The organism is Leptospira sanjuanensis (assembly GCF_022267375.1).
GTDB lineage: Bacteria > Spirochaetota > Leptospiria > Leptospirales > Leptospiraceae > Leptospira > Leptospira sanjuanensis.
In genome coordinates, this window is sequence record NZ_JAIZBH010000001.1 from 1,447,591 (window position 1) to 1,505,261 (window position 57,671).

General features: G+C 47.0%; 49 protein-coding genes and 2 pseudogenes (2 of these 51 only partly in view). 26 read left to right on the forward strand and 25 right to left on the reverse strand.

Annotated features, from left to right (window positions below):
- A protein-coding gene (locus tag LFX17_RS06465) for a hypothetical protein (protein ID WP_238745727.1) crosses the window boundary here: on the forward strand, nucleotides 1–324 show its 3' end. The gene continues 1,236 nt to the left of window position 1, outside the view; 324 of the gene's 1,560 nt are visible here — the last part of the coding sequence; its start codon lies off the left edge, out of view; it ends in the stop codon at nucleotides 322–324.
- Between the two features lie 539 nt (nucleotides 325–863).
- On the opposite strand, the gene LFX17_RS06470 is transcribed toward LFX17_RS06465, so the two are convergent.
- Complete coding sequence (locus LFX17_RS06470; protein ID WP_238729515.1) at nucleotides 864–1,856, reverse strand: S1C family serine protease; 993 nt, start codon at nucleotides 1,854–1,856, stop codon at nucleotides 864–866.
- Nucleotides 1,857–2,060: 204 nt separating this feature from the next.
- Nucleotides 2,061–2,480: an Rrf2 family transcriptional regulator gene (locus LFX17_RS06475; RefSeq protein ID WP_238745729.1), complete on the reverse strand. Its 420-nt coding sequence runs from the start codon at nucleotides 2,478–2,480 to the stop codon at nucleotides 2,061–2,063.
- Nucleotides 2,481–2,590: 110 nt separating this feature from the next.
- On the opposite strand from LFX17_RS06475, the pseudogene LFX17_RS06480 reads away from it, so the two are divergent.
- Nucleotides 2,591–3,905 (forward strand): annotated as a pseudogene (locus LFX17_RS06480) (adenylate/guanylate cyclase domain-containing protein).
- On the opposite strand, the gene LFX17_RS06485 reads toward LFX17_RS06480, so the two are convergent.
- Complete coding sequence (locus LFX17_RS06485; protein WP_238729517.1) at nucleotides 3,847–4,152, reverse strand: putative quinol monooxygenase; 306 nt, start codon at nucleotides 4,150–4,152, stop codon at nucleotides 3,847–3,849. The pseudogene LFX17_RS06480 and the gene LFX17_RS06485 overlap by 59 nt on opposite strands.
- 83 nt (nucleotides 4,153–4,235) lie before the next feature.
- Between LFX17_RS06485 and LFX17_RS06490 the strand changes: the two genes are divergently transcribed.
- The 3 genes from LFX17_RS06490 (at nucleotide 4,236) to LFX17_RS06500 (ending at nucleotide 7,805) form a co-directional block, all read left to right on the forward strand.
- Complete coding sequence (locus LFX17_RS06490) at nucleotides 4,236–5,147, forward strand: NAD(P)H-dependent flavin oxidoreductase (RefSeq protein ID WP_406600482.1); 912 nt, start codon at nucleotides 4,236–4,238, stop codon at nucleotides 5,145–5,147.
- A 202-nt stretch (nucleotides 5,148–5,349) separates the two neighbouring features.
- A complete protein-coding gene (locus tag LFX17_RS06495; RefSeq protein ID WP_238745731.1) occupies nucleotides 5,350–6,159 on the forward strand; it encodes a glycosyltransferase family 2 protein in 810 nt (269 codons plus the stop codon).
- Entirely contained in the window at nucleotides 6,150–7,805 is a 1,656-nt protein-coding gene (locus LFX17_RS06500; RefSeq protein WP_238745733.1) for an LA_3751/LA_3752 family putative glycosyltransferase, read from the forward strand. The genes LFX17_RS06495 and LFX17_RS06500 overlap by 10 nt, the downstream gene beginning before the upstream one ends.
- Nucleotides 7,806–7,932: 127 nt before the next feature.
- Here the strand turns inward: LFX17_RS06500 and LFX17_RS06505 are convergent, their stop codons facing one another.
- Nucleotides 7,933–8,205 (reverse strand): DUF1145 domain-containing protein, encoded by a 273-nt coding sequence (locus LFX17_RS06505; protein WP_238745735.1) that lies wholly within the window; start codon nucleotides 8,203–8,205, stop codon nucleotides 7,933–7,935.
- A 113-nt stretch (nucleotides 8,206–8,318) separates the two neighbouring features.
- On the opposite strand from LFX17_RS06505, the gene LFX17_RS06510 reads away from it, so the two are divergent.
- A complete protein-coding gene (locus LFX17_RS06510; protein WP_238729521.1) occupies nucleotides 8,319–9,278 on the forward strand; it encodes an amidohydrolase family protein in 960 nt (319 codons plus the stop codon).
- A gap of 109 nt (nucleotides 9,279–9,387) precedes the next feature.
- Nucleotides 9,388–9,816: an LA_2478/LA_2722/LA_4182 family protein gene (locus LFX17_RS06515; RefSeq protein WP_238745737.1), complete on the forward strand. Its 429-nt coding sequence runs from the start codon at nucleotides 9,388–9,390 to the stop codon at nucleotides 9,814–9,816.
- A gap of 71 nt (nucleotides 9,817–9,887) precedes the next feature.
- On the opposite strand, the gene LFX17_RS06520 is transcribed toward LFX17_RS06515, so the two are convergent.
- From LFX17_RS06520 to LFX17_RS06540, 5 genes are all read right to left on the reverse strand, one after another.
- Entirely contained in the window at nucleotides 9,888–10,466 is a 579-nt protein-coding gene (locus LFX17_RS06520; protein WP_238745739.1) for an MXAN_6521/LA_1396 family lipoprotein, read from the reverse strand.
- 1 nt (nucleotide 10,467) lies between these two features.
- A complete protein-coding gene (locus tag LFX17_RS06525; RefSeq protein WP_238745740.1) occupies nucleotides 10,468–13,413 on the reverse strand; it encodes an efflux RND transporter permease subunit in 2,946 nt (981 codons plus the stop codon).
- Nucleotides 13,414–13,419: 6 nt separating this feature from the next.
- Entirely contained in the window at nucleotides 13,420–14,031 is a 612-nt protein-coding gene (locus LFX17_RS06530) for a toluene tolerance protein (protein WP_238745742.1), read from the reverse strand.
- Nucleotides 14,032–14,196: 165 nt separating this feature from the next.
- Entirely contained in the window at nucleotides 14,197–15,159 is a 963-nt protein-coding gene (locus tag LFX17_RS06535) for a hypothetical protein (RefSeq protein ID WP_238745744.1), read from the reverse strand.
- 96 nt (nucleotides 15,160–15,255) lie between these two features.
- Nucleotides 15,256–15,867 carry a TIGR04282 family arsenosugar biosynthesis glycosyltransferase gene (locus LFX17_RS06540; RefSeq protein ID WP_238745746.1) on the reverse strand — a complete coding sequence of 204 codons (612 nt, stop codon included), beginning with the start codon at nucleotides 15,865–15,867 and terminating at the stop codon, nucleotides 15,256–15,258.
- 284 nt (nucleotides 15,868–16,151) lie between these two features.
- Here LFX17_RS06540 and LFX17_RS06545 point away from each other — a divergent pair, with 284 nt between their 5' ends.
- The 3 genes from LFX17_RS06545 (at nucleotide 16,152) to LFX17_RS06555 (ending at nucleotide 18,477) form a co-directional block, all read left to right on the forward strand.
- A complete protein-coding gene (locus LFX17_RS06545; protein ID WP_238729528.1) occupies nucleotides 16,152–16,352 on the forward strand; it encodes an LIC12338 family lipoprotein in 201 nt (66 codons plus the stop codon).
- 11 nt (nucleotides 16,353–16,363) lie between these two features.
- Complete coding sequence (locus LFX17_RS06550) at nucleotides 16,364–17,542, forward strand: LIC_12337 family protein (protein ID WP_238745748.1); 1,179 nt, start codon at nucleotides 16,364–16,366, stop codon at nucleotides 17,540–17,542.
- Nucleotides 17,543–17,736: 194 nt separating this feature from the next.
- Nucleotides 17,737–18,477 (forward strand): GNAT family N-acetyltransferase, encoded by a 741-nt coding sequence (locus LFX17_RS06555; protein WP_238745750.1) that lies wholly within the window; start codon nucleotides 17,737–17,739, stop codon nucleotides 18,475–18,477.
- Here the strand turns inward: LFX17_RS06555 and LFX17_RS06560 are convergent.
- Both LFX17_RS06560 and LFX17_RS06565 read right to left on the reverse strand, forming a co-directional pair.
- Nucleotides 18,474–19,802, reverse strand: coding sequence for a sterol desaturase family protein (locus LFX17_RS06560; protein WP_238745752.1), 1,329 nt, complete (start codon nucleotides 19,800–19,802; stop codon nucleotides 18,474–18,476). The two genes, LFX17_RS06555 and LFX17_RS06560, sit on opposite strands and share 4 nt — an antisense overlap.
- A gap of 238 nt (nucleotides 19,803–20,040) precedes the next feature.
- Complete coding sequence (locus tag LFX17_RS06565) at nucleotides 20,041–20,547, reverse strand: GNAT family N-acetyltransferase (protein ID WP_238745754.1); 507 nt, start codon at nucleotides 20,545–20,547, stop codon at nucleotides 20,041–20,043.
- A 148-nt stretch (nucleotides 20,548–20,695) separates the two neighbouring features.
- On the opposite strand from LFX17_RS06565, the gene LFX17_RS06570 reads away from it, so the two are divergent.
- Entirely contained in the window at nucleotides 20,696–21,757 is a 1,062-nt protein-coding gene (locus LFX17_RS06570; protein WP_238729533.1) for a saccharopine dehydrogenase family protein, read from the forward strand.
- A gap of 73 nt (nucleotides 21,758–21,830) precedes the next feature.
- Here the strand turns inward: LFX17_RS06570 and LFX17_RS06575 are convergent, their stop codons facing one another.
- The 5 genes and pseudogenes from LFX17_RS06575 to LFX17_RS06595 form a co-directional block, all read right to left on the reverse strand.
- Entirely contained in the window at nucleotides 21,831–22,283 is a 453-nt protein-coding gene (locus LFX17_RS06575) for a hypothetical protein (protein WP_238745756.1), read from the reverse strand.
- Nucleotides 22,280–22,777 (reverse strand): hypothetical protein, encoded by a 498-nt coding sequence (locus LFX17_RS06580; protein ID WP_238729534.1) that lies wholly within the window; start codon nucleotides 22,775–22,777, stop codon nucleotides 22,280–22,282. The genes LFX17_RS06575 and LFX17_RS06580 overlap by 4 nt, the downstream gene beginning before the upstream one ends.
- A gap of 282 nt (nucleotides 22,778–23,059) precedes the next feature.
- Nucleotides 23,060–27,439 carry an Ig-like domain-containing protein gene (locus tag LFX17_RS06585; protein ID WP_238745758.1) on the reverse strand — a complete coding sequence of 1,460 codons (4,380 nt, stop codon included), beginning with the start codon at nucleotides 27,437–27,439 and terminating at the stop codon, nucleotides 23,060–23,062.
- Between the two features lie 650 nt (nucleotides 27,440–28,089).
- On the reverse strand, nucleotides 28,090–28,386 hold the full coding sequence (locus tag LFX17_RS06590) for an FG-GAP repeat protein (RefSeq protein WP_238745760.1): 297 nt from the start codon (nucleotides 28,384–28,386) through the stop codon (nucleotides 28,090–28,092).
- Nucleotides 28,386–29,090 (reverse strand): annotated as a pseudogene (locus tag LFX17_RS06595) (Ig-like domain-containing protein); the annotation flags it as partial. The gene LFX17_RS06590 and the pseudogene LFX17_RS06595, both read right to left, overlap by 1 nt.
- Before the next feature lie 425 nt (nucleotides 29,091–29,515).
- On the opposite strand from LFX17_RS06595, the gene omp85 reads away from it, so the two are divergent.
- The 7 genes from omp85 to LFX17_RS06630 all read left to right on the forward strand — a co-directional run bounded on the left by omp85 (nucleotide 29,516) and on the right by LFX17_RS06630 (nucleotide 41,077).
- The gene (gene omp85, locus LFX17_RS06600) at nucleotides 29,516–30,943 is read left to right on the forward strand and encodes an Omp85 family outer membrane protein (protein WP_406600699.1); all 1,428 of its coding nucleotides are present in this window, start codon (nucleotides 29,516–29,518) and stop codon (nucleotides 30,941–30,943) included.
- A 382-nt stretch (nucleotides 30,944–31,325) separates the two neighbouring features.
- Entirely contained in the window at nucleotides 31,326–32,756 is a 1,431-nt protein-coding gene (locus tag LFX17_RS06605; protein ID WP_238729537.1) for a circularly permuted type 2 ATP-grasp protein, read from the forward strand.
- 36 nt (nucleotides 32,757–32,792) lie between these two features.
- Nucleotides 32,793–33,734, forward strand: coding sequence for an alpha-E domain-containing protein (locus LFX17_RS06610; protein WP_238729538.1), 942 nt, complete (start codon nucleotides 32,793–32,795; stop codon nucleotides 33,732–33,734).
- 48 nt (nucleotides 33,735–33,782) lie between these two features.
- Complete coding sequence (locus LFX17_RS06615) at nucleotides 33,783–37,100, forward strand: transglutaminase family protein (RefSeq protein WP_238729539.1); 3,318 nt, start codon at nucleotides 33,783–33,785, stop codon at nucleotides 37,098–37,100.
- 30 nt (nucleotides 37,101–37,130) lie between these two features.
- A complete protein-coding gene (locus LFX17_RS06620; RefSeq protein WP_238729540.1) occupies nucleotides 37,131–39,665 on the forward strand; it encodes a circularly permuted type 2 ATP-grasp protein in 2,535 nt (844 codons plus the stop codon).
- Nucleotides 39,658–40,533 carry a transglutaminase family protein gene (locus tag LFX17_RS06625; RefSeq protein WP_238729541.1) on the forward strand — a complete coding sequence of 292 codons (876 nt, stop codon included), beginning with the start codon at nucleotides 39,658–39,660 and terminating at the stop codon, nucleotides 40,531–40,533. Before LFX17_RS06620 ends, LFX17_RS06625 begins: the two co-directional genes overlap by 8 nt.
- Before the next feature lie 133 nt (nucleotides 40,534–40,666).
- Entirely contained in the window at nucleotides 40,667–41,077 is a 411-nt protein-coding gene (locus LFX17_RS06630; protein ID WP_238745766.1) for a hypothetical protein, read from the forward strand.
- Between the two features lie 33 nt (nucleotides 41,078–41,110).
- Here LFX17_RS06630 and LFX17_RS06635 read toward each other — a convergent pair whose 3' ends face one another.
- The 3 genes from LFX17_RS06635 to LFX17_RS06645 form a co-directional block, all read right to left on the reverse strand.
- Entirely contained in the window at nucleotides 41,111–41,608 is a 498-nt protein-coding gene (locus tag LFX17_RS06635) for a GNAT family N-acetyltransferase (protein WP_238729543.1), read from the reverse strand.
- An 83-nt stretch (nucleotides 41,609–41,691) separates the two neighbouring features.
- On the reverse strand, nucleotides 41,692–41,928 hold the full coding sequence (locus tag LFX17_RS06640) for a hypothetical protein (protein ID WP_238745768.1): 237 nt from the start codon (nucleotides 41,926–41,928) through the stop codon (nucleotides 41,692–41,694).
- Nucleotides 41,929–42,003: 75 nt separating this feature from the next.
- Nucleotides 42,004–43,398, reverse strand: coding sequence for a glycine--tRNA ligase (locus tag LFX17_RS06645; protein WP_238745770.1), 1,395 nt, complete (start codon nucleotides 43,396–43,398; stop codon nucleotides 42,004–42,006).
- A 174-nt stretch (nucleotides 43,399–43,572) separates the two neighbouring features.
- Here LFX17_RS06645 and LFX17_RS06650 point away from each other — a divergent pair, with 174 nt between their 5' ends.
- From LFX17_RS06650 to LFX17_RS06665, 4 genes are read left to right on the forward strand one after another with little or no spacing between them, the layout of a single operon-like run.
- Nucleotides 43,573–45,195 (forward strand): energy transducer TonB family protein, encoded by a 1,623-nt coding sequence (locus LFX17_RS06650; RefSeq protein ID WP_238745772.1) that lies wholly within the window; start codon nucleotides 43,573–43,575, stop codon nucleotides 45,193–45,195.
- The gene (locus LFX17_RS06655) at nucleotides 45,192–45,974 is read left to right on the forward strand and encodes a PrsW family glutamic-type intramembrane protease (RefSeq protein WP_238745774.1); all 783 of its coding nucleotides are present in this window, start codon (nucleotides 45,192–45,194) and stop codon (nucleotides 45,972–45,974) included. Before LFX17_RS06650 ends, LFX17_RS06655 begins: the two co-directional genes overlap by 4 nt.
- Nucleotides 45,971–46,873 (forward strand): 50S ribosomal protein L11 methyltransferase, encoded by a 903-nt coding sequence (locus tag LFX17_RS06660; RefSeq protein ID WP_238729548.1) that lies wholly within the window; start codon nucleotides 45,971–45,973, stop codon nucleotides 46,871–46,873. The genes LFX17_RS06655 and LFX17_RS06660 overlap by 4 nt, the downstream gene beginning before the upstream one ends.
- Before the next feature lie 4 nt (nucleotides 46,874–46,877).
- Complete coding sequence (locus LFX17_RS06665) at nucleotides 46,878–47,864, forward strand: adenosine kinase (protein ID WP_238745776.1); 987 nt, start codon at nucleotides 46,878–46,880, stop codon at nucleotides 47,862–47,864.
- 327 nt (nucleotides 47,865–48,191) lie between these two features.
- On the opposite strand, the gene LFX17_RS06670 is transcribed toward LFX17_RS06665, so the two are convergent.
- Genes LFX17_RS06670 through LFX17_RS06685 form a run of 4 tightly spaced genes read right to left on the reverse strand, consistent with a single transcriptional unit; the run spans nucleotide 48,192 to nucleotide 51,983 of the window.
- A complete protein-coding gene (locus LFX17_RS06670; RefSeq protein WP_238745783.1) occupies nucleotides 48,192–49,481 on the reverse strand; it encodes an LIC11270 family surface protein in 1,290 nt (429 codons plus the stop codon).
- Nucleotides 49,478–50,299 (reverse strand): hypothetical protein, encoded by an 822-nt coding sequence (locus LFX17_RS06675; protein WP_238729551.1) that lies wholly within the window; start codon nucleotides 50,297–50,299, stop codon nucleotides 49,478–49,480. Before LFX17_RS06675 ends, LFX17_RS06670 begins: the two co-directional genes overlap by 4 nt.
- A gap of 2 nt (nucleotides 50,300–50,301) precedes the next feature.
- Nucleotides 50,302–51,195 carry a tRNA pseudouridine(38-40) synthase TruA gene (truA, locus tag LFX17_RS06680; RefSeq protein ID WP_319941266.1) on the reverse strand — a complete coding sequence of 298 codons (894 nt, stop codon included), beginning with the start codon at nucleotides 51,193–51,195 and terminating at the stop codon, nucleotides 50,302–50,304.
- Nucleotides 51,102–51,983 (reverse strand): DUF2225 domain-containing protein, encoded by an 882-nt coding sequence (locus LFX17_RS06685; RefSeq protein WP_238745785.1) that lies wholly within the window; start codon nucleotides 51,981–51,983, stop codon nucleotides 51,102–51,104. The genes truA and LFX17_RS06685 overlap by 94 nt, the downstream gene beginning before the upstream one ends.
- Before the next feature lie 143 nt (nucleotides 51,984–52,126).
- On the opposite strand from LFX17_RS06685, the gene LFX17_RS06690 reads away from it, so the two are divergent.
- From LFX17_RS06690 to LFX17_RS06705, 4 genes are all read left to right on the forward strand, one after another.
- Nucleotides 52,127–53,242: an LIC11274 family protein gene (locus LFX17_RS06690; protein WP_238729553.1), complete on the forward strand. Its 1,116-nt coding sequence runs from the start codon at nucleotides 52,127–52,129 to the stop codon at nucleotides 53,240–53,242.
- A 99-nt stretch (nucleotides 53,243–53,341) separates the two neighbouring features.
- Nucleotides 53,342–54,136 carry a lysophospholipid acyltransferase family protein gene (locus LFX17_RS06695; protein ID WP_238729554.1) on the forward strand — a complete coding sequence of 265 codons (795 nt, stop codon included), beginning with the start codon at nucleotides 53,342–53,344 and terminating at the stop codon, nucleotides 54,134–54,136.
- Nucleotides 54,133–55,596: an acetyl-CoA carboxylase biotin carboxylase subunit gene (locus LFX17_RS06700; RefSeq protein WP_238729555.1), complete on the forward strand. Its 1,464-nt coding sequence runs from the start codon at nucleotides 54,133–54,135 to the stop codon at nucleotides 55,594–55,596. The genes LFX17_RS06695 and LFX17_RS06700 overlap by 4 nt, the downstream gene beginning before the upstream one ends.
- Nucleotides 55,593–56,093 carry a biotin/lipoyl-containing protein gene (locus LFX17_RS06705; protein WP_238729556.1) on the forward strand — a complete coding sequence of 167 codons (501 nt, stop codon included), beginning with the start codon at nucleotides 55,593–55,595 and terminating at the stop codon, nucleotides 56,091–56,093. Before LFX17_RS06700 ends, LFX17_RS06705 begins: the two co-directional genes overlap by 4 nt.
- A 319-nt stretch (nucleotides 56,094–56,412) precedes the next feature.
- On the opposite strand, the gene LFX17_RS06710 is transcribed toward LFX17_RS06705, so the two are convergent.
- The gene (locus LFX17_RS06710) at nucleotides 56,413–57,024 is read right to left on the reverse strand and encodes a tetratricopeptide repeat protein (protein ID WP_238745787.1); all 612 of its coding nucleotides are present in this window, start codon (nucleotides 57,022–57,024) and stop codon (nucleotides 56,413–56,415) included.
- Nucleotides 57,025–57,030: 6 nt separating this feature from the next.
- Nucleotides 57,031–57,671 carry the final stretch of a Kelch repeat-containing protein gene (locus tag LFX17_RS06715; RefSeq protein WP_238745789.1) on the reverse strand. 724 nt of this gene lie beyond the right edge of the window, so the window shows 641 of its 1,365 coding nt (coding positions 725–1,365); its start codon lies beyond the right edge, outside the window; it ends in the stop codon at nucleotides 57,031–57,033.

Consider the following 57,671-nt stretch of genomic DNA (forward strand, 5'->3'; position numbering starts at 1 on the left):
CGCGTGCAGTATTTAGCTTTGAAAAAAGATGTAAATCATCTTCCGCAAATTAAAGAAAAGCGGATATCCGTTGGAGTTGATTGGCTTCTGGAACCGTCGCTAAACTATTATTTTATTCAAGAAAAAGACAATAAGTTTTTATCTGTGAACCGCGAATCTCCTTTGAATCCAAAATTCGATTATGTTTTCTTAATTGATGGATTCGAAGGTAGAGTTCAGGATAAAGAGACCTTTTATCTTCAGAGCTGGAGAGAGCTTGAATACTGGCCAGAAAGTGGGGTTCGGTTAATTCGAAATGAACGAGCTCAAAATTCTAAAAATTAAGATCTTGCCCAAAACTGAAAACTGTGGGAACTACAACGATTTGCAATCGGTAAAACATTCTTCTAAAAGCCAAAATTCGCTGAAAACACACAGCTTTTATGGGCGTTGTTCAGTTTTTTTTCTGGTTTTTGGGGGACAGGCTCTAAGTGAATGAAAGTTACAAAGACTTATTAACAACGGGCTATTTACGATCGATACTCCGCTTTGAATCTCTGGAAACGTATGAGTTCCAACAGTTTACGATTTATGTCGGATTCCAGGAGCGAATACACTTTGCTCCTCTGACGTTTTGCGCGTGTTTGTTTGATATCGGTAGTAATGTTGGAACTCATACTTCTCCGGAAAATACGGAAAATATCGGAGCTGCTACGGTCTATTCCACCCGCGAGGGATCGAAGCGGTGTCAAGTTATTGCTTTTTTCGATTCGGTTTCGCTCGATCCGAAAATTACTGCAATAACTTGACAGGAGCAGAGAGCCCGGCCCGAACTAAATCGATCTCTCTCGAACGGTCGATTCGGGCGCGGCCTGATCTTCGCTTTAAATTTCCCCGCTTTTAATCCGAAACGTTCTAAGCGATCCCTCGCGCAATACGCGGATCGGAAGTTCCTTTTGGATCGTGCTTTCGTCCAAGGTTCTATGCATGTCGTCGATCGAACGGATCGTCTGTTCGTTCAAGGTCAAAATCATATCACCTTTTCTTAATAGACTTATCGCAGCCGGAGAGGACTGTTCTATCTCGACGACAAGCACGCCCGAATTCTGTTCGAGTTTGTTGAAGATCTTGAGTCGATTCGGTACGGATTGATTTTGTCCCGCGATTCCGAGATAACCGCGTTTGACAAAGCCGTTCTTCATCAATCGGGTGATGACGTATTCTGCCGTTCCCGATCCGACTGCGAAGCAGATTCCTTGTGCGGAAGGAATGATCGCCGTGTTGATTCCGATCAATTGTCCTCTGGAGTTGACCAAAGGACCGCCCGAGTTTCCGGGATTGAGAGCCGCGTCGGTTTGAATCACGTCTTCGATCAATCTTCCCGAACGGGAACGGAGACTTCTTCCGAGTGCGCTCACAACCCCGGCGGTTACCGTGGATTCGTAACCCAGCGGATTTCCGATCGCGATCGCAAGTTGTCCCACTTTCACGGCGGTTGGATCGGAAAAATTCAAGTAAGGAAATTGATCGCTCGTAACTTTGAGAACGGCGATGTCGGTCATCGGATCTTCTCCGATCTTCATCGCTTTGAGACTTCTTCCGTCCGGAAACTCCGCGCTGATTTCCTGCGAATTTTCAACCACGTGCTGATTGGTTACGATAAAGCCGTCCGGTGAAATCAAAAAGCCCGAGCCGGAACCTCCCATTCGATTGCCGCTCACTTTGAGATGAACGACTGCGGGACTTACGGTATCGACAACGCTCGTGACCGCTTTCGAATACGCGTCCATCAACTCGTCGTCGTTCGAGGAAGAGGGATTCGTGTTTTTATTCGTAAGCCGGGATTCTTTCGAATCCGATTGAACCCATTGAATCATAAAACCTCCGGGTAGGTATTAGACCGACGGGAATTTATTTGTATCCGAAAAAGTTACAATCAGGAATACGAATCGAAATCTTATTTCAAAACCCATTCGGAACGTTTCGGTGATCGATTCCGAAAGAAGCCAAACAAAAAAAATCGCGACTTGTCGTACCTACGACAAACGATTTCTGTTCATAAAAGACTTGATCTTCGGGGATCAGCGTTTGGAAAAGCTTAGAATTTCGCGGGTGATGGAGTCGAGATTGGTGCTGCCGAGCTCTTCTTCGAGAACCTTTTGCGCCTTGTCGTAGACCTTGGTCAAAATCGGTTGGATCGCGTGACCGCAGATACATTTTTTATTCGGGGATTTGGAATGCATCTGAAAGATCTTTTCGTCGATCGCTTCGTAGATTTCCTTCAGATTGATTTCCGTCGCAGGTTTCGCGAGATAATAACCACCGTTCGGTCCCATCTGGTTGCGGACGATTCCTTGGTTTTTGAGAAGAGATAGAATCTTTCGGATTACGACGGGATTGGTGTTTACGCTTTCCGCGAGTTCTTCGGAGGTTTTGGTTTTCCCTTCTCCCAAAGACAACAAGGAAAGAATGTGGATCGCGACCGTAAATCGACTCGTCATATCTGTAAAGCTCTCAGTTACAGACTACAGAAAATGAGAATTCATGTCAAGTGAAAGCTTCGCTTTCAAAAATACTTGCTCCCGATTCCGAAACCGTAAGAATACGTCCGATGTTTCAGAGTTATATTCTTCGATTCTTGGACCCGGCGTTGGAAAAAGAATTCAGATCCTTTCTTCGGGATCATATCGCGGTTTTCGTAAGAATCGGGGCGATCTCGGCGGTGTTCGGCTACATCGCGGTATTTCTTCTTTTCTACGATATTCTTCTCATACGCGATCATCGCGTCCTTTGGATTTTGGAAGGAAGCGCCGTTTTCGGTTTGGGACTTTTTCTTTCCACGTTAAAGCGATTTCGGTTTAGCATGGTTCCGGTTTCCATTATCGGTAATACGAGCGCGGGATTCGTCGCGGTCTATGTGGGTTTCGTGTTTATCCGGAATCAGCACGCGATTCTTCTTACCATTCTGATCATCATCGCGTATTACGCGTTTTTGGTATTGCGAATCCGCACGTTACCCGCGTTTATCGCGACTTCTTCCTATTTGGGCGCGTATCAATACGGACTTTTGATCGACGACAGTCTGGATTCCCAGAACAAAGCGGTTTATAGTTTTCTAATATGGTTCTCCGAGTTTTTTGCGGTGATCGCCGGTTATACCTTGGAGTTGACCACTCGTAAGTTGTTTTTGCAGGCAAAGACGATCGATACGCAGACGAAAGATCTGGAAATGGAAAAGGAAAAATCGGATCTTCTGTTACGGAACATTCTTCCGGACGCGATCGCTCATCGATTGAAAAACGAGAATTCCCAAATTTCCGAATACTTTTCCGAATGTTCCATCCTATTCGCGGACATCGTAGGGTTTACTCTTCTTGCCGCGCGCAAAACGCCGGACGAACTCGCGGGTCTTCTCGATCGATTTTTTTCCAGACTCGACGAACTTGCGGAGCATAGGGGAGTGGAGAAGATCAAAACCATCGGAGACGCGTACATGGCGGCCGCTGGAATTCCGATTCCCTGCGAAGATCATATCCAGAGAATCGGAAATCTCGCATTGGATATATTAAAAGAAGTGAATACGAATGAGGAACTGGTCCGCGAGAATCTGAACATTCGGATCGGGATTCATTCGGGACCGGTCGTCGCGGGTGTGATCGGAAGAAAAAAATTCATCTACGATCTTTGGGGAGATTCGGTCAATCTCGCTTCAAGAATGGAATCGCACGGAATTCCCGGCAAGATTCACGTAACGGAAGAATTCTACCGCGCCGCGTCTCCTCTCTTTCAGTTGGAAAAACGAGGAGAAGTGGACATCAAAGGAAAAGGAATCGTGTCCACGTATTTCTTAGCGGGGTGAACAAACGCTCATCCGAGAAGATCGATGTGAACCGGATTGTATTGAATCGAAGTGCTTCCTTGGCTGAACCATTCCGGCACGGCTCTGCGCCAGGAAATGAACTGCGGAGTCTCGAGATGTTTTTTTCTCGCGGTCTCGCTCTTATACACTTCCATAAAGACGAATCTTCCGGGATCTCCGTCGGCTTGCAGAACATCGAGTCTTAGAACTCCTTCTTCCGTATCGAGGGATTCCTTAGCCATCTCGTGGCTGATCTTTTTAAACTCTTCCACCTTTTCTTCCAAAACCTTATACGAGGACAGGATCACGATCATGTTTGCAGAATTTCGTACGCGTTTCGTTTTGGGAAGAAAAATCCTCCTTGCTTAAAACAACTGTTATTCAAAGAATTCTCAGAATGAAATTGAATACTCGAATTACGGAAATGCTCGGAATCGACCTGCCGATTATCGGAGCTCCTATGTTTTTAGTCTCGTATCCGGATCTGGTAGTCGCCGTTTCCGAAGCGGGAGGAATCGGTTGTTTTCCTTCTCTCAATTATCGTTCTCCGGAACAACTTAAAGACGGATTGCAGGAGATCCGTTCTAAAACGAAGAAGCCGATCGGGGTCAACCTGATTCTTCATAAATCGCATAACCCCAATTGGTCGAAGCAGCTCGAGGTCGTTCTCGATGCAAAGGTCGAACTTTTGATCACGAGTTTGGGAAGTCCGCGCACCGTCGTCAGCGAAGCGAAGAGCGTCGGCTCGAAAGTTTTCTGCGACGTCACCACCTTGAAACACGCGAACATCGTTGCGAAGGCCGGAGCGGACGCTTTGATCGCAGTCGCGCAAGGCGCGGGCGGTCACGCGGGAAATATTTCTCCGTTCAGTTTGTATCCGTATCTCAAAAAAGAAACCGGTCTTCCCATCGTCGCGGCGGGTGCGATTTCAAGCGGTGCGCAAATGGTGGCCGCTCTTGCATTGGATGCGGACGCGGTCTATGTGGGAACTCGTTTGATTGCGACCCCCGAGGCGATGGCGTCCGAAGGTTACAAGCAAATGCTCATAGAATCCGGCCCGGAAGAAATCGTTTATACCGAGAAGATTTCGGGAATTCCCGCAAACTGGTTGAAAAAATCGGTGGAGAAGGCGGGAGATCTTTCGCACAGCGGACAATCGCAGAATTTAGATCAAGAATACAAACGCTGGAGAGACATTTGGTCCGCGGGTCACGGTGTGGCTCAGATCCAAGGTTTGATTCCCGCAAAGGACGTGGTTCAGGGAATGGTTAAAGAATATCATGATATTCTAAATCGTTTGCCGCGCTGATGTCGTATCTGCCCGTCCGTAATCGGGATTATAGAAGGACAAGCGATGGCGGAAAGCGTTACGTATCCGCAAGTAGAAAAAACCGTGATCGACACTCCGCTTTCCAGGAAGGGGCGGCAGTTGCGGAAATCTCTTTGATCGTAGTTTGAACCCCGGTTAAACCGTTGACGATTTCCATTCTTCCAAAGAAATGTTATGAAGAATGGCAAACGCAAAGAAGAAATCCGTGCCAAGCGGCAAAATAAAAAAACCAAACGACAAAACTTCTCTCATTATACCGATCTACAACGAAGCCGGTCATTTGGAAGAATTTTTGACCAAAATCGATGCGCTCGTATTGCCAACCGATAAGGAGCTAGTATTCATCGACGATTGTTCCAAAGACGATTCTCGTTCTATTCTTCAATCGTTTCGTTTTCGTTCCGCGCATCAAATTTTGCTACAGGAAAAAAATCAAGGCAAGGGGGCTGCGTTGCAAAGGGGAATCGAGTCTGCGACCGGAAATTTTCTCATCGTGCAGGATGCGGATTTCGAGTACGATATGGACGAGGTTCCCATGCTGCTCGAACCTTTGATGCGAGGAAAAGCGGATGTAGTCTTCGGTTCCCGATTTAAGAAGGACGGAAGACAGGTTCACAGAACGTTTCATTATATGGTCAATCGCTTCCTAACGTTTGTTTCCAATTTTCTGAGCGGGCTGTATCTCACCGATATGGAAACCTGTTACAAGGCGTTTCGTTCCGAAATCATCAAAAACGTGAACTTAGAATCGAAACGTTTCGGTTTCGAGCCGGAAGTCACCGCGAAAATCGCTAGACTCAAGATCCGTGTTCAGGAATTTCCGATTTCGTATTATCCGAGAAATTATTTGGAAGGGAAAAAGATCACCTGGAAAGACGGAGTGGCAGCGCTGCGTCATATCGTGTATTTTAATCTGATTCAATCCAAGAAAGGTTTTTTTAAAAGCGAACTTCCCGAGAAATATATTCCGAAAGGAATTCATTGGCTGTAGTTCGAATGGAAAAGTTGTTTCTAAATTCCAATGTAAAAGGAACGGTTCGAATCGTTCTTGCGATTCTTTCCGTTTCGATTGTAGTCCTATTTGTTTGGAAACGGTTTCAATGGGATTCGGGAGCCTCTCCTTTGATTCAAACAGATGCTCAAATCAAGGTTTATCAAACGGCTCAATATGCAAAGAACGGAATTAACAATCACGATTGTTATTACGAAGGCGGACGTTGGGATTTAGAGTTTCGATACTTTCCGTTTCATTATCCTTGGGTCGTTTATACGGAAGAGGTAAAATCCGATCGGACCTGCCGATTTCAATATCCTTCTTTTTTTGCGCAGGGATTTGCTCTTTTGTATCGATGGACCGGATATCGCTTTCTAAATTTCGCGATTCTATCGTTTTATTTTTTGGCCGCTTTTATAACGGTTTGCATATCCGTGAAACGTTTCGGAGTATCCGACTCGGTCGGGTTTGCCGTTGGGATTCTTGCGCTTACTGGTTATCCGCAAAATTCAGGTTTTGAATATTCGGAAACCGTAATCTCGAACGTTTGTTTTCTGTTGTTTTTAAATGCGGCATTGGGTGTTGCGCTTCAAGCGGAAGAATCTAAGACGGCTGTTCTTTACGGATTTGCGGGTTCTCTTGCGGTATTTTTACGTTCCGAAAGCGTGTTCTATTATTGTGCCCTCGGTTTGGGAACGATTTTGTTTTTAAAATTATCCATTCCGGAGCTTTTAAAACGTTTTCGCTTTTTGCTGATCGGATTCTTGGCCGGTGGGGTAATCCTCGCATTGTATAATTATCACGAGTTCGGAGCTGTGCTTGGGATCAGGAGCAAACTTTCGTATTCCGATTTTCTGAAGTTAAATCTGACGACAAAACTCGAATTGTTGAAGGGGTATTTCTTCGGTTCTTCGATTCAGATAGGGTTGTTTTCGTATTGTTTTCCGATGATTGCTGGAATGATAGGATTTCTCTTTTTACAAAAGAAAAAATCCGATTGGAGCGGTGCATATTCCGTTCTTCTCTTTACCGGAATTTTAGGAATACTTTTGGTGCAGACCTTTAGTCCGTACAATCCGGGAGGTTTGTATGCGGGTTTACGATTTACGGAAATTTCGTATTATTGTTTTACTTTGTTAATCGGAATTGTGATTCATACAGTTCAGAATTCCGAAAGAAGGCGCGCGCATTATGCCGTTTATTTCTTGTGTATCCTTCAGATTTTTTTCTGTCTATTTCATACCCGCAAGAATATTCAAGTCGTCGACTTCGTAAAAAAACATCACGAGATTCTTCAGAGAGAATGGAAAGCTTATCCCGATTTTCCGGTGGTTCATAAAAGTCTTTTCGATATGTTTCTGGTTTCGACTTCCTATTTGGACAAACCCCATTTTGTGGCAAAGGACGAGACTTCCTGGAAGGGATTGGAATCGGTTCTTGAAAAGAATCGAGTGCGGGGGTTTCAGGTATTTTACTTCGGTTTAACGCCACCGAAAGACATCAACGCACCTCAGGATTTTTACGACGAATGGATCAATACGAAGTATGAGATCCGTTCGTCGAAGTATTCTCTTCAAGAAAGGAAGGTCGTGGAAGGTTTCGTTTTGGAACGTTACGTTTTAAATTCGGATAATAAAGATTAGTCGTCCACTATATTTCGACGCTCGCATAAAGGTCGCGAATTCTAGGAGCGGTTTGTAGAATAAGCGGAATAGATCCTCGGATAAAAACGGCTCGAATGGTTCGGCCGTTTTTTTATTTCTGCGCCTTCTACGCTTGTTTGTTGTTTCGGAGAGGAATCATGTGAAAGACTCCGAAGACAAGAATCTGAAGAGCGTCTAACGCCGGGTTAGTCGATTTATGTTTGAAGGTGAGCCAGAAGTAAGCGATCTCCATCAAATGTACTGCGAGAGTTCCGAATCCGACCACCTTGATCAAAAAGTCCAGAGGTTCTCCCATTTGAATAAAACCGAATAGATCGGCTCCGAAGACGATCCAGAAGAATGCGGATACGATTTTTGCGGCTTGTAAGAGTGGGTTCATTAGCTTTGTTTTTCCTAAAAAAATTTCCGTTATTGAACCTTCCCGAATCGATCAGTCAAGGAAAAAAGAGGACAATCGATTGACTTGTTCTTTGTGAACGGAAAAATGAAGACATGCTTCCTTGTTGTCATCATATTCTTTCCTCCAACCGAGCCGCTTCGGATCATTCTCCCTTTCCTTGGAAGAATCCGAAAAATCTTCCTCCGCTCAGGGACGACGATTCTCCCGCTCACCTCCCTTTGATGGAGAAATACGGACTTCCGTTTATCATAGACATTCATTCGCATTTCTTTCCCGAATACGTGATGAAGCGGATTTGGAAATGGTTCGACGGAGTTCATTGGGAGATCGCGTATCGTGAAAATGAAACGCAAAGAATTGCTACCTTAAAGAAAAATAAAATTCATCGTTTTACGACTCTCAACTACGCGCACAAGGAAAGAATGGCGGAAGGTCTGAACCGCTGGACCTTCGAAACGCATCAACATACGAAAGGTGCGATTCTTTTCGGAACTTTTTTTCCGGAAGAAGGTTGTCTGGAATATACGAAACGCGCCGTGGAGGAATACGGCTTTCGCGGTTTTAAACTTCATTGCGAAGTGGGGCGGCTGGATCTGACGAGGTCCGATCTTGCGGACACGTTTTTATATCTTGAATCGAAAGGAATTCCTCTCGTGATTCATTCGGGGGACGCTCCGCTTCCGGGAGTTTATACGAATATTCGATATTTTAAATCCTTTATCGAACGTTATCCGAAACTGAAGGTGGTCGTCGCACATATGGGTGCCTCGGAAGTTTGGGAATATGCGGAGCTTCTCGGAATTTTTCCCGAGCTTCGTTTGGATACTACGATGGTTTTCGTGGATTTTTTGGCGACTGGTGAAAAGACGGATCCGTATCTCGAAATTCTCGAACGGTATCCGGATCGGGTTCATTTCGGTTCCGATTTTCCGAACATTCCGTATGCGCTCAGTCATCCGATCTGCAATTTATTGAATTCTTCCTTGAGCGCCGAGACCAAACGAAAGATCTTTCTGGAAAACAGCGCCCGCCTTTTCGGGATTCCGATTTAATCCGAAGTCCTAAATCGACGTTTTTCTTGTATGTGAATTCGGAACTTCGGCGCTCGTTCGGCGTAAGGAAAAAACTTGCCAACGAGGGTTCGATCTCTATTCTTTCTATATGCGCGGCATTTTTACGGTAAGTTTCGGACTCGTTTTAGCGGGAATCCTCACGGCCGATTGCGGAAAAAAGAATCCGGTGTCGCAGTCCGCTTCCGCGGAAGTTTATAAAAAAGTCGCGGAGACTTATTGTTCGCAGATGAGCCGTTGTAAAGAGCCGTATCTTGCTTCTCTTGAAGGCAAACTGAGAAAGGAAGCGGCTTTAACTTATCCGGATAACGCGCAGTGTTACAGCGATTTCAATTACGACTATGATAAGTCGGAGCCGATCGTATTAAAAAAACTCAGCGATAATCTGAAATTGGAAGCGGAGCTTTGTATCAAAAGCGTGGAACGCGCCGATTGCGGTTCGATCGTAACCTATCAAATTCCTGAATGTGTGGAATACAACACGTTCCTCGAAACGATTTCCTCCCCGTCCGCCAAGTAACCCTCGTTCTTTCCATCGCGAAGCGCCGCGCGTCATAAAAATGAGTGTGCGGATTTCGAAAGGAAGAATTCTTATCTTGCTTCGACCTCGATTTTTTCGTCCTTTTCTTCCTCCGTTAAAACGGGGCTTTCCAGTTTATCCAAAAGGCTTTGAAGTAAAAAGAAATAGGCATTGACCTTGCCGGCGATTTCTTTTCCGTAAAGCTGCGTGTATGTGTTGATGAGAGATTGATTCTCTTCCGTGTTTTTAGAATAAGAATTCTCCGCCAATCCTTCCCAGAGAGTTTCCCCCTTGGCACAATGAATCACTTTCGCAAGGGCGCTCAGTTCCACCTTGTCGCCGTTTTCCTTCTCTCGGATTTTCAACTGGAAGATTCCCTGAACCTTCTTATCGGAAGCTCCGCAAACGGCGTTACCGGAACGATACGGATAGATGATAAATTCCTTATGGTGAGAAAGGTAGTTTTCCGCGATTTTGGAAGCGAGTTTTTTTTCGGAAACCCCGGCCTCGCTTTCCAAGGGAACGGCAACGGCCAGTCTTTTGAAGGTGGTCAATTCCTTTTCCCAGACCGGAGCGGCCTTGACGTATTTTACGGTGCAATTCGCGATCGTAAGGGAAACTAAAACGAGTATAAAAGAATATCGTAACATTCTAATGGGTTCCTTTTTTCTTTTTCGGAGAGGCTTTTTTGGTCGCGGCGGTTTTAGTCGTTTTCTTCTTGGCCGCTTTTTTGGAAGAAGAGGGCTCCGAAGCCGTCGACTTCGAAGCAAACGCACCTTCCGTAGTCGAAGAAGAATCGGATTCTTCTTCGACGAAGCCGATCGGTTTGGATTCTTCTTCCTCTTCTTTGCGGGAGCGATATACGATTTCCAAAACCGCCGGAACGAGGCTCAATGCGATGATTAAAGAAGATGCGATCCCGATGGAAGCTACGACTCCGATCGACTTCAAACCTTTCTGATCGGCGATCAAAAGGGAACTCCATCCGACAAGAGTGGTTAACGTGGAAGCGATGATCGCCGGTCCCACCATCGACATGGCGCGGACAACGTCGTGATCCTCTCGGAATCGATAGTAGATATAGATTCCGTTTTGGATTCCGTAGCCGACGATCACGGGAAACACGAGAACGTTCATAAAGTTCAGCTGAATTCGGAACGCGGCCATGATTCCGAGCGTCACGAAAATTCCGAGGACCAGAGGAATGAGTGAGATCAACGCCGGAACGATTCCTCGGAAGAATAGGATCAACACGATCACGACCAAGACCAATGTGATGAGGAAGGCGGCGACTCCTTCTCTTTGAACGATCTTGATCAGATTCGCGAATAGGATCAAACTTCCCGCAGTGTTCGAAACGTATTGATGCGATCTTGCTTGTTCCAAAGACGAAAACGGTCTTGTTTTTAAGATAAAGGAAATCGTTCCTTCCAAAAGTCCGAGGTCTTTGAATTGATCGGCCGAATACGTGTTCAAGGCTTTTACGATGAGACGTTCTTCTCCCGAGTTCCATTTGTCTTTGACCGGATCGGTTGCGGAGTTTCCGTTTTCATTGTAGAGAAGGGTGTTTAAGACTCTTCTGGACAATTTCGGATAATGCAATTCTCCCACTGCGTCAAAAAACTTCAGAAGTTTTTGTCCGTGCCAAAGCGCCACCTTCGGATAGATGAATACGAGATGTCCTTTTTCTTTGGAACCTTTTACTTCCTTAAACTGAGAACTGAAGTAAACTGGAACTGCGGAAACGTCGTATTCCTTTACGCTCAGATATTTTTTTACGACCGGAAGATACTTTCTTTGTTCCGGTTTTAAGAATCCCGCTTTGACCGGTTTCATATCCGTTTGCAGTTGTTTCAGAACCTTCAGGTTCGCTCTTTGTTGTCCTTTCGGTGGAACGAAGTTCCAAAGAGAAACCACTTGATCCACCGAACCCGCGATTTCGTCCGGAACCGGAGTCATATAATCGAATACGGCTTCGGATTCTTCCAATGTATCGACCACGATGACTTGCGGATCGGAACTGATATCGAATCGATCTCCGATCTCGTCGTAGAGATTGACCGAATCCAGGTTGTCCACCATCAGATCCCGTCCGTTATAATTGAACTGGATTCCGGGCGCGAAACTGAAGAATGAAATCACCACGACGAACACAAGAACGACTAACGTCAAGAGGCCGGGTTTTTTGTAAAAACGGTAGAGAAGCGGAGAAGTTGTCTGCTCTTTTGCGGATAACAAAAACTTGCTTTTAAGCGACGGAAACAAACGGAACAACAGCGTGATCTGAAGCGCGGTCACTCCATACATGGAAACCGCGATGATCAAAATTCCGTAGGTCGCGATGATCCCGAATTCGCTGAATCCTCGAAATTCGGAGAACGCAAGAACGACGAACGCGGACGTGGTCGTCAAGGCGGAAATAAACGAAGCGATCCCCGTGTGATAGATCGTATCCTTGATCGAACGGAGCATGTCCTGTTTACGGGTGAATTCTTCTCGGAAACGATATAAGAATTGGATTCCGTAGTCGATCCCGAGTCCCATCAGGATCGAAGCGATGATGCTCGTAACCGAGTTGAGTTGACCGATTACGATCGTAGTCAATCCGAAAGAGAACAGGATTCCCGAAAGAAGAGAAACGAGCAGAATCAGAATAAAAAGAGGATTTCTAAAAAAGAACAAAAGAAGAATCGCGATTCCGATTAAGGATGCGACTGCGATCGGCTTCAACGCAGCCATCAGCGTTTCGTAGTCGTCGAGGTGAAGACGATACGTTCCCGTATAACCGACTTGAATTCCTTTTTTGTCCAGCGCGAGTTCCGTTACGATTTCCTTGATTTTTTTATCGAGCGCGATGTTGAACTCGATGTTCGTGAACGAACCGGCCGGTTTGATCAGAAAGATCAGCATTCCCTTATCGGGAGAAATATTATATTCGTCGAATATATCTCTTTTTGCAAGTTTTTGATACTTGGCGAGGATATCGTTGAAGTCCGGGTTATATTCCTCGTCGCTCAGTTTGATGAAGAACGGATTCGCTTTTTCGACTTCTTCGTCGATCTTGCGTTTGACCCGTTTGCGCACTTCGACTAAGTCTTCCGTTTTTAGGAAGAGGGGAAGTCTATCCTGCAAAAACGAAACGTTATAACGATAGGAAATGTATTGAACGTAATCCTTTTCTTTCAGAAGTCTTTCGTTTAAGACGTCCGAAGCTTTCTTGATCGCGTTCTCCCGCTCTTTGTAATAGGAAACGTTTTTTTGTTTTATCTTTTCGGCTTCTTTCAGCTCTTTCTCGGCGATCTCCGGCTGCCCTTTTTTTTTGGCGGCAAAGGCTTTGACGAGATGTTCCGTCATTCCCTTTTCGTCTTTGAACTTGATGCTGAGAATGTAGAATCCGTTCCCGCCGATCATCTCGATCACTTTCTGCGTCTTGACGACGGAAGGGTTGTCCTTCGGAAGAAGATCGAGGTTGTTGCTGTTTACCGTGAGTTTGGAGGCCTGCCATAGAGACAAAAGAAGAAACACGGCGAGGACGCTGCACGAGCGGATCGGGTTTAAAAGAATCGAATCTGTGACTCTGGAAAGAAGTTGTCTCATTTCGCTTTAATTCTTTGCTTCTTTTTTGATCAGAGCGATTGTTTGTTTCATTCCGTTCTTTTTGAGGGAAGGTTCCACCGATTTAACTCGGTTCGTTTCGGAAGCGTATTTGCCTTCGTTTAAGAAGTCGGTGACGAACCAGGTTCCCTCGATCTTCATCAGAATCCAGGAGAAGGTGATTCTTTCGGAACCGTTCCAGATGATGGAGGAAGCGAGAGTCGCGTTGTCTCCTTTGATCACCGGTTTTTCGTAGTTGATGTCGATCTTATCGAAGTATTTATGAGCGATCGGAAAACTGCGGTGAATGATGAATTCTTGGATCGCGTCTTCGAATTCTTTTCGGTCGGCATCCGCGATTTTACCGGAAGATTTTAAAAGCTGGTTTGTGAACTGCTTAACGTTGATGATCGCGATCGCCTTATCGTTCTTTTTATAGCGGATAAAACCGATGAGCTTTTTAACCGTGGAAGCAATTTGTTCTTCGTCGGAAGGGGTTTCTTCGGTCGGAGCCGCGTTTTCCGTTGCGGGAGGAGTCGGATTCGTTTCCGTCGTCTGCGCGAAAAGAAAAGACGGAGTTACCAAAGATAAAAGAAAAAGAATGGAAATAATTTTTTTCACAACACGTACCTGTTGTTATAGTTTGGGGAACCAAAGCGAATACCGTTCGGATATTGTCGGAACCTTCCTACAGCATTCCGAATCTGTAGGGGGACGTCAACGGAATTAAATCGGCGGGTTGCGGAGGTTTGCGTCTTTCTATAATCTGGGTCGGATTGAATTTTTTTATTTTTTCAAATCCTCGTAATCCGGAAGAAATACCTTTAGATCTCCCTTAGAATTCAGATTCAGATTCCCGAGAGAAAGTTGAACGAGCAAATTCTTCATATGAAAGTCGAGAAGGTCCGAAGGATCCTGATCGATCAGAAGCAGACTCGTGTTTTTGAGAGAAACGGAACCGACTCGAATTTCTCCGCCGGAAATCCGGATCTGATTCGGAGTTCCCGGCTGAAACTCAAGATTCGGAAGAGGAGGAATATTGTTCGTATCGAAACGAACCAAGATCCGATCGGGCAAAAGAGAAATCTTACTGATGGTTCCTTGGATTCTCGGAGGAGGCAAAAGAAGAAAGGATTGAATGCGAAAACTTTTTTCCACGATTTCCAAACCTCTTCCTTTCGGAATGGGAAGCAGTTCCTTCAGTCCCACACCGAGGCTCGATAAAAGATCTCCCGCACCCGGAATTCCGGCCGCGTTCATCCGTTCCGATTTTAAAATCAGCATCGAACTGTTCGGTACGAGTTCCAGATCGCAGATCATTTCCACGTCCACCCAGAAAACGAGTTTATATTCTCCCAAAATTCGGATCTTGCGTTTGCCGTCCTTTTCGATCGTGGATAGTTTCAAATTTCGTAATGGAAAGTCCGGAAAAGACTTTACGTTTTCATTGAATAGAAATTCCAAAACGGAGATCTCGAATTCGGTGTCTCCTTGAAACAGATTGAGATGAAAGGAATCCGGATCGTTGAAATCCACGGGAGAATTCTTCCGGTTGGAGGAAGCCTGAACGGTGAGACGGTTGACCGTGAAATAGATCTTATCTTCCAGACGGAACTTGACGTTTTTGAGTTTGAGATACGCGTCCGAAGATTCTGAACCGACGCGTTCCGAGTTTGCCTGCGCAAACATCGACGCGTTTGCCAACAGAAGAATCGAGACAAGAATCGGCAGGTTCCGAAAAAATCGCATGGACGAATTCTCGTCGACGCTCTCGAAATGAAAACCTTTTAATCGATGGGGAACGACGGGCCGGTTTAAATTCTGCGTCGAAAAAAGTAGGTCCGTTTAAAGAACGATTTTTCCGGAACGAATGTACGGACCTAAGTCTTCCGGTTCGTCCACGTCGCCGAGTTTGGGAAGAATCCAAACGTTCTTTCGTAAAAGTTGCAATTTTTCTAATGTACCTGCGAACACTCGATCGGTGCTCCAAGGAACTTCGCGAAAGATTTCCGGAAGATATGACTTAAGTCCTAAGAGATAGTATCCTCCGTCCAAGGCCGGACCGACCACCACGTCGGACTGATCGAGAGCCGAGAACGCTTCGCGGATATGTTTGGTTTCGAGGTCGGGGCAATCGCTTCCGATGATGACCGCTTTTTGGGCTCCTTGCGAGAACGTTTCGGAAAACGCATGGGACATTCTAAAACCCAAATCCTCCCCCGATTGCAGGTGGGCGCTGACTTGATTTCCCCATTTACCGGATACGAATTCGGGAATCGAATCGAAATACAATCGAACGGGAAGGTCTAAACCCGCGACTTGCTTTTGTGTGATTTCGACGAGCTGTTCGTAGACGTTCAGCGCGGCTTCGTTTCCGAGTCCCGCGGCCAGCCTCGTTTTCACTTGGCCGATTCTGGGGTTTTTTAAAAAAAGAATGAGAGTTTCTTTGTTATCCATGCGTATGTGCGGTTTTAAGCCTCTTATAAAGAGAAACCGAATGCCTTATAATTAGTAAGGAATGGTGTTCCCAATCGAATGAGAATCCTGATTGACCAGAGTTTTCCTTCCGATAGTTTATAAGAATCCGATTTCTTAAAATGGGATTCTGAACGGCGCAGACTTGCCGTAGATGTAAATTCGAGTAAGGGAATCGGCTGTAAAGAGAAATTCGATCGAGTTGAAAAAACCGATTCGATTGGATGTTGAAACTAGTAAAGCCTCAGTCATGAGGGAGGAAGTTTATGAAAATTTTTCGCAATATTCTTTCCGCCGGAATTCTTGCGATCGTCCTCTTCAGCGCTCTTTTGATCGGAGCCTGTAAGAAGAAGGAAAACAACGACGATACCAACAACGCAATTCTTCTTTGGTTGGCGACTCAACCCTATGTGGAACAGAGTAAGACCGGCTTTTTTATCATCGTTCCGAAAGGAATCGCTCAATGAGGAAAATCAAAATGAAGAAGTCATGGATTCTTTTCGCATTTGCGATTCTCGTTTTTTTAGGTTTAGGACTTAGCTTCCGCAGCGACCGAGTTCCTTTTTTCGTGAGAGAGGATTCTCCGAAACCCTTTCCCGTTCGTTTGGAATTGCTTGAACCGCTTCGTGCAAGCGCGGACAGTTGGGGATTTGTGCGCCAGTCGGCAACCTGGGCCCGCGGAAACTCTTTGTTTATGGACGATTTGATCTTCGCGATCCGCAGAGTTTTCCCCGCAGGAACGACCGCGAACATCACTCTCGCAAATCAAAACTTCAACGGAAATTTATACACGCTTCGTTTGAAATTGAATTCCGGAAACGTTTCGTATCAACCGTCCACTCTTTCCGCTCCGGCTTCTTATACGAACTTTTTCGAACTTCGTTCTTCCTCCGATAACCAGCCTGCGTTGCAGTTTTTCTTTGACGATGATCCGAGGTCGGCTTCCGGAGACGGTGCGGTTCTTTTGTATCAGTTGAGCAGACTCGATCCGAGTCGTTGGGCCGGTGCTACCGCGTTGATTGAAAGTTATGTGGTTCAACCCGTGATCACCGGATTTCCGAATCAAGGTTTGATCCAGACGTATTCTTGGAAAGGACCGTTGGGTTCGGATTCTCTCGGCCAAGACGTGGATACGGGAAGAGTCATCTTAGAAGAGATGGACAACCGCACCGTGTTTTGTTTTAAATCCGTAGTGAGTTTTCACGGGACTACGAATCTTGTTCCGATCAACTCACAAACAGCTTTGCTGGGATATTCGGCCAATCAAGGACTTTGTCCGGGAGCCGGAAGAGAATACTACAAACTTGCCTATAGTCAAAAACTGGACGGAAGTTTGAACGTAACCGCAAAGGGCGGTTTGGAACAAGCCGCGATCACGGCCGGACAAGCGATCACTTGTAATACGACCGTAAATGCGTTCGTAAACTTTACGCCGACATACGGTCTGTTCAACTTCAACGGTTTTATTTCCGAAGGCGTTGCCGCGAGTGCGATTCCTGCGGACTTTATCCAAGCGACTCGCGTGGACGGATTGTATGATCGAGTCGGAACCGTCGGAAAGTCCGCGGCAACAACAAGCCCTGCCGGTTCGAGTTGGGATACTCTGACGAAGGCGTATATCGACGCGATTACGATCTCTTTCGCAACCGTTCCTTGATGTCGTAAATGCGTTCGATGTAAATTCGAATGTGTTGTCGAATGAGAATGATGCGATCGCAGCGTCCTTTCGATTCCGAAAACAGGTTCGGAGTTTCGTAATCCGCATAAGACAAAATCTTCCTTTAAAAGCCTCCGAGTTTCGGAGGCTTTTTTTGTGCTTTCAACATTCTCCCGTGCCGCTGAAATCGAAGAATGGAATTTCGTTTTTTGACGTTTCAAGAAGCCATCCGCTCCGGCTTTACGGAAACGGACTTCGAACTCGACGTATGGCCGACGTTTTTAAACCAAGATCCGATCGGAAACAAATATTATTCTTTTATTATAAAAGAATTTGCTCATCTGCACTGTATCGCTTTTACGCAGGAGAATCGAGTCGTGGGGACGGGAAAGATTCTCCCGTTCGAATGGGACGGAACTCCGGAAGGACTTCCGAAAGGATGGGACGCCGCGATCGTAAAGAGCGTAAGCGATTGGAAGGAAAAGAAGGTTTGTAATGCGGTCAGCGCCTGGTCGATCGAAATTGCGAAGGACTTTCGGGGAGGAGGATTGTCTCATCTCATTCTCGCGCGGCTTAAAGAGAACGCGGGCGCGCATGGAATCTCTCGGTTGTTCGCTTGCGTTCGGCCCAATCAAAAAGAGAAGTTTCCCTTTCTATCGATGGAAGAATATCTCGAACGAAAACGGGAGGACGGTGTTAGCGAAGATCCTTGGGTCCGAGTGCATGAAAAGGCCGGAGGTAAAAAGATTCGAATCGAACCCAACTCGATGCACATTCAGGGAACGATCGCGGATTGGGAAATTTGGACGGGGATGAAATTTCCGGAATCGGGTAGATTTGCGATTCCGGGCGGTTTGGTCCCGGTCGTCATCGACCGGGAAAGAAATTTAGGAGAATATACGGAACCGAACGTATGGTTCCGTCATGATATTTAAGCGGTTCTTCGGAGAATTTCCTGAACGGGATTGATTTCCTGGACGGAAGCGAAGAAACTTCTGTAGCTCAAAAACCAAACCGAGGAAATCACGCTGAGAGCCAAGGTTCCCAAAGTCACGTTCATTTCTCCCGAAAGTGCGTAAGCTCCCGCAACTAAAACCGCCAAACGCAGAGGTTCCGTAAAAAGAGCCCAACGTTTTCTTTCCAGAATTCCGCCTAACGTAAGCAGGGATAGAAGGGTGACTGCGCTGATAACGCTGATACTGAACATGGAAAGTGAGTTCACTTTAACGAGCATTCCGAACGCGAGCGCCACGGTAATTACGAACCAAACAAGAGAGTAAAGACTCATACCTTTCGGAATTTGAACATCATATTTGTGGAATGTTTTTGTCGAAACTTCGGGGATCGGATATTGTCCTCCGAGTTCCTGCGGTCTCCAGCCTGGCATAGCAAAGAATACTTTGATCTTATCGGACCAACGGGGACAACGCCACGCGAGTTCGATCATTTCCCACCAGTAGTGAAGGTTCGCCCAGATCGGATTGAAACTTTGCAGAGGTTTTACGGTTCCGTAAACCGGTTCTTCGGTTTCGGGTTCGAAGGTTCCGAACCATTTGTCGAACACGATCAGGGTTCCGCCGTGATTCTTATCGATGTATTTCGGGTTGATTCCGTGGTGAACTCTATGGTGAGAAGGTGTGTTGAAGATCGCTTCGAACCAACGGGGAAGTTTTCCGATCGCTTTCGTATGAATCCAGAATTGATAGATCAGGTTGAGCTGACCGTTCAAAATCATAACGATCGGAGAAAAACCGATCAATGCAAGCGGAAGATAAAAGACCCATGTGAAGATACTGTGAAAACTCGCCTGACGAAGAGCGACGGTGAGATTGTATTCTTCGCTTTGATGATGAACGACATGTCCTGCCCAAAGGAAATTGATCTCGTGACTGAGGCGATGAGTCCAGTAATACGCCAAATCGTAACCGATAAAACAAAGAATCCAAACGCCTACGACGAGAATCCAAGCCCAGGTTAAAGAGCTTAGCCCCAGGGTTCCTGCAGGAACGATGGAAAGAGCTTCGCTCGGCCAAGAAGGGAGATTGAAAATTCGAAACTTCTCATAGATTAAAATATAAGCGAACATGGTAACGGTTTTTTTAAAAACACCCACCACTTCGCTCGCGGTTCCCGCAGAGAGATCGTTGATCGAATCGTTCAACCGATAGAGTTTACGTTTGTGATACGCGGAAAAAGCCATTTCCAGGAAGATCAGCAAAAAGAAAAAGGGAATTGCGATCGTGACGAGATTGATTTCCATAGAGCCGCCCAAATAAGTTCTGGTTTTAGTTTATTCTTCGAATTCTTCCTTGGTCAATTCAAAAACAAAAACGCCGTTCAGAAAGGGGTTTTTTCATTACAAACGTTATGAAATATGCGAATTCGAAATCAGAATGTCGTATAACAAAACGCGAATTCCATTTTTCAAGGTTATGGAATTTGAACGATTGTTCGAGCCGGAGGAATGAAAATTACGAAAAAGGAAACGAGCCGGATCTTTAAGCGTGATCCCGTGAACGGGAATAGATCCATTGGTCCAAAAAGGTTCCGTTTTTAAACACGGCTTCCTTACTCGTTCCGTCCAACACGAATCCGTTTTTTTCCAAAGCTCTGGCGGAGGCGGGTCGGTTTGAGAAAACCTCCGCGTAGATTCGGTGCAATCCGTGTTCCGTATATGCAATATTTAGAATATATGAGATTGCTTGAGTAACGATTCCCCGGTTCCAGAACGTTTCGCCGATCCAATAGCCGATTTCTCCGTTAAACCGATAGACGTCGTCCTTAAAAATCAAAGTGATGATCCCGATCGCATTCTCCTCGAATACGATCGCAAACGTCCTGGATCGGGAATCCCTCAAACAAGCTCGAATAAAATCGAGGGCGTCCGATAGTTGATACGGAAAGGGGAATGCTCCGCGTAAACCTAAGAATACGTTTTCCGAATTCGCGTGAACGGCAAGAGAAGACGCGTGTGATTCGGAGATCGGTTCCAATCGAAGATTCATCTGATTCATAAGGGACGATCAAAGGGGAAAAACTCCAAAAGAAAGTAAGATAAAAACGTTTCAAAGTCAATTCACTTCTACGGAAGACGTTTTGGAAATTTCTGTCATCACTTGACGAATTCTTCCGTTTTGCGAAAATCTGGTCTTTATGGCGGCTAAGAAAAAGAACTGGCTTCTTTACGGAGCAAACGGCTACACGGGAGAATTGATCGCAAGAAAGGCGGTGGAACGCGGACAAGCGCCGATTCTCGCCGGAAGAAACGAAGCGAAGATCCGCCTTCTCGCCGAAGAATTGAATTTGCCGTTTCGAATCTTTACGCTCGATACTGCGGAAGAAATTCAAAGTCAAATCTCCGATTGTTTCTTGGTCTTACACTGCGCCGGTCCTTTTATCGAGACAGCGGTTCCGATGGCGAACGCTTGTATCGAGTCGGGTGTTCACTATCTGGACATCACGGGAGAAATTCCCGTTTACGAAAAACTTCATTCTCTATCTTCCAAAGCGCTTGCGAAAAAAGTAATGCTTCTTCCCGGAGTCGGATTCGACATCGTTCCCACCGATTGCCTTGCAGTGATGTTGAAGGAAAAGCTTCCCAAGGCTCATTTTTTGGAACTCGGTTTTTCCGGGTTTACGGACATTTCAAGGGGAACTCTAAAGAGCGCTCTCGCACAACTTCCGTACGGAAGTAAGGTGAGAAGAAACGGAAAGATCGAAACGATTCCTCAGTTGAGTCTGAAAAAGGTCGTGGAGATCAGCGGAAGTTACGCGGAATTTTTTGCGATTCCGTGGGGAGACGTTTTTACGGCGTTTGTTTCAACAGGAATTCCGAATATTACGGTTTACTCATCTTTACCCGCTTCTCAAGCGAAGATTTTGAAACTGCTGCAGCCGACCACGTTCTTTTTAAAAAATTCGTTGATTCTGAAAGGAATGCAGAAACTCGTCGAAGTGACCGTCAGCGGTCCGGGGGATGAAAAGAGAAAAAAAGGCTCCGTTCTTTTATGGGGTGAGGCTTGGACCGAGGCCAGTTCGAAAAAGGTTTCGATCCGGATGCGTTGTGCGGAAGGTTACGAATTTACCGTAGAGTCCGCGTTGGCCGCCGTTGCCAAGGTGGAAAAAGGGAGGGTTCAATCGGGCTTTACGACTCCCGCCCAAGCGTTCGGCTCCAAGTTCGTTTTAGAAATTCCCGGAACGAAAATCCTCGCCTAATGACGCATAGGCGGAAGTCCGGTAACTTCGCGGTTTTAGAAGCGCAAGGATAAAAATAGAAATTTCTTGAGGTTTACGAGTGGGTTATAATCCGCACGGAAATCGTGTTCTGATTTTCTTTTAAGATTCCGCACAGCTGTAGAGTCCAGTGTTTCGCGGCCTTGTCGTTGGATCGAGACGGTTCGCTCAGCATTCTCCAACCCCAATCCTCGAGTCCGATCCAAGAACCGTTCGGAAGAATTAGACCCGATGTATAGTACTGATCGGGAAGATTGCGGGTGAAACAGACGTTATATAAAACGGCAGCCGATTCTTCTGAAAATTCCTTTCGAAGTTCCGCATCGGTCCAGAGCGATTCCTGCGGACCGAGCCAACTCTGATCCGGAAAAAACCAATAGTCCCACCATTTCTTCTGATTCATATCGATTCGATCTTCGTCCAGTTTGTGTTTGAACAAAGCGGAATTCAGTTCTTCCGAAACGGATTTTATTTTTCGGGGAAGAAGAACGGTCGTATGCGATTTCACTTCTCTTTCGTTTCCGCATTGCCGGAAAAACGATCGAGTTCCGTTAAAAATCGATTCGCATTTTCTTCCGAGTCGAAGCCGGTTCGATCGAGCAAAAAGTAGACGACCGAATAAACCCGTGCCTTTAGAAAAACATAATGTTTTTTGCGGATGATTTTTATGACGTCTTTCGGTTGTAAACGAAGTTCTCCTTTGTCGTCCACGATCGAAAGTTCGTTTTCATCGATTCGAACCGTTCCCTGCAAATCCTCGAACCGGATTCGTTTTAAAAATAAAAACGGCCTAAGAATATGATAGAATCCTAAAATACCAAAAAAGAATGCAAAGCTCAGTCGATAGAGCGATTCCTCCAAAAGGCCGTATTCCAATATTGGAATGAGAAGCAGAATCGGTCCGGTGAATCTTCTTTGAAACCAAAGTATCGGCCGGTTGTAATATCCGAAGAGATAATTTTTCTTTTGTTGCTGTTTGGTGAGAGAGTATGTGAATTCCATAGGCGGTTCTTTTAGGAACAACAGAAATCGCTCCTGTTTTGTACTTATTTTACGATCATTCGGACCTTTTCCGAAAGATCGCTGCTTTCGGCGTACGAAGTTTCGGTGAAATCACCGCTTCGTTTTTCCTGTTCGTATAATTAAAAGAAGAATCTGAATTCTTCCGAAATCAAGAACAAGCAGACTTTCTATCGTCTGCCTGTTCCTTTGATTTTCCTACATAAAGATCTTTTGAAGTCAGCACAAGACCCCGGATGGTTCGATCATCCTGCGTAAATTCGATCAATAGATTGCGGAGCCGAACTCATTTGTATTGGAAGCGGCCCCTCCGATTCCTCCGAACAAACCGGAACCCAAGATTACGCTATCCGCGCTTGCGGGGTTGTTCGTAATCGGCGCTACCCCGCCCGTGGAATGATAGATTCGAACCGCCTCCGATCCGTTTATCAGTAAATCGGGAAGCCCGTCTCCATTCACATCGCTGGTTCCGATCGGTATTCCGGGACCGTTGAGCATGGAATTGATTCCATAGAGCCCCCCCGTCACCATCGTGACATCTGCCATCGTAGTGTCCCGGGTCGCCCCGCCAACGGCTGGGGTCAAATATACGTACACAGTATTCGGACCCATGAATGCGGATGCTGTCATGACATCCGCCCTTCCGTCCAAATCCATGTCACGAACTGCAAGTGTGAGTCCCAAGAATTGTCCATTGATTCCGTTCATTCCTGTAAATGCGCGGATGGCGCCTCCCAATGTTAAAGGAGTTCCGATTCCTCCGGCTCCCGCCGAATAATATGCGACGATCCGCCCTTGCTGGTTTACGTTCGGATTTCCTACTTGAATGAAGAAAGGGGCTCCTGCTATGACATCGTTGAAACCGTCCAGATTCATATCACCCACCGCAACGGAATATCCGAGTTGTGCGGCTCCACCGGGAACTCCAACTGCTGCAGGCGCGTTTCCGGTGTTATTCGTTATCGTATGAACCGTCGCGGTCAATCCTGCCGCTGCTCCGTAATAAACGTAGACTCTTCCCCAATCGATCCCGCCTCCTGCATACCCGGCATTGAAAATATATCCGGGGGCTCCGACCACGAGATCGTCTTCATTGCCTCCGTTAATATTTCCCGTTGCAAGGGAATATCCAAACCGTTCGCTCGCGGCTCCACCCGTTCTGAAAGAGGAGGCTCCCGCCCCAGCAGCAGTTACGGTTGCAGCCGTAATTCCCGCTGCACCGGCGGAATGAAATACATAGACTCTTCCTCTGGATCCATTGTAGCTCGGTGCTCCTACGATCAAATCCGTATAACCGTCTCCGTTGATGTCGCCTGTCGCTAATGCGCTTCCAAATTCATCGGTGGTTCCATTGGTTCCCGTCAACGTACTGTTGGCAAAGGCCGCAAAGGAAGTAGTGATACCCGCCGTTCCGGAAGAATAGAAGAGATAAACCCGGCCGTTGTTGGTTCCCGCGCTTTGGAATCTTGGAGATCCGATCGCTACGTCCGCATAACCGTCCCCGTTAAAATCTCCCATCGTTGCGGTTTTTCCGAAAAAGGACGCCGCGGTTCCAATGATGATTTTGCTCGCGAACTGAGCATTGGGGATCGTGATTCCAGCTGCTCCCGAAGAATGGAAGATGAAGACTAGTCCCTGTCCGTATTCCGGCGCTACTAAATCGGTAAACCCATCTCCGTTGATGTCCTTATTGGTTCCTTTTCTTACTGTGACTACGGGAGAGATCGTTACGTTATTGGAAGCGTCCGTCGCTCTTACTTGGATCGTGTGCTGGGAAAAGGATTTCCAAGTGGCTGCTCCGGCAGGGAGTGGAAACTTCCAGTTGTTTGTTCCGGTTGCTAACGCATACGGCCCACTATCCAGGGAAACTTCTACGGTTGCAATCGCTCCACCATCGGTTGCGGTGCCGGAGACGAAGCCGCTTTCCAAAATGGTATTGTTTCTTGCGTTTCCGATCACAAGTCCCGGAGCTGTGACGTCTAATGCGGCTCCGGTCGTAAAGTTCCAGTTAAACGCCGCCCCGATCGCATTTCCCGCGAGGTCTTTTGCGGCTACGGTGATCGTCGCGGTATGATTCGTTCCCGCAGGGAGAAATGCAGTCGGTGTAAAGGTTGCTGTCGTGCCTGAGCAAGTGACCGTTCCTACGACCGCCGCACCGTTATTTAAAGTAAACGAAGCGGTATTGAGCGTTGTACAGTCCATAGTCTCACTAAAAGAAACGGAAATATTCGCGTTCGTTGCGACTCCGGTGCTTCCGTTTGCAGGAGCAATCAGAGAGACGGTCGGTGCAGTCGTATCCGGCGCAACACCGGTAGTAAATGTCCAGGAATACGCGACCGCTAAAGAATTTCCTGCCACATCTTTGACAGCAGTCGAAACTGTCGCCGTATAGGTCGTAGAAAATGCTAAGGTTGGGGTTGGGTCGAACGTAGCAACGGTTCCAGAACAACCAACTGTACCGGCGATCCCGCTTCCGTCACTCAATGTGATATTTGCGGTTGTAATCGTTGCACAATCGATCGCTTCACTGAACGCAATGCTGAGAGAACTATTCACGGGGACGACTGTAGCGCCGACGATCGGACTGACAAAGGAAACCGTGGGAGCCGTCGTATCCGGCGCTAAGCCCGTCGTAAATGTCCAGGTATACAAAGCGGGAATCGAATTTCCCGCAAGGTCTTTGACCGTGGTCGTAAGGGAAGCCGTATAAGTCGTGTTATATGCCAATGCGGCGGTAGGATCAAAGGTCGCCGATGTTCCTGCACAAGAAACCGTTCCGGGAACGGCGACGCCACCATTTAAGGTAAAACTTGCGGTGGTAATCGTAGCGCAGTTCATCGGTTCGCTGAAAACCGCACTTACGTTCGTATTGATTCCCACGCCTGTGAGAGCGTTTGCCGGAGTGACAAAGGAAACCGTCGGAGCTGTGGAATCAGGAGCAGCGCTGGTGCTAAAGGTCCAGGTATACGGTACGGTGAGAGAATTTCCTGCTACGTCTTTGACCGCAGTCGCAATCGTTGCAGTGTAATTCGTTCCGTAGGCAAGTGCTACCGTCGGAGTAAACGTTGCCGCGGTTCCGGAACAACCGACGGTTCCTGCGATCGCACTTCCGTCACTCAACGTGATGTTTGCAGTTGTGATCGTAGCACAATCGATCGCTTCACTGAACGCGATGCTGAGAGAGCTGTTTACCGGAACGGCGGTGGCTGCGTTAGACGGACTGACAAAAGAAACGGTGGGAGCCGTCGTATCCGGCGCTAAGCCCGTCGTAAAGGTCCAGGTATACAAAGCAGGAATCGAATTTCCCGCAAGGTCCTTTGCGGTTGTAGTGATCGAAGCCGTGTATGTCGTGTTAAATGCCAATGCGGCGGTAGGATCAAAGGTCGCCGATGTTCCTGCACACGAAACAGTTCCCGGAACTGCGGCTCCTCCGTTCAACGTAAAACTTGCGGTTGTAATCGTAGCGCAGTTCATCGGTTCGCTGAAAACGGCGCTGACATTTGTATTGATTCCCACGCCCGTGAGAGCGTTTGCCGGAATAACTAAAGAAACCGTCGGAGCTGTCGAATCCGGTGCGACACCCGTACTAAAACTCCAAGTGAACGGAGCTGCGAGAGGGTTTCCAGCAAGATCCTTTACCCCTGTTGAAATCGTCGCCGTGTAAGTCGTAGCATAGGCCAGGGGTAACGTTGGAGTGAAGGTTGTCGCCGAACCGATACAACCGACCGTTCCGACCACTGCAGTAAATCCATCCGTAAGAGTGATGTTCGCTGTTGTGAACGTTGCGCAGTCTATCGGCTCGTCAAACGCGATACTCAAAGACCCGTTCACGGAAAAATTGTTGGAAGTATTTGCCGGGTTAATAAAGGAGACGTTCGGAGCAGTTACATCCGGTGCGGCCCCCGTCATAAAATTCCAGGCATATATCGAGGTTAACGGGTTGCCCGCCAAATCTCTGGCGCCTGTCGTAATTCTTGCCGTATAAGCCGTATTTGGTGCAAGAGCGGCAGCCGGTGCAAAGGTTGCGGAAGTTCCTCCGCAGGTAACGGTCCCCGCCACGGCCGCTCCGTCATCCACTAAAAACGTGGTCGTGTCGATTGTAGTACAGTCTACATTTTCGCTGAAGGCAACGCTAACGGAAGAATTGTTTGGAACCGCCGAATTTCCGTTGTTCGGAGTCGTTAAGGAAACCGCAGGGGCGATTACATCGACGGTCGCAGCGGTTGTAAAATTCCAGATCATATCTTCTTTGAGAGAAATTCCCGCGGAAGATCTAATTTCCTTCGCAATAGTTACGGTATAGGTTGTTGAGGAAGAAAGAGCGGAATTCGGAGTAAGAACTGCCGTTGTATTGTTTAGTGTCAAGCTAGCGGGGATCAAAGTAGTCGCTTGTTTGATAAAAAAAGTAGAAGTAGTTACGCTGGAAGAATCGAATGCTTCACTGAACGTAACCTGAACGGCCGTATTCATAGGAATATCGCTCACGCCCGAGCCGGGAGTGATTTGGGAAACGCTGAATGAATTTCCTTTTCCGCCCAGATCTAAATACGCGAGAAAAGGAAGGCTATTTTTGCTTCCGTTGACGCAATTCGCGTTCCAGACCAAAAGTAGAACCAGCAGAATGGTTTTTGTAATTCTTTGCATAGTAACCTCCAACGAAATCCGGACTTTTTCTTTTTGGCGCCGGCGCTCATCGGAAAGATTAACATAAATCAGCACCCTCGGTCATTTTAGGTTATAATCTGAATTATAAACTTTGAAGGCCAAAGTACGCATTTGTTTGCTTCTCAAATTCTTGTCAAATTCACTAATATGAACACTTTATTATGAAAAAATATTTTTATGTACATTGGTTTAGTTGCAGGAAAAAAGAAGGAAGCAAATTCCATCAGAAAAATTCTGAAGAATCTTATTCATTTTATAACAAGAAAGCATGACTAACGATGCTTAAAAATGTGTGCTCAGATTTCGAACAAAATGAATCCTAAAAAGAAGATTTGCTTACCTAAAATTGAATATTATGGTTTGTTAATTGTTTGATGATAATACTTTTCATGTATTTTCGTTTTCTTTGTGTAAGGATAAGAAAAAAACCAAAGTCGATTTTTTTTTGAAACAAATTCAGTACAAAAAAAATTTTTCACTCCGAGGAAAACCTTGGAGTGAAAGCAAAAAGTCGTTTCTGTAAAATTTGCAAGAGTCATCAGGCTTGTGGGAACTCCTACATGCTGGAAAAAACGCAGGATGAATTCTTTGCAAGTATTCTCTGCCTTGTGGGAACTCCTCTGCGGCAGTTAGAAGACGGTGCTTCCGATTCCTCCTCCAGGAACGGCGTTGATGATTGTGGAGGCGAAAGCCGGATTATTTGTCCCCAATCCTGCACCAGTAGTGTGAAAGATATGGGTCCCTGTCCCTTGTCCATTACCAATAAAGAGATCCATATATCCGTCTCCGTTTACGTCTCCGGCGGAAATTTGGCAGGTAGGATTGGTTGCGAGGCTACCAAGTCCAAAGCCGAGTCCGCCGATCAGGGATTGCGCTGCGTTCGAAGTGTCGAGAGTCCCTCCTATCCCGCCGACACTTGGGGTCATAAATCCTTTACCGTTCCGGCTAAATCGACCCTATAAGTAGTATTGAACGCAAGTGCAAGCGTAGGGGTAAACGTAGCAGTTGAACCTAAGCAGTTCACCGTGCCCGGTTCGTCAGCATTGGTAGCGTTATTTTTGAGAGTAAGTACGACGTTATCGATCGTTGTACAATTGATGGATTCCGTGAATGCAATTTGAACGGAAGAATTACTCGGAATCAGGTTAGCCCCCACCGATGGAGTCGTTAACGAAACGGCGGGCGCCACAACGTCCACGGTTGCAGCGGTGGTAAAATTCCAGATCAAATCCTCTTTGAGAGAAATCCCCGCCGCGGATTGAATTCCTTGGGAAACGGTAACCGTATACGTCGTTGTAGCGGCAAGGGAAGAATTCGGCATGAGAACCGCCGTAGTATCGTTTGTCGTGATCGTTGCAGGAATCGAAACGTTTCCTTGTTTTATAAAGAACGTGGAAGAAAGAACCGTTGAACCGTCGAGCGGAGCGTTGAAGGTCACCTGAACGGAGCTATTCAAGGGAATACCATTCACACCCGAACCCGGAGTAATCTGCGAAACCGCAAACGAATTCGTTTCTCTTCCCAGATTCAAATACGCGAGAAATGGAAATTTGGTTTTATCTCCGTTCACGCAATTGACGCACCAAATCAAAAAGAGAATCAACACGATCGTTTTTACCGTTCTTATCATAATTATCTCCAATCGACCTCGATTTTATTACGTAAAGATCGGAATGATCGATGAGAATAGCACGAATCGCGATTTCTCATCTCGCGGATTATAGATTGCGTGATGCGAAGAGAAGAAAAAGCTCATTCGGTTTTACCGAGAATTCTTTCCTCGATCGAGCATCGGGAGAATTTATTATAAAATATGAATATACCGAGTTCGGTTTAGGCGTTTTCCTAAAAACGTTCTAATCATCCGAACGATTTTTTCGTGAATCGAAGATCCGAATCCGGGGTTCGTGGACCGAACGGATTTAGGAAATGAATTCATCTTGGATGGCTTCGTTTGAACGGCAAAGAATAAGTCTATGCAAATTCAATCAATTTGACCAATTGGCCTAAGGAAGCCCTCGGATTATGTTTTTTTATCGCCTTCGAATTCGGACGATGATCGGGCTTTTCGTTCTTTTGTTTGGAAATATATTTCCGATTGCAGCGGAGGGGATTCAGAACCTTCCTCAGGTAAGAATTCCTTTGGATGAGAGTAAGAGGCTGGATCCGGGAGAATTGGCCGAAAAGAGGGAAGGTTGGTATGTAACGGCGATTCCTTTGTTGAGCTCCGATCCTGTGCGCGGACAAGGCGGGGGAATTCGAGCGAGCCTTTTTTTCAACGGCAATAAATCCGATCCATATTACGAATATGAACCGTATCGGAGCAAGGTCACTCTTCAGTTGTTCCAGACCAACGAAGGCGTAAAAAATCATTTCATCCAGTTCGATTCTCCGTATCTTTTTAATACCGCATTTCGGTTTAAAAGCAGTTTGGGATTGGATTATAATCCGAATTCCCAATATTTCGGAATCGGAGAATCCTCGCTCGGAGCCTTATCGTACAGGCCGCGTAATCTTCCCGGATTAGGCCAAGTAGGCAACGCGAGTTTCGACGCTTATGAAGCGTCTCAATCCTACATTCGCCCATCCAGAACCGCATCCGAAATCACTCCGACCGTAAGCGATCAAGGATACAATCAATATCTGTTCAACTCTACGACTCTCTTCAACAGTATCGATTATACCTTTTGGAAAGCGTTCAAATGGGTTGTAGCGAACGAGATTTCTAAAAACATCATCGGGCATTCGGACGGGGTTTGGAATCCATCGAAAGATCCGTATTTGGCGGGAAGCATTTGGGAAACATCCGTTCCCAACGGAGAATCCAAGCTCACGGAAGATTATAAAGCCGGAAAAATCCGAGGATATAACGGTGGAGAAATCGTATATCTGCGCGCCGGGATCGCGTACGATACGAGGGACTTCGAACCCGATCCCGACCGAGGTGTATTAGTAGAATTGAATGTGGCAAACGTATCCAAACACACCGGTTCCAATTTCGATTACAACAAGGTCTTCTTTCAGACCAAATACTTTTACAAAATCCTTCCGAGCGTCTTCGAAGAATTGGTTTTCGCGACCCGAGGTGCGCTCGGATATACTTCCAAAGGCGCTCCTTTTTCCGAAGTGCGGTATATGTGGAGCTTGGACGGACCGATGACTGGGATCGGAGGATTGCAAACGATGCGGGGGTATCGTCAGGATCGTTTCGTCGCTCCTATGGTCGGTTTCGGAAGTATGGAAGTTCGATGGAGATTTGCTACATTCAAAATCGGTAATGAACTTTTTACCTTAAGTCTTGTGCCCTTTTATGACGTGGGTCGCGTTTGGGATTCCGAAAAAAAAATCAATCTTCAGGGTTACAAGCATTCCTGGGGTGGCGGTCTTCGAATCATCTGGAACCAAGCGACCGTAATTCTGATCGACTTTGCCAAGTCGCGCGAAGATACGCAGATGTTCGTCGATTTCAGTCACGCGTTTTGAAAATTGCGAATTCGTTTCCTATCGATTTACGAGGATGGATTCTTCCACTTGGTTTGAATTCGCGAGCGGAAAACGCGACCTCCGATTCATTTAAAAATCCGGAATCAACTAGATTCTTCCGAAAAGCGATTTGTCGGTCCAAATAACCGTCGCACTTTGGCCAAAGAATCCATATTGCTCCAACCAATTCCCTCGCGCATTCTCCTCAAAAAGACCAAATTCTCATCAAAACCCGCTAATTTTCTAAAGAAATTTTTCATCCAAAGATCAATATGTATAAAATATTGGCATGTATACTTAAGTTATCTAAAAAATAAACAGTAATTTTAAAAACTGCTTGCAAGTTGTGCTTATTTTAGGAAATTCTAATTGAGGTGTGGATATGCTTCTAACCAATTACGAGACGGAATCTTTCTATGATGAGATGTTTTCGCCGGAGGGCGGAATTCGGCAGAGTTATGATTTTTTGAAATCCAGAATCGAAACGATGGATGATCGCGAGCTCGTACGCAGGAAATCGAGCGCGGAAAAGGCCCTTCTTTCTCTTGGGATTACGTTCAACGTGTACGGGGACGAAGAGGAAGAAGAGAGGATCATGCCCTTTGACATCATTCCTCGTATCATCACTTCTCACGAATGGAAAAAACTGGAAGAAGGTTTGAAACAAAGAACCCGCGCACTCAATCTTTTTATCCACGATATTTATCACGATGAAAAAATCATCAAGGACGGAGTCGTTCCGGCGGAATACGTTTATTCTTCCGCAGGTTATTTAAAGGAATGTAAAGGAATCCATCCTCCGCAAGGAACTTGGATTCATATTTCGGGAACGGACCTGGTCCGCAACGGGGACGGAACGGTTCACGTTTTGGAGGACAATCTGCGTTGTCCTTCGGGCGTTTCCTATGTATTAGAAAATCGTGAAGTGATGAAAAAAACGTTTCCGGAACTCTTCGCGAGTTTGAACGTGCGTCCCACGTACGACTATCCGATTCGTTTACGGGGAATGCTCGAATACATGAGCGGCAAATCCAATCCTTCCATCGCGGTTTTAACTCCCGGAATCTACAACTCGGCTTATTACGAACATTCATTCCTTGCGCAAAAGATGGGAGTTCCTCTTGTCGAAGGAAGCGATCTCGTCGTCAAGGACGACAAGGTTTATATGAGAACCACAAGAGGTCTCAAGGTCGTCGACGTGATCTATAGACGGATCGACGACGCGTTCCTCGATCCTCTCGTCTTTAACAAAGAATCGCTGTTAGGCGTTCCCGGAATTTTCGAGGCGTACAAAAAAGGAAACGTCGCTCTTGTGAACGCTCCCGGTGCGGGTGTCGCGGACGATAAGGTTCTTTATACGTTCGTTCCCGCTATGATCAAATACTATCTCGGAGAGGAAGCGATCATTCCGAATGTTCCCACTTATCTTTGTTCGAACGATAAGGATCGCGAATACGTGAAGGAGAATATCGCGAATCTCGTCGTGAAGGCGGCCAACGGAGCGGGCGGTTACGGAATGCTCATCGGTTCTCGTTCGAGCAAAAAGGAACAAAAGGAATTCTGCGAACTCATCGATAAAAGCCCGAGAAACTATATCGCACAACCGGTCCTGAGTTTATCCAGAGTTCCCACTCTGATCGAAGATAAACTCGAAGGAAGGCACGTGGATTTAAGACCGTTCATACTTTACGGAGAGGACATCTATGTGATGCCGGGCGGTTTGACGCGCGTCGCGTTAAGAAAAGGATCTCTTGTCGTGAATTCTTCCCAAGGCGGCGGTTCGAAAGACACTTGGGTGATGGGCGAAGGCTAAAACATAAAAACACACATTAGAACGAAAGAGGTTGCTATGCTGAGCAGAGTGGCTGAGTCCGTGTACTGGATGAATCGGTATATGGAGAGGGCGGAGAATTATTCCCGGTTCATCGACGTAAATTTTCAATTATCCCTGGATTTAAACGAGGACGTAAACCGCCAATGGATGCCTCTCGTTTATACGACCGGAGATAACGAATTGTTTCAGAAAAAATTTTCGGACGCATCGAAAGAGAACGTGATTCACTTTATGACGTTCGATACGGAGAATCCGAATTCGATTCTGAATTGTCTGATCCGCTGCCGGGAAAACGCGCGCACCATCCGCGAGAATATCTCCACTCCGATGTGGGAAGTCATCAACGAATTCTATCTAAACTTCAAAGCAAAACGACATTTCACCGATACGGATCTGAGCGCTCTGAGCGAGTTCTTTAAATCGATCCGAAATCAATGTCTTCTGTTTTACGGATGTCAAGAGGCGACGATTTCTCGGGACGAGGTTTGGTATTTCGCGCAGCTCGGACGTTATCTGGAAAGAGCGGATAAAACCGCGAGAATTCTCGACATGAAATATTTCATCCTTCTTCCTTCGCACGACGTGGGTTCGAATCTGGATTTGATCCAATGGTTGTCCCTTTTGAAATCCACGAGCGCGCACGAGATGTTCAACCGGATCTACCAAAAAATCACTCCGAAGAACATAGCCGAGTTTTTGATTCTCGATAGACAATTTCCGAGGGCGGTTCGTTTTTCTCTTCGTAAAATATTCGAAAGTTTGAAATTGCTCAGCGGAACCGATCCGGACGAATATTCCTGCGAGGCGGAAAAACGAGTGGGGGTTTTGTTGTCGGAACTCAGTTATACATCCGTGGACGAAATTTTCAGTTCGGGAATGCACGAATATCTGGACAAACTTCAGCTTCAGATCAACGGGATTCACGATCGGATCGACGAACGTTATTTTCGATTTTAGAATTCGGATTTCCGAATACGAAACAGCTTTTAGGCGGAAAATTTTTTTATGTCCATTCGAGTCGCTCTCACTCACGAAACCGTTTATCGTTACGATCGAAACGTTTCGCTTTCTCCCCACGTTATTCGTCTTCGTCCGGCTCCTCATTGTAAAACGAATATCGTTTCGTATTCCCTGAAGGTGGAACCGAACAATCAATTTCTCAATTGGCAACAGGACCCTTTCGGAAACTTTCAGGCTCGTTTGGTTTTTCCGGAAAAAACGGATCGTCTGAGCGTTCTCGTAGATCTTGTAGCTGATATGAAGGTCATCAATCCGTTCGACTTTTTCGTGGAATCCTATGCGGAAAATTTTCCGTTTGAATATGAGGAAATTCTAAAATACGAATTGGCTCCCTATGGCGTTCCTTCCGAAAACGGAACCTTATTGAATTCTTATCTTAAGAGCTTGAAGGCGGACGGTTTTACAAAGCCTCAGCGCATCATCGATTTTATCGTGTCTCTCAATCAAAAGCTTTCGAACGACATCGGTTACGTGATTCGTATGGAACCGGGAGTGCAGACCTGCGAGGAATCACTTTCCAAAAGAACGGGATCTTGCAGGGATTCTTCGTATCTGCTCGTTCAGATTTTGCGTCATTTCGGTTTAGCGGCCCGCTTTGTTTCCGGTTATCTCATTCAATTGAAAGCGGATCAAACACCTTTGGAGGGTCCGAAAGGTCCCGAAAAGGATTTTACGGATCTGCACGCATGGGCTGAGGTTTTTCTTCCCGGTGCGGGTTGGGTGGGAATGGATCCGACTTCCGGTCTTTTGACGGGGGAAGGACACATACCGTTAGCCGCAACACCCGAGCCGATGAGCGCGGCGCCTATCTTCGGTTATGCGGACCCGGCCGATACGGAGTTCGAATTCAAAATGGAGGTCGAACGGATTCAGGAAAGTCCGCGCGTTACGCTTCCGTATTCGACCGAGCGTTGGAACGATATTCTGCGAAGGGGAAAAGCGCTCGATCACAAGATCAAGGACTTGGGCCTTTCCGTTTCGATCGGAGGGGAGCCGACCTTCATTGCCGATCTGGATCGTCAGAGTCCGGAGTGGAATCACGAAGCGCTAGGGGAAAACAAGTTCGAACTTTCAAAAAATCTAATATACAAGCTTAAGGACGAGTTTACTTCCGGTTCCTTCCTGCAATTCTCCCAAGGAAAATGGTACCCGGGGGAACCCCTGCCTCGCTGGAGCATCGGTTGTTTTTGGCGAAAGGACGGACAGGATCTTTGGAAAGATTTTTCTTTGTTGGCGGACGGTCCGGATTCTTCCGGTTCGAAACCCAAAGACGAGAATTTCGATCCTCATAAAGCTTCGGAAACATTGGCCTGTGCGATCTGCAGAACTCTGGGAATCGATCTTTCGTATATCGTTCCGATGTACGAGGACAATCTTTATTATCTTTGGAAAGAGGGAAATCTTCCGTTCGAGATGGAGAAAAAACTTTCCACCGCGTTCGATACGCTGGAAAGACAAAGGCTTTTGAAACTTCTGGACAAGGGTTTTCAGAAGGAAGCCGCGTTCGGTATTCCGGTATTTTATAATTATGTAAAGAAGGAATGGGAAAGTTCGGTTTGGCATTTTCGCCGTGAAAAGTTGTTTTTGATTCCGGGGGATTCTCCCGCGGGTCTTCGAATTCCGTTTTCGGCGGTCGCGGACCGTTTTCGGGAAGTTCCGTATTTTACTTCGATCGAAAAGAAGGGCCCGCTTCCTTCTCGCAAATCGTTGGATGAGGCCGTTCAAAAGAGAGTGGATTCTCCCGGAAAAACGTTTTCCGAAAAGGATCTTCCGGTTCAATCCACGATCGTCGTGGAGGTTCGTGACGAGATTCTGCACGTCTTTCTTCCGCCCGTTCCTTCCACGGACGTTTGGGTGGATCTGATCGCGAGTTTAGAACAAGCGGTGCTTGCTTCCGGATTTCAAGTTCGCATCGAAGGTTACGAACCGGCGATGGACGAACGAATCGGACAATTCAAGATCACTCCCGATCCCGGAGTGATCGAAGTGAATCTTCATCCTTCGACTTCTTTTGCGGAGCTCGAAAACAAAACGAGAATTCTTTACGAGAAGGCGATCGAAACCAAACTCAGCACGGAAAAGTTTCAGATCGACGGTAGGGCGTCCGGAACGGGCGGAGGAAATCACATCACGTTAGGCGCTCTTGTCGCCGATGAAAGTCCTTTTTTAAAACGACCCGATCTCCTCCGAAGTTTCGCGACGTATTGGCAGCATCATCCTTCCTTATCGTATCTGTTTTCCGGTCTTTTTATCGGAACTACTTCCCAATCTCCTCGTATGGACGAAGGAAGAGAGGACACGTTGTATGAATTCGAGATCGCATGCAGACAAGTCGATCATCTCGAAAGTGTTCCTCCTTGGCTCGTCGATCGTTTGTTTCGTAACCTGCTCGTGGACATCACGGGGAATACTCACAGAGCGGAGATTTCGATCGATAAACTGTATTCTCCCGCGGGATCGACGGGGCGTTTGGGTCTTGTCGAGTTTAGAGCCTTCGAGATGCCTCCTCATTACAAGATGAGCGTAGTGCAGCAGATGTTCGTATTGTCTTTGTTGGCGCGTTTTTGGGAGGAGCCTTATCGACTTCCTCCGATTCGAAGAGGAACGGAACTGCACGACAAATACCTTCTTCCGTTTTACGTTTGGGAGGATTTTAAGGACGTTCTGAAAGACCTGAAGGCTCACGGTTATCCGTTTTACGAAGAGGACTTTATTCCATTTTTTGAATTTAGATTTCCTGAATATGGTCACGTTCAAAAGGATCGAATCCGTTTGGAACTCAGGATGGCCTTGGAGCCTTGGGACGTTCTCGGAGAGGAGGCGAATTCTTTCGGAACGTCGAGAGCCGTCGATTCCGCGCTGGAAAGAATCCAAGTAAAGGTAGAGGGTTGGACTTCGGGAAGATACGTTCTTTCCTGCAACGGTTACGAGGTTCCGCTTCGGTCCACAGGAAAAAACGGGGAAGCGGTCGCGGGAGTTCGTTACAAGGCCTGGTCTCCCGTTTTCACGTTGCATCCGAATCTTCCGATCACAAACCCTCTCGTGTTCGATCTTTGGGATTCATGGAGCGGAAGATCGATCGGAGGTTGCAGGTATTACGTTTCTCATCCCGGCGGAAGAGCGTATGATACGTTCCCGGTGAATTCTTTCGAAGCCGAAAGCAGAAGGATCAATCGGTTTATCGATCAGGGACATACGGCCGGTCCCACGGAAGCTCCGAAAAGTCTTCAACATCCGCATTCTCCCTATACCTTGGATTTGCGTCTTGCTCCGGGGCCAGGTTGGAAAAAAAAGTCTCCGTAAAGAATCGCCAAAATGTACGGACATTGAATCATGGTTCAGAATTTTATGGTCAACCCATCCAACGCCAGATTGAACTTGCGGGAAGGATACAACCCGATTCCGTCCGTTTACGACGAACTCTATGACGAGGAGGGAAAGCTCAGATCCAAATACGAATTCCTGATCAATTCCCTCGAATCGTTAAGCGAAGAGGATCTCAATCGGAGAAAAAGGGATTCCCTGAGAATTCTTCAGGAAAACGGTGTGACATACAACGTATACGAGGAACCCGGAGCCGTGGAAAGGCTTTGGTCCTTGGACCTGTTCCCCGTTTTGATGGAAAGCAAGGAATGGGAAGAAGTCGAACGGGGACTCGTTCAAAGAGCGGAACTCCTCGACGCGTTGTTCAAGGACGTATACGGTCCGAGAAAACTTTTATACGATAAAAAAATTCCTCCGGAAATTCTTTTCAGCTCCCCCGATTTTTTAAGACAATGCAACGGCTTCGGCCATTCTACAACGAACGAACTTTGTTTTATGGCTTCCGATCTTGCGCGACAAGAGAACGGAAGTTTTGTGGTGATCGGAGATCGCATCCAAGCTCCGAGCGGTTCGGGTTATTCTCTGGAGAATCGAATCGTTCTTTCGAGAATTTTTCCTTCGATTTACAGGGATTCGCAAGTGCATCGCGTTGCGTTGTATTTCCGTTCTTTACGGAAGGCGCTTCAATCCCAATCCAAGACGCAGGAACGCGAACCGGTCATCGTTCTTTTGACGCCGGGTGCGGGAAACGAAACCTACTTCGAACACGCGTATCTCGCTGGTTATTTGGGTTTTACTCTTGCGCAGGCGGAGGACTTAACCGTTCGAAACAATTTCGTCTTTATCAAAACCGTCGAAGGTCTTCAGCAGGTGGACGTGATCTTTCGTCGCGTCGTCGATTCGTATATGGACCCGCTCGAACTCAAAGGCGATTCTCTTTTGGGTGTACCAGGAATTTTGAATGTGATTCGGGAGGGAAACGTCCGCGTCGCGAATCCGATCGGGTCGGGCTTTTTGGAAAACCGGGCGATCCATCCGTTCTTATCCTCTCTCTGCAAATATTATCTTTCCGAAGATCTGATTTTACCGAACGTGCGGACTTTGTGGATGGGGAATCCCGAATCCATGAAAGAAGTTTTTGACCGTCCGGAACGATTCGTATTCAAACGTGCGATGCGCGATCCTCTCGAACCGGGAGTTTTTCTTTCTTCCCTTCCGAAACCGGAAATCGAAGAGATGCGTAAGAAAGCTTTGTTGCATCCGGAACGTTATGTGGCACAGGAAATCGTGAGCAGTTCAACTTGTCCGGTTCTCTCGGGAGATAAACTGATTCAAGGTCGCTCGGTGTTTCGCGCGTTTACGACACTTTCCGAAAACGGTTATATGACGATGCCGGGCGGTCTCGTCCGTGTTACGGAGAATGTCGAAGATTTGATCGTGACCAATCAAACCGGCGCCGTATCCAAAGATCTTTGGGTTTTAGCCTCGGAGGAAAAAAAGGACGTTACGCTTCTTCCCGGCAAAACCGAAAGAATGCAGATCAAACGTTCGGGTGCGAGTATTCCGAGTCGGGTCGCGGACAATATGTTCTGGATGGGACGTTATGCGGAACGTTCGGAAAACCAAGCGCGATTGTTACGCGAAGTCATCTTGAAGATGATTCACATGGAAGAATCCTACGAAAAGGATCACGTTCAGCTTTTGCTGCAAACGGTGACGCACGTAACCGCGACGTATCCGGGATTTTTGCAGCTTAATCTGGACGATCCGTTGCAAGGCGCCAAAGAACAGATGTTCGCACAGGTATTTTCTCCGCAAGTGACGGGAGGAATTCAGTCCGATCTGAATTCGTTCGTCAGGTCATCCAAATCCGTAAGAGACCGGCTTTCGGAGGATATGCGCTATATTCTTTCCATGATCGAAACCGAAGGCGCGGAAAAGGCGGTCTCGTACGATGAAATATTAGAATATTTGATTCTTCTTATAACGAGACTCGCTTCGCTTTCCGGTTTGGGAATCGAGAGCATGTCGCGCGAAACCGGCTGGTATTTTATGAACATGGGAAAACGGATCGAGCGTGCTTCGTATACGATTCGTCTCGTGACTTCCGTTCTGAATCTTTCCACGCTCTACAACAAAAGTATGTTCGAGGCTCTCTTGAACATCAACGACATCAAGATCACCTATCGTAGAAGATACAGATACAGGATCGAAGCCGAGTCCGTTCTGGACATTCTTCTGTTCGACGAAACGAACCCTAGATCGCTCGCATATCAACTCCGTAAAATCGGGGAATATGTTTCCTATCTTCCTCACTCCGAAAAGGAAGAGGCGACCGCGGAAGAACGAATCGTATCCGAGGTGAGAAACCGTTTTATTCAGGAAGACGCAAAACGGCTTTTCGAATACGTGAATCCTTCCTTAAGCATAATACGTTGGCTCAACGACATCAACTATCAGATCGCCTCCTTGTCCGAATCGATCGGAGCCAGATATTTCCGATACGTGGAAGAACAGATCCAACTCGGAGATTACAATGGCTGAATATACCGTAAAACACGTTACGCGATACAGCTATCAGGAAGAGGTTTCGCACTGTCATAATCTAGCGCATATGTGTCCGGTGACCAATCGACATCAGGATTGCAGCGATCTCAAGTTGAGAGTTCAACCCGGACCTTCCGTATCGGGTTATCGAAAGGACTACTTCGGGAATCTGGTATATACGTTTTCCGTCGAGGACTCTCATACTTCCTTGGAAATCGTGTCCGAAAGTCGCGTTACGACGCATCCCGTCGATTACGGGGATTTGACTCATTCTCCCAAGGTTTCCGAAATCCCGGTTCTGCTGAAGTCTTCCCATTTCAGGGAGGATTTGGAGGCATTGGAATACGTTGCGGATTCTTCGTTTATCAGCAAACATCCGATGTTCGCCGAGTTTGCCCGAGGTATGATGGATTCCGATAAGCCGCTTTTACAGGCGGTGATGGATTATACATTCAAGTTTTATAAAACGTTCGAGTTTAAGTCGGGCGCTACCACGATCCACACTCCGCCCGCTCAGGTTTTAAAAATCAAGAAGGGAGTTTGTCAGGACTTCACGCATTTATCGATCGCCGCTTTACGAAGCATCGGAATTCCTTGCAGATACGTTTCGGGTTATATCGAAACCTTTCCTCCTCCCGGACAAAAGAAATTGCAGGGAAGCGACGCTTCGCACGCCTGGTTCTCGGTTTATTCTCCGGGAATCGGTTGGGTGGACTACGATCCGACGAACGGAAAAATGTTAAGCGAAGAGTATATATTCACATCCGTCGGCCGTGACTTTGCGGACGTTTCTCCTTTGAAGGGAATTTTATTCGGAGGCGGAAAACACAAACTCAAAGTAGAAGTCGACGTGATTCGCGGGTAAACGTCGCGCTTTCCTTTGCCGACCGTTCGAAGTTCCAAGGGAAGAATGTTCTAATTTTTCCGTTTTTTTTCACTTGCTTCCCGGTCCGGAATCTTTTCAGTGTCGTCTTAAAAAAACATTAGGACGAATCGATATGAATCCAATTCTTAAGAATATTCTCGCGTTTGTCGCTGGAGCGATCGTCGGGAGCGTCGTCAACATGGGAATCATCACCGTCAGCGGTTCGATCATTCCACCTCCAACCGGTGCCGACGTCACAACGACGGAAGGTTTGAAAGCGTCGATTCATCTGTTCGAGCCGAAACATTTTCTCATGCCGTTTTTAGCGCACGCATTGGGAACGTTCGCCGGAGCGGCCGTTGCCGGCATCGCCGCAGCGAATCGCAAACTGCTTTTTGCACTGAGCATCGGAATTCTTTTTTTAGCGGGGGGAATCGCAAGCGTATTTATGATTCCTTCGCCTATATGGTTCATCGTATTAGATATAGCGGGGGCGTATCTTCCGTTCGCTTTTTTGGCGGGAAAATTGGTCGCTAAGGATTGAAGGAAAAGTAGGGAAGTAGAATATTCTAAATTTCTAAACTAATTTGCGAAAGCGAACATAAAAGGGGTCGTAGCCCATGGCTTTCCAAAAGGAAACCGCGTTTTCGTTTTCCGCGATGGCCCTAAGTTCCACGCTTTTGAAATTCTGATCCTTGGCCCAGGATTCGCAGGCGAGAACGAGCGGTTTCATATAACCCGATTTTTGTTTTCCTCGTTTCGTGACCGCGAGATCGATAAAAAGGGTTTTATCCTCATCCAAATACGGTTTGTCTTCCGTTCTCGCGATCAGAAGCGATACGAGTTCGGAGCCTAAAAAACCTCCGAGCAACAAAACCTTGCCCGTGCCTCTCAATTTTAAATATACGTCGATCATCTTCGTTCCGGCCCGGGGGCGGATCTTGAAAACTCCGTCGAGTTTCATAGAGTTGACGAGACGAAAGAATTGATTTACGAGTTCGATCGCGCTTTCCCTATGTTCGGGAAGAAGATTCGCGATTTGAAACGGTTCCGTCTTCGTTTTGGATTTCGGCATGATATTTGAAAGGGCGTTGTCCGATCTGAGTAGAACGATTTTTGTAAAAATCTACGAAGTTCGTAGATTTGCATCCAATTTTTTTAAGAACGGTTTTCGTTGCTAAAGTGAACTACTTCTTCTCTTCCGTCTCCCGCTCCCGTCGCTCTATAAAAATCCACGGCTTCCTTTGTGAACGGAATCGCACCCGCCAAAACAAGAATGTGGAAGAATGTTACAAGAACGAAAATCACGAGGAGAAGTTTCGCCGCGACGAGTTTTGCTTTTGAAGAATCGAATTGCGTAGGTAACTTTTGCGAAATTTTTCCTCTACCGGACAATTTCTCTTTCGTAAAGTGGAATTCCGGCCCGAACAACGTTGTCGTAACGACGACAACGTTGCTGCGTGTCCCGTCTTACAACCTCTCGAACAGCCAAGTCCGCAGTTGACCGACAGGAATTCTTTCCTGGTTCATGCTGTCCCGTTCGCGGACGGTGACGGTATTGTCCTTTAGAGTATCATAATCTACTGTTATACAATACGGGGTTCCGATCTCGTCCTGTCTGCGGTAGCGTTTTCCGATCGCGCCTCCGTCGTCGTATTCTATGTTTCCGAGTTTGGCGAGGTCCGCAAAAATCTCCCTGGATTTTTCGGGGAGGCCGTCCTTTTTCATCAAAGGGAAAACCGCCGCTTTCACGGGAGCGATCTTCGGAGAAAAACGAAGAACGGTTCTCGTTTCTCCGTCGGGAAGTTTCTCCTCCTCGTACGCGTCGGCAACGACCGCGAGAAAAAGACGATTCACGCCTAACGCGGGTTCAACGACGTAAGGAACATACTTCTGGTTGTTGACCTGATCCTGATACTTCAGATCTTCCCCGGAAAATCTTTGATGTTGGTTCAGATCGTAATCGGTTCTCGAAGCGATTCCCCACAATTCTCCCCAACCGAAGTTGTATTTGAATTCGATATCGGAGGTTCCTTCGCTATAAAACGAGAGTTCTTCCTTTTCGTGTTCTCTGACTCTTAAGTTTTCCTTTTTGATTCCCACCTGTTCCGTGAGCCAGCGCATACAATAGTCGACCCAATGGGTAAACCATTCTTTTTGTGTCCCCGGTTCGCAGAAGAATTCCATTTCCATCTGTTCGAATTCTCTCGTTCTAAAAACGAACTGACGCGCCATGATTTCGTTTCGGAAGGATTTTCCGATTTGTGCGATTCCGAACGGAATCTTTCTTCTCGTGGTGGAAACGACGTTTTTAAAATTCAAGAAGATCCCTTGCGCGGTTTCGGGTCTGAGATAAATATCCAACGCGTCTTCCGCGCTCGCACCGTGCGAAGTCTTGAACATCAGGTTGAAGTCGCGCGCTTCGGTAAAGGTCCCCCGTTGACCGCAGCTCGGGCAGGCGAAGTTGCTTTCCTTGATGACTTGGTTCATCTTTTCGAGAGTTAAACCGTTGGCAAAGCCCTCTCCCTTTTGATCCTCGAGGAACTTGTCCGCGCGGATTCGGGTCTTACAATTTTTACAATCGATCAGCGGATCGTTGAAGTTGGAAACGTGGCCGGAAGCTTCCCAAACTTTCGGGTTGAGGAGAATGGAGGAATCCAAACCCACCACGTCTTCCCGAAGATGGACAAAATATTTCCACCAGAGTTGTTTTAGATTTTGGAGAAGTTCGACCCCGTAAGGACCGTAGTCGAAGGTATTGGAGAGTCCTCCGTAGATTTCGGAACCGGGATAGACAAACCCTCTACGCTTGCAAACGGATACGATTTCCTTCAGTGAGGAATCGAGACTTTCTTTCTTTTCCATGAGTCCAGAATTCTGTTCAGGACTTCGGAATAAAGTATTTTAATTCTCGACTTGAAAGGATTTCTTGTTTGCCTAAGCCCCTGATTCGGGTCCAATGGTTGATAGAAATCCGTTTTGCAACGTCCAAGGAGACCTTGCCTGAAAAAGAAACTAGTCATCTTCGGCGTCAATTTCTTGTCCTGGAGTTCCCCTTTTCTGGGGCTGGGAATTTTTTTCCCGCTCGGCGTCCTTTTTGCTTTTCCGAAAGGACGGGAAGTCCGTTCCTCCGCCTTCGGTTCCTTGCTCTTCCAGATTTTTTGCTGGGGAATTTTGTACCCTCTGGAAGTTTCCGCGATTTTATTTCCGGTCGTGGAGGCATTTGTCCGCGCGCTTGTCATGGATTTGGGAGAATGGCTGATCGGCTTTTACGTGCTCGTCGGGCTTGTCATTCTCGTTTCCCATTCCTTTTATCTGAAGAAGCAAAGAAGGCGCCGATTCCAATTCAACCCTTCTTCGCATCCGCGCGAAGAAAAGATCGAAAGAGTTCATTATAAAATCCTGGTGCTTCTTGTAGCGGGTTATCTGACTTCGAGGCTCGTCTTTCAAGATGCCTATCGGTTGGAATACGGACAACTCGGGATCTTGGAAGACAGTTTTCTCTATTTCTTTTCCGTGTTGATCGCGGGCGATACGCTTCTCAGCCGAGGAAAACAATTCTTTCTTTTCCGAAGACCTTGGAAACTTTTCGAACGTCAGGCGAGAGCCGCGCGCAGAATCGGCTTCGAGGGAGAAGGGGGCGTCCGTAAACAAAGATACGCGAAAATTCGCGATTGGTTATTCCCGGGATGGGGGCATATCTATATCGGAAATCTTTGGAAAGGATTTTCGATTCTGTTTTTATATCTTTTGCTGTTGCTCTTTTTTGCGACCGCGTTTTTTTCCTGGCTCGAGCCCGCGGATGGAATCCGTTTTCTCATGTCGATGGGACTCAAACCCGGAATCGCCGATAAGAAATTTTTCGCGGTCACTTCGAGCGTCGTTCCGATTCTGGTTTTTTTCGGAGGAATCGTCGGGATTCATATCATATCCAAGTTTCTTTTGAACCGGGCGTTTCGCGCCGAACCGGAAGACACAACTCCGCGAAGCACGTTTATTAGTAATTTATCATATAGCATCCTGCTCCACTTCGTTCTTCTCTCCTTGATCCTGATCATCCCGGTCACTCTTCAGCGTAAGAAGGAACAAAAGGAAAAGGAAAGACAAAGAACGCACTTCACTCCGGAAAATTTGGAATTCTACTTTATCGATCCGAATCTTCCGAACGAGGTCGAAGGTTTAAACGGAGGAGTCGTTTCCGGAACCGAAACCCCGACACAAAAGGAAGGGGATAAAATTCCGGACGACAAACCCGCGGACGAAGGACGCGTCAAAGGGGAAGTCAAACAGGTTCGCGGAAAAAAATTACCTTCCACGTATTCGAACTACATCTCCGCGAAGATGCGCGGCCCCGAATCGTTTATGGAATATTGGAGAAGGGCGCCGCGCAATTATTCTTCCGTGGTCGCCTATACGGTTACCCCTGACGGAGAAGTCGTGGACGTGGATTTGGTCGAGGCTTCCGGTTATCCCGAACAGGATCAGATGACGTTGGAGCTCATTGAAAGTCTTTCTCCTCTCATGCCTCCGCCCGGAACGAAAGGTTATGTTCGAGTCACCGAACTTTTTTGGAACGGAAGCATCGATCCGGAAGCGATGCCGACTCCGTTGCAGAAGGAACTCGTCACGATGTATGACGGGCGTTATATGGAGGAGTTATGAGTTTCGACGTCGCGCTCCTCGGATTTCTCTCGATTCTTCCTTGGGGATTTTTTCTGATTCTTCTTTTTCCGGGGAAGAATACGCAGCAGAGAATCTTTCTGATTTTACTCGCCGTTTTTTTGGGTTATCTTTCCACCGAGATCGTTTTGAAACTGCATCCGATCTTTTGGCCGGACGTAAAAATCGCCGCTCCGAGACGCGGCGGACATATTCTTACGCAGACCGCGCACATCGCGTTCATCCAAGCCGGAATGATGGAGGAATTCTGTAAGGGAATTCTCATCTTGTTTGCGGGACTTCTTTTTGCCTTCGATTGGAAGAAATACGAGTTCAAAAAGGAAATGGTTTTGATCGGAGGATTTGTCGCGCTCGGATTCGCGGGAGTCGAAAATGCGAATTACATCTTCAACGCAAAGGAAGAAGATCGAATCGCGATGTTCGTAGGACGGACGATTCGTTCTTCCAACGCGCACTTTCTCATCAATCTATGTTTCGCTCTTGCGTTCGTAAAATCGAACCGCAAAGAAATCAAGGATCGTCCTTTGGCCTTGTTCCTCGCTTTTTTGCTCGCGGTATCGCAACACGGACTTTTCAACTTCTTCGTGCTTCCTCAGTCGAGATTCGGCGGTTGGCTTTCCACAGCTTTGTTCGTGGGAATCTGGGTTTGGATCGTAAAAGATTTTCGTACTTTCATTCTGGAGAACGGGAGTAGCGCGCAAATCGTAAGTGACACACCGGTCGACGCGGAAATCTTGGATGAGACCCGAGAAGCAACTTGAGATACAGAGAAATCATTCTAAGTTTACCCAAAGAAATCGCGGAAGACTTCACTTCGTTTTTGGACGAAGCGGGAGTCGCAGGATATTACGAAATTCTGTTTGACCGGGAAGTTCCGAGAGCCCCTCACGAGGAGATTATCTCGGACGATACGAAGTTCCGCGTTTATCTCGCGGAAGACGATAAAGAAAACGAAATCAGAATTCATATTTTTCTGAAAGCCAACGCGGGCGAATCCTTCTTTCTCGAATCGCGTTGGATCGAAACCAAAGAATACGAAGAAGCCTATAAGGAATTCTACAAACCCTTCACGATCGGTTCGTATCGTGTCATTCCCACTTGGGAAAAAGACACCGCGGTCAGCACGACCCCGCAGGGAATTCTTCCTTTGCTCATCAATCCGGGACTTGCGTTCGGAACAGGACATCACGAAACCACTCGTCTCGTTTTAGGGAGAATGGGAAGTCTCGGTTTAAACGGAAAACGGATCGCGGACGTGGGAACCGGTTCCGGGATCTTGAGCGTGGCCGCGGCGAAATCGGGCGCGTCGGCGATTCTCGCGGTGGACGTGGACCCGAACAGCGTGCGTTCCGCGACGTTCAACCGGGACGACAACGAGATTTCGCCTAACGTTTTAGTCGTGGACGAAGGCGGTTTCGATCACTCGGACGTTCAGGGAAAAGAATGGGATCTTTTGATCGCCAACATCACATTCGCGGTATTAAAAGCGAATATTCAAAAAATTGCATCTGTAAAAACGAATCATTTCCTCTTCAGCGGAGTCATCACCGAACGCAAGGATGAGTTTTTGGAACTTCTGAAAAACGAGGTGGGCGGAGAAGGAGTTTTCTTTCAGGAAGACACCGGCTGGGAATTGATCGAATGGAAAAGAAAAGGATAAATCGATGAAACACTACGACGTATTCGGAGTCGGCAACGCACTCGTGGACATTTTGGTTCCGACGGAAGACGTATTCATTCAGCGTCTCGGTTTCGACAAAGGGATTATGACCTTGGTCGACGCGGAAAAACAGGCGGGAGTTTTAGTCGCACTCGAAGGAAGCAAACAGGAACTTCGTTCCGGCGGAAGCGCGGCCAACACGATGATCGCGCTCGCGAATTCGGGCGGAACCGGAACGTATACCGGAAAGGTTTCCAAGGACACTTACGGAGAATTCTATAAGAAGGACATGGAAAACGCCGGAATCCTTTTCGAAGTCGCTCCGGAAGACAACGGACATACGGGAACCTGCGTGGTTCTGACCACTCCGGACGCGGAACGGACCATGCTGACCCACTTGGGAATCTCCATCACATTACAAAAATCGGATGTGGATTTGGACAAACTCAAGGCCTCCAATATTTCCTACATCGAAGGTTATCTCTGGGACGGGTCCGGAACCAAAGAGGCTTCTCTTTTGACCATGGAAGAATCCAAAAAGAACGGAGTGAAAGTCGCGTACACATACAGCGATCCATTCTGCGTCAATCGTTCCCGCGAGGACTTTGTTCGCTTAACAAACGACTACTTCGATATCGTATTTTGCAATGTGGAGGAAGCGAGAGCTCTTTCTCAAAAAGAGGATAAGCTCGAGGCGCTTCAGTTCATCGCGGGTCTTTCTCCTCTCGTATTCATGACTGATTCCGCGAACGGAGCTTACTTCGCCGAGAAAGGCGTGATTTCTCATGTGGACGGATTTCCCGTTAAACCGATCGATACGACCGGCGCGGGAGATTGTTTTGCCGCGGGAGTTTTATACGGACTGACGCACGGTTTCAGTTTGGAAAAGTCCACCCGTTGGGGAAATTACGTCGCTTCGAGAATCGTGCAAGAGATCGGTCCGAGACTCGGCATCAAATTGATGGGACGTCAAGAAGAGATTTTGAAGTGAGACCCAAACGTTCGTGTTTGTCGTAGTTCCGACAAACACGAACGCGAGAATTCTACTTTACAAAAGTTGAATTCTCTGTTAGAGAAAAATTCTCCGAAGTTTTCCCGCGGACCCGCCACCTCCACCCTAACTCGGGCGGGGGCGGTTCTTGAAATTTTCGTCGGAACTCCGACGAAAACGGGCCGAAGGCTCTGTTTTCCGACTTCGTTGGAAGCCGCTCAAAAAAAACTCAATCTTGGCTCTCTACGGGTCGCAAGATAATAAATTCCACTAACTCGCTTCCTAAACGCCGATTCATAGAAAGGCGTTTGCTGAGTTTGGCGCTCGTTATGGACAACTCAGGTTGACTTGAACTTCCGAACGAGGCGCGTTTTCCGGAACGACAAACGTGGTTTCGCGGACAACAGTTTCCGGATAACCGTCCACCCTCGCGAGATCCCCTAAACACTGGATTCTATATTCGCCGGGATGGATGTATTTCATTTTGGTGACCCCGCCTTGCACGGGAGATGCGATCAACGGAAGCTTACCTTCGATACCGGTTTCACTGAGACGATATACGCCGTAATAGTGAGTCGTGGAAGCCGTTCCACCTAACACCGTCAAGCTGGATGCGATCTCGGGACGGATGATTCTCGAACGAAGCAGAAGTCCTCCACCCATATCCGATTCCCCCTTGTGATCGCCGTCGGCTTTCCAATCGCTGACGCCGACGAGGGTTCTCACTCCGCCGACGCTCGAAACGTAAGAATGCACCATCAGATTTTCTTTGAGGTTCATCCTTACTTCTAAGATATACGGATCAAATCCGGGATAAACCAGCATATCCTGGTCTCCACCGTCCGCGGTATACAACGCGGGGAATACAAGAGGAGGGAAGATTGTCTTCGTGGTTGAGTCGGCTCCGGGTTTGTAGCTCAAACGGGGAACGATGTTGATCCCCGGTACGCGATAGTTGTCGAATAAGGTCAGATTGGAAAAGGTAAGGCCGGGTTCGGTCGCCCAAGCGGTAACTAAGGATCTCAAATACAAACCGGTATAATAGAATTGAACGGGCCCGTTTCCGAACGCACCCCAATCCGTCGCGGAAGTAGGATCGTTGGAAGGATACGAAACTCCTTCTCCGTTGAAGAATTGAATGGCTTTGACTTCTCCGTCGTTGAGACGACAGGAGTTCGAGTTGGTCGTATAAGGAACGGTGCAGAATACCTGACGGTTCGGAGCGATCTCATCCCAAAACTTCTTCGTGTCCTTCACGTTCTTGATCAAACTCAGATTGTAAAGACCTTCTTCGTATTTGGTCGACATGCGGATTTCTCCGATATCGATAAAGATTGGAAGATTCTGCGCCAAAGGAAGACCTGATAAATCATACACGGGATCGAATCCTTCCCCGCTCGTATCCTGATAAAGTTGACCGGTACCGCCCGAGTAGGCTTCAAATCCGATCGGATTGTCGGTCGCGTATGTTCCTTTTACGAGAAGAAGCATTCTTTGGTTGAAGAGGGTACTGATCACCGGATTTTTCGTTCCCTTTCCGTTCCAATCACCGACGCGGCAAAAGAACATTAGAAAACTGGAAAGTATCAGGATGAATGGAAAATAGGATCGTTTCATAGAAATACGCTCACCATTAAACCGAATTGAAAGAATTCCGTGTCCACTACCCGATAGTAGTTCGGGTTGTTCAGTCTCGAATCCGCGTACGGACTCGCATAATAATACTTCGATTCTTCCGGAGCGTCCAGTTGAGATTCGTAGATCTTATTGTAATCGATCCGAATCCCGATTCGGATCTTTTTTCCGGCCACAAAGCTCGTTTCGAGACCGAAAAGCATCATGTGATCCCAACGGGAAGTGTTGGAAGGTCTTGCGACTACGAAGGCTTCTCCGCCTCCGGCGCGCAGAATGAACGAAATCGGAAGATCGATCGGAATCTTATAACCTAACGCGAGATAAACGGGAATCGTAGTCAAGGCGCGTTCGGTAGCGGAAAGATAGTTCGCGTAGAACGCCCCCATCTCGAGATAAAAGATCCAAGGCCAGGGAATTCTAAAAAAGAATCCGCCGCCCAGCGTGGTATCCAGATATTTCTGCGTTTCGGTTCCGGGCCAAGGGTTGGAAGCGCCGAGCCAAACTCCGATCTCCGCCTTTCGATTATCGTGAAAACCTTCCTTCTTTTCTTCCTCTTCTTCCGCCGCTTCGGCTTCCTCGTCCTCTTTTGCGATCACTCCGCTGGAAGGAAGGTTTCCCGATTGAGCCGAGGGTTTCGGAATGAAATCGGTAAAGAATTTATTTTTGCCCAGATCCGGTTGATACCCGCCGAGAAGTTCGAACACGTCCAACTTCTTCGGAGACGCGGATAAGATTCCCGGTACGATCGTGAGCAATACGAGGATCGATGATTTGGAGGAGATTCGAAACCGAGACAACATACTTATTTTTGAAAGTCCCGAAGCGAATACATGGAATCGATTGCGGGGTTGGAATCGTAGTATGCTCTGATAAAATAAAGCCCGTGAGGAGGGAGGGTGATGCCCGCAATCGTTCTGTCTTTCGAAGAGAGAATGTCTAAGACGTTCGTTTCTTGTCGATTGTCGTTTGCGATTTCCAGAAGGGTACCCGTAAGAATCCGAATCATATTGTGAAGAAAGCCGTTCGCCCGGATCCTTACTTTTAGGAGACCGTCAAATTCGGCGCTTCGTTCCAGACTCGTATCCAAAATCGTCCGGACCGCGGAACGGTTTTTCATCGAAGCCACTTTCGCCAAACTGCGAAAGTCGTGTTCTCCCTTTAATAATTCAAGTTCGGCTTCCAAGCGCGGAACGTCAATCTTATGTTGATACCAGAAGGCTCGATTTTTCCAGGTCGGTCTCGGATATTTCGTATTGAGGATGAAATATTCGTATTCTCTCGAACTGCAGGAAAAGCGGGAGTCGAATTTTTCTTCCACTTCCGTCATGGATAGAATGGAAACTCCCGAATCGGTGATTGCATTCATCCCCAAAAGGAATCTGCCGAATTCTTCCACAGGTACGGTCTTTGTCGTTTTAAAATTCACGACCATTCCACGAGCGTGAACCCCGGTATCCGTTCTTCCGGCTCCGGTGACGTTGACCTTTTCTTTGAGAAGAATTTTCGCGGCCTTTTCGAGATTTTCCTGAACGGTGGGTAGACCTTTTTGAGTTTGAAAACCGTTGAAACAAAGTCCGTCGTATTCGACGAGGAGGGCGTAGTTTATTTTTCTCCTCCCATTTCCTCGATGAGCTTGTTGTATTCGTCGTAGAGTTCTTTTGCCATGTCGATGATGACGGAAGGTTTGGACTTGGATCCCTTTCCCGAACCGTAGAGTCTGGAAAGAGTCCGTTTGGCTCTGACTAAAAGATTGAGTTTTGCCGCGGGTTCGGATGCGAGTTCGTCTTTGAACTTCATCGTCAGATAGGCGGAAAGATAAATGACTCCGTCAAAGGCCCAGTTCTTATCCGTGTCCGGACCTAAGAGATACGAGGCCTGATCTACCGGCTCGGAACCGCTCTGCATGATCTCCATCGTATCCGTGTACCAGCCCGCCGACTTTTGGTAAAGAAGGTCGCGCACCTTATCGAATCCCATACTCGGGAAGTCGTTGTTCAGATCGTCGAAATACCACGCGGCTCGGACTGCGCAAACCGCCTTTTTCGGAGTGGGGGCGACGGTGACCTTTCTATTTTGGTAACATTCGATTGCGAGAAGATAGGAAGCCGCTCCGAGAACCAAATTGCGGTCCTGATAAAAATCCAAGGGTCCGAGAATTTTTTCCAGATTGGAACGTCTCGTATCGGATTGGGAACGGATCTTTTCGTTTTCCTCCGCGTCTAACGCGGACCAGTCCTTGGTAAAGGAAGAATAAAGACAACGGGGACAAACACTGATGACATAATCATTGGGACTGACTCGGCCGAACTTTTTATTCTTTTCGTAGAGTCTTCTGAGTTCGATCGTGAGTTTGCCGGCGATCAAACGGCCGCCGCCCTGAAACATATTCTCTTTCTGATGAACTTCGTGGCAGATCGGACAAACCGTATCTTCCTTTGCACGAAACGAGATCTTTTTTCCTTGTGCGAGAGCGCTGGCTGTCATAGTCTTATCTTTGAAAAACCCGAAAAAAACGGGGACGGGCTGTCAATTCGGACACCATTCTAACCGATAGAGTAGGAAGAAAAGCAATAATTTCCCGTTGCCCGTGGCTTATAAACCCGTAAAGAAGGGATAAAGGTTAACCGATGAAACGACTGATTCTGATTCTAATTGCGATCTCCATTCTTCCCGTATCCGTATTTGGGGAGGCTGTTTCCAGCAAAGCCTACAAAAAGAGGGTGGAATTACTCGTATATCTCCGAGCCATCGAACCGCTTGTTCGAAACTACAAAGGAGAAGTTCCCGGCGGACAGAATCAGCAAGGCGCGGGCGGACAAACGGCTCCGGCTAACAATCAGCAAGGCGGCGCTCCGGAACAAGACGGAGACCGTGTCCGCAAATACAAGGAACTCAAACGACTCTATCAAGAAGGACTTCAATACTTCTTCGAGAACAATCACGTAAACGCATACCGCAGATTTCTGGAAGCGCAGCTCGGAACCGAAATGCTTCTGGAAGAATTGTCCCAGTATTACGTGGAAAGAACGGACGAAATCTTAAAAGCCGCGATTGAAAAGAAGAATCAGAACAATCCGGAAGACAGAAACCTCGTCGACATCGCGATCGAATGGAGTAAGAATTCCTTCATCGTGCGCGATATGACCGCGAATCGCGAATCTCCTCTTACGAGAAGAATGTACAACCCGAGAGATTTTCATTACGTTACGAACAAATACGCGATCGAAAAGAATATGGAAACCGGTTATAAGTTTTTAGGTCTTGCAAAAGAAGCGCGCAACAACGCTCTCAAGATCGAAAAACATCTGGAAAAACACCAGAAACTTCAACCGAGCCATAGAAAGCATAGAATCGAACACTACATCGCGGCGATCCAACTCTGTAGAGACGCAAGAGCGAACGCGATCAATATCTTTAAACTGAAATATCCGTATGACAACTATTATCTCTTTAAGAGCGACGCGAAAACCGAAGCGATCAAAGACGACGAAGGAAAGGCGGGATCTTCCGAGCCGGTGGTGTTGAACGGAGTAACTTACGACTTCTCTCAAAACCCGACGTTGGAATACGATCATAGAATGAGTCCCGTGTTCGACAGAAGAATTCCGGACGAATACCGCAGAGACGCAGTGGACGTTTTGGAAAAGATCTACGACGACGAAGTCAAAAACAGAATCTTCCTGAAATGGGATCCTGAAAAACGCAAACAGTTGATGGGAGACAAAGCTCCGAACAACAAGTAATCCGAATCGTGTTCGGTAAAAAAAGCCCGCAAACAAGCGGGCTTTTTCTTTTGAAAACTAGCTTTTCTAAAAACGGATTCCTTCAGAAGATTGCTTCCGATGAACCCATTGAAATTTATGGAAAGCCGTTTGGGCCGCTTTCCGAAATCGTATCGTCGAATCGTTCTGAAAACCTACTTAATCACATTGCCCCTCGTCTTTAGTTTTGCATTCCCGAGTTTGATCGCGGGACTGTTCTTCGCTTTGATCGGAAATCAAAAGAAAAAGAACGCCGCTTTTTTGAAAGGTTCCGCGGTTTGGGGAGACGCGATCCGCTGGATGACGGGAACCCGTTTTTTTCGGATCGGAGAATTTCAAATTCCCACGAAAGGACACATGGTCTTTGTGAACCACGTCAACGAACTCGACTTTCCGTACGATTGTCTCGTGATCAACAAACCGTATCTCGCAAATCAGGTGATCAAAAAAACACTGATCGCCTATTGGTGGATGAAGGCGATGGGATCGCAGGTGTTCGAATCTTCCAAGGCGGCGACAATCGCGGTCTCGGTAAGAAATCTTTTGAAAGGTTTGAAGGATGCTTCGTTTATCGTTTATCCGGAGGGTCATAACTCTTACAGCGAAGAAATCCAACATATGCAGAAGGGAATGATCAAACTCGCGTGGGATAATAAGATTCCCGTCGTGATCGTTCTGAAATCAGGACTCACAGGATATCAAACGATGCAGAAAGGATTCGTCGTCGCATACAAACAGATCGGAACCTACGATCCGACAAAACACGCGACTTGGGAAGAATTCAAGGATTTCGTATATGAAACGATGGACCGCGAGAAAAAGGCGCTCGACGCGCTTTTGAACTCCGAGGCCCAAAAGGAATCGGTGCCCGCTTGATCTCCAAACTTCTGATCGCAAACCGCGGAGAAATCGCGGTGCGCGTCATCCGCACTTGTCAAAAACTCGGAATCAAAACCGTGGCCGTGTATTCGGACGCGGACAAGGATTCTCCGCACGTAAAACTCGCCGACGAATCGGTGTATGTAGGGGAACCGAGTCCCGCTTCTTCTTATTTAAATATTTCTAATATTCTCGACGCGATCCGTAAAACGAAAGCGCAAGCCGTCCATCCAGGTTACGGATTTTTGTCCGAAAAAACCGAATTCGCAAAAGCATTAGAAAAAGAGAATGTTCTTTTCCTCGGACCGAGTCCCGAATCGATGGAGCTGATGGGGGATAAGATCAACTCCCGGATCAAGATGGAAGCCGCCGGTGTCCCGGTCGTTCCGGGATACAACGGACAAAATCAAGATCCGGAGACGCTTCAAAAGGAAGCCGAACGGATCGGATATCCTCTGATGATAAAGGCGACGGCCGGGGGAGGAGGAAAGGGAATGAAGCGGGTTTACAAACCCGGAGAATTTCTTTCTTCCCTTGAGTCCGCACAAAGAGAAGCGCAAAAAGCTTTCGGAGACGGAACCGTTTTTATCGAAAAATACATCGAAACTCCCCGCCATATCGAAGTGCAGGTGTTCGGCGATAAACACGGAAACGTAATGCACTTGTTCGAACGGGAATGTTCGATTCAAAGAAGACATCAAAAGGTGATCGAAGAATCTCCCGCGCCGAATCTTCCGGCTGCGCTTCGAGATGAAATCTGCAAGGTCGCGGTCAAAGCGGCGCAGTCGATCCAATACGTCGGCGCCGGAACGGTGGAATTCATTCTTGGTAAGGACGGAAAATTCTACTTCCTCGAGATGAATACGAGACTTCAAGTGGAACATCCCGTAACGGAATACATCACCGGACAAGATTTGGTGGAATGGCAGATTCGAGTCGCCGAAGGAAAGAAACTTTCCGATTTAACCGGGGGAAAAGAAATCACACAGAACGGACACGCGATCGAAGCGCGAATCTACGCCGAAGATCCCGAAAATAATTTTTTACCGTCCACGGGTATATTAGAATATATTGAATTTCCCGATCGGGAGTTCTTACGGGTCGATACGGGGGTGGAAACCGGATCGGAAATCACAGTATATTACGATCCGATGATCGCCAAGATGATCGCTTGGGGAAAAACGCGGGAAGAATGCGCCGCCCGTTTGAAAGAATCCGTCGAGTCCACGGTGATCTTCGGGCCTGTTACGAACACGTTCTACTTATCCGGAATTCTTTCCCATGAAGAATTTAAGAAAGGACTGACGCACACTCACTTTCTCGAAGAACAGACGATTCTTTTCGCTCCGGAACGAGAAGTGCAAGCCGACGCGTTTTCCTTTGCTGCCGCGGCGTTGTCAGAAAAGAAAAAATCCCAAGGAATTTGGGAGGCCGTAGGGCAGGGAGGTTTCTGGTGATCGAGGAGAATTTTCGTTTTAGACATAGGGAAGAAGAAATTCCCGTTCGAGTTCGATCCAATTCTCCCGGAGATACATCCGTATCGATCGTGTTAGACGGTGTCGTTCACGACTTTCGGATATCCAGAAATTTTCAGAGCGAAGGCAACGGACTTTTTTCGGGTCCGGGCAATCACTGGAGAATTCTCCGGAAGGGAAACCAGATCTTTATCCACTACAAAGGCTGGAATACCAAAGTCGTATTGTCCAACCGCGAAATTCATCTGGAAGAGGGAAGCGGCGGTTTGATCAAAAGTCCGATGCCGGGCAAGGTCATCCGTGTTTTGGTTTCTCCCGGATCTTCGGTAAAAAAAGGAACCGTGCTCGCGATCGTGGAAGCGATGAAGATGGAAAACAATATTCTTTCTCCGGGCGAAGGAACGGTGGAAGAAGTTTTGGCCGGAGAAGGATCGATGGTTTCCCAAGACGACGTGATTTTGAAATTGAATCTGGGTTAGTGAACGAAAGGGAGTTGTTCGTCTTGCCGCCGTTGATCGCAAAGTAACTTTAGGAATTTTGAATGTTTCAAATGGTCCGCCTTCCGAGGAAACGTCGGAGGCGGTTTTGCGTCCTCGATTGATTCGATTCGTTATTAGGGAGATGTTGACAGCCGATATTTGAATCCTTCTCCTTACGTAAGTTCAAAAAAAATGGATCTCTTTTGTTTGCAGACCTTTTAAAGCGTGTTTCCGGTTTGTCGCATCGCGAAAGAATGGAAGGGTTCCCGAAAACAATCGAGATAAAAATATCGAAACTCCTCTCCTTTTTTCTTCGAAGTTATTTTTTTCTCCACACCAAAAACGTTAAAACCAAGTTTACTAATGAAAAGAAAGCGAGAATGCCGATCGCTGTCTGATACAATCTTTCCTTAGAAGTAAAGTGTTCGGCTCTTTCTCGAAACGACTTCGACTGAGACAATATGAAATTCAATTCCTCTTTGATCTCTTGAATCGAACCGTAGATCTCCGAATCCAAAAGAATGATCGTGTTTCCCTGGCGCGAACTTGGATTGTAAGAAGTAGGGTTGATCGATCTTTGATGCGCTCGTTTACCGATCGATTCAATCTCCGCTTTCAATTCTTGATTCAAAGGCCATTTTAGATATGCTTTCTGGAAAAATTGTTTTGCTCGGTCGTAATTCCCGCGTTTCTTTTCTTCTTTTGCGATTCCGATCCAAGCTCTGGTAAGAATGAATTCGGCTTTCGGATCGGAGGGGTTGTTTGTGAGTAGAGAGATTGCGAGGCTTTCCGCTTTTATATATTGGTTTTCTTCTAAGAGCTTTTCTCCGTCTTCATGACTTCCAGCTATCACGTTTTCTTCAGAGGACAAACCAAATGAAAGAATGAGAAGGAGTAAGGAATAGAGAATAATTTGCAATATTGATTTCATAAAGAATCACCTGTCGATCCGAATTGCTTTGTGAGCGTAGCGCGCTCTTGGCATTTTCTGAGAATCAAGCGACCAAGTGCTCGCTATTGGATTTTGAAGACCGATCGAGTAAACGGAATCTGTAGGAATGTTCAATGCACTTGCTCCTCCAAAGACGAAAAGTTTTCGTGTCTCGTACGAGGCTTGGACACCGGGAAAATAAACCGAGGCAGGAAGAATCGGTCCGATCGTAAACGCACCCGAACCGATTTGAAAAAAGTCCGTTCTGTTGGATGGAGTAATTGAACCAACGGGCTGCAGCGTGCTCGTTCCGGTGGAACCGCCGATTACAGCGAACCATTCCGGATCCGTCGCGTAAGGGTCGGAACTTAAAGGTTTTACGCAGGCGGAACCCGCTCCGTGTCTTGCAAGATTGATCGAAGGTTCTCCCGCGCTCGATGTTGAATTGATGGAAGGGACATACGCGTCTGACGTTGCTTGAGAGGAGCCGTCGTTCGTAAATCTTCCACCCGTAAAAAGAATGGAACCGTTGAGTCCGCAACCGCTCATATCCACTCTCGAAAAGATTGCGGTCAAGGATGTATAACTTTGCCAAATTCCGGAGGTTCCAAGTCCGGGATAGAATCGTAAAACTGTATTGATTACGG

Excerpts from the sequence above, each read along its gene's own strand:
- LFX17_RS06470 (WP_238729515.1), bottom strand. The coding sequence starts at position 1,856 with ATGATTCAATGGGTTCAATCGGATTCGAAAGAATCCCGGCTTACGAAT.
- LFX17_RS06475 (WP_238745729.1), bottom strand. The coding sequence starts at position 2,480 with ATGACGAGTCGATTTACGGTCGCGATCCACATTCTTTCCTTGTTGTCT.
- LFX17_RS06485 (WP_238729517.1), bottom strand. The coding sequence starts at position 4,152 with ATGATCGTGATCCTGTCCTCGTATAAGGTTTTGGAAGAAAAGGTGGAA.
- LFX17_RS06490 (WP_406600482.1), top strand. The coding sequence starts at position 4,236 with ATGAAATTGAATACTCGAATTACGGAAATGCTCGGAATCGACCTGCCG.
- LFX17_RS06495 (WP_238745731.1), top strand. The coding sequence starts at position 5,350 with ATGGCAAACGCAAAGAAGAAATCCGTGCCAAGCGGCAAAATAAAAAAA.
- LFX17_RS06505 (WP_238745735.1), bottom strand. The coding sequence starts at position 8,205 with ATGAACCCACTCTTACAAGCCGCAAAAATCGTATCCGCATTCTTCTGG.
- LFX17_RS06510 (WP_238729521.1), top strand. The coding sequence starts at position 8,319 with ATGCTTCCTTGTTGTCATCATATTCTTTCCTCCAACCGAGCCGCTTCG.
- LFX17_RS06515 (WP_238745737.1), top strand. The coding sequence starts at position 9,388 with ATGCGCGGCATTTTTACGGTAAGTTTCGGACTCGTTTTAGCGGGAATC.
- LFX17_RS06520 (WP_238745739.1), bottom strand. The coding sequence starts at position 10,466 with ATGTTACGATATTCTTTTATACTCGTTTTAGTTTCCCTTACGATCGCG.
- LFX17_RS06525 (WP_238745740.1), bottom strand. The coding sequence starts at position 13,413 with ATGAGACAACTTCTTTCCAGAGTCACAGATTCGATTCTTTTAAACCCG.
- LFX17_RS06535 (WP_238745744.1), bottom strand. The coding sequence starts at position 15,159 with ATGCGATTTTTTCGGAACCTGCCGATTCTTGTCTCGATTCTTCTGTTG.
- LFX17_RS06540 (WP_238745746.1), bottom strand. The coding sequence starts at position 15,867 with ATGGATAACAAAGAAACTCTCATTCTTTTTTTAAAAAACCCCAGAATC.
- LFX17_RS06545 (WP_238729528.1), top strand. The coding sequence starts at position 16,152 with ATGAAAATTTTTCGCAATATTCTTTCCGCCGGAATTCTTGCGATCGTC.
- LFX17_RS06550 (WP_238745748.1), top strand. The coding sequence starts at position 16,364 with ATGAAGAAGTCATGGATTCTTTTCGCATTTGCGATTCTCGTTTTTTTA.
- LFX17_RS06555 (WP_238745750.1), top strand. The coding sequence starts at position 17,737 with ATGGAATTTCGTTTTTTGACGTTTCAAGAAGCCATCCGCTCCGGCTTT.
- LFX17_RS06560 (WP_238745752.1), bottom strand. The coding sequence starts at position 19,802 with ATGGAAATCAATCTCGTCACGATCGCAATTCCCTTTTTCTTTTTGCTG.
- LFX17_RS06565 (WP_238745754.1), bottom strand. The coding sequence starts at position 20,547 with ATGAATCTTCGATTGGAACCGATCTCCGAATCACACGCGTCTTCTCTT.
- LFX17_RS06570 (WP_238729533.1), top strand. The coding sequence starts at position 20,696 with ATGGCGGCTAAGAAAAAGAACTGGCTTCTTTACGGAGCAAACGGCTAC.
- LFX17_RS06580 (WP_238729534.1), bottom strand. The coding sequence starts at position 22,777 with ATGGAATTCACATACTCTCTCACCAAACAGCAACAAAAGAAAAATTAT.
- LFX17_RS06585 (WP_238745758.1), bottom strand. The coding sequence starts at position 27,439 with ATGCAAAGAATTACAAAAACCATTCTGCTGGTTCTACTTTTGGTCTGG.
- LFX17_RS06590 (WP_238745760.1), bottom strand. The coding sequence starts at position 28,386 with ATGACCCCAAGTGTCGGCGGGATAGGAGGGACTCTCGACACTTCGAAC.
- omp85 (WP_406600699.1), top strand. The coding sequence starts at position 29,516 with ATGATCGGGCTTTTCGTTCTTTTGTTTGGAAATATATTTCCGATTGCA.
- LFX17_RS06605 (WP_238729537.1), top strand. The coding sequence starts at position 31,326 with ATGCTTCTAACCAATTACGAGACGGAATCTTTCTATGATGAGATGTTT.
- LFX17_RS06610 (WP_238729538.1), top strand. The coding sequence starts at position 32,793 with ATGCTGAGCAGAGTGGCTGAGTCCGTGTACTGGATGAATCGGTATATG.
- LFX17_RS06615 (WP_238729539.1), top strand. The coding sequence starts at position 33,783 with ATGTCCATTCGAGTCGCTCTCACTCACGAAACCGTTTATCGTTACGAT.
- LFX17_RS06620 (WP_238729540.1), top strand. The coding sequence starts at position 37,131 with ATGGTTCAGAATTTTATGGTCAACCCATCCAACGCCAGATTGAACTTG.
- LFX17_RS06625 (WP_238729541.1), top strand. The coding sequence starts at position 39,658 with ATGGCTGAATATACCGTAAAACACGTTACGCGATACAGCTATCAGGAA.
- LFX17_RS06630 (WP_238745766.1), top strand. The coding sequence starts at position 40,667 with ATGAATCCAATTCTTAAGAATATTCTCGCGTTTGTCGCTGGAGCGATC.
- LFX17_RS06635 (WP_238729543.1), bottom strand. The coding sequence starts at position 41,608 with ATGCCGAAATCCAAAACGAAGACGGAACCGTTTCAAATCGCGAATCTT.
- LFX17_RS06645 (WP_238745770.1), bottom strand. The coding sequence starts at position 43,398 with ATGGAAAAGAAAGAAAGTCTCGATTCCTCACTGAAGGAAATCGTATCC.
- LFX17_RS06655 (WP_238745774.1), top strand. The coding sequence starts at position 45,192 with ATGAGTTTCGACGTCGCGCTCCTCGGATTTCTCTCGATTCTTCCTTGG.
- LFX17_RS06665 (WP_238745776.1), top strand. The coding sequence starts at position 46,878 with ATGAAACACTACGACGTATTCGGAGTCGGCAACGCACTCGTGGACATT.
- LFX17_RS06670 (WP_238745783.1), bottom strand. The coding sequence starts at position 49,481 with ATGAAACGATCCTATTTTCCATTCATCCTGATACTTTCCAGTTTTCTA.
- LFX17_RS06675 (WP_238729551.1), bottom strand. The coding sequence starts at position 50,299 with ATGTTGTCTCGGTTTCGAATCTCCTCCAAATCATCGATCCTCGTATTG.
- LFX17_RS06685 (WP_238745785.1), bottom strand. The coding sequence starts at position 51,983 with ATGACAGCCAGCGCTCTCGCACAAGGAAAAAAGATCTCGTTTCGTGCA.
- LFX17_RS06690 (WP_238729553.1), top strand. The coding sequence starts at position 52,127 with ATGAAACGACTGATTCTGATTCTAATTGCGATCTCCATTCTTCCCGTA.
- LFX17_RS06695 (WP_238729554.1), top strand. The coding sequence starts at position 53,342 with ATGAACCCATTGAAATTTATGGAAAGCCGTTTGGGCCGCTTTCCGAAA.
- LFX17_RS06710 (WP_238745787.1), bottom strand. The coding sequence starts at position 57,024 with ATGAAATCAATATTGCAAATTATTCTCTATTCCTTACTCCTTCTCATT.